We start from the raw sequence: 57,671 nt of genomic DNA, 5'->3' as shown, positions 1-57,671 counted from the left end.
CCGACGGTGGCGATCCTCTGGAATTGATGAACAGTGCCTTTATTCCGGGCATCAACACAGTGGGAGATCTCTTTGGAAGGGGCCAGATGTTTCTGCCGGAACTGATGCAGGCAGCCGATGCCATGAAATCCGCCACAGATGTTGTCAACGACGCCCTGGCCCTGACCGGCGGCTCCCAGGAAGAAAAGGGAAAGGTGCTCATTGCCACGGTAAAGGGCGATGTCCATGACATTGGAAAATGTATTGTTGTCTCCTTGATGAAAGCCAACGGCCTTACTGTATTTGATCTGGGTCGTGATGTTGAAATCGACACCATCATTGAACAAGCTGTGGAAAATGATGTGGATGTCATTGGTACCAGTGCCCTTCTCACCACCACCATGAATCAGCAGAAATCCCTGGAAGAAGCTTTGAAATCAAGCGGTTACAAAGGTCGATTTGGAACGGTTGTGGGTGGTGCTCCCTGCACACCAAGATGGGCGGCCCGCATCGGTGCAGATGCCTATGCAGAGGATGCCCAGGACGGTGTGGTCAAAGTAAAAGAGATGATCGCACAAAAGAGATAATCACTGTACCTGGAATCTGTTTTACATTATAAAGGGCATGCCCTGGCGGACACAACGAATATAAAAAATGGTATTATGCCGCCCCCCCGAGGGGCAATGGGCCCGGCCCGGAACTGTAGACAGCTCAATTGGCCGGTTCCTATTGCCCCCTCGGGGGGGCTCTGCCGGGATAAACTTGAAGGTGGCATTGTATATAAACCGCCACGGGCGGGCCGTATTCTGTTAGAAATACGCCCCGGGGTTGCGGAGTCGTGGTGGGGTCAGGCTTTCGTTATTGACATTATCGAGGCTTTTTTCGCTGGCAAAGGCCTTGGTCGATAACATCAATAACAAAAGCCTGACCCCGTCGGCACACTGAGCCCGTCGGTACATTTAAAAATGCCGACTTTGAAATGAAGCCCGAAAGTTGAGTCATATAAAAAAACAGGTTCCTTTATATTATAATTTTCAGCATCATAACCGCCCGACAGGTCTTCCAATTTGCGGGGGATCTGTGGAAATCAGTAAGGAGACGAGGCCATGCACGGCTATTACGGTAAAATTTTAACCATTGACTTAAACAGCCGGTCATTTGAGATCGAAACCATCCCGGAAAATATTTACAAAACCTACCTGGGGGGCAAAGGTCTTGCCTCCTGGCTGCTGTACCGCTTAAACCCCAGAGGGGTTGATCCGCTGGCCCCGGAAAACCATATTATCTTTGCCACAGGCCCTGTCACCCAGAGTTCTGTGTGGGGATCTTCCCGGTACGGCGTATTTACCAAATCCCCCCAGACCGGTTTTTACTCAGAATCCTATTCCGGCGGCAAAACCCCGGAAGCTGTGGATGCCGCCGGATTTGACGCTGTTGTCATCCGGGGAGCCTGTGACACACCCACCGTCCTTGGCATTGGCCCCATGGGGGCAAAATTCCACGATGCCGGAGATATCTGGGGCATGGAAACCTATGCCGCAGAAGATGCTGTAATTGAACGATTTGCCACCCCTTCCGGTTACAAACGAAAAGGAGCTGTGGTCATTGGGCCCGCTGCGGAAAACCTGGTGGTATTTGGCGTCATTGAAAACGATTACTGGCGCTCTGCCGGGCGCACCGGTGTGGGGACCATACTGGGTTCCAAAAAAATCAAGGGTATTGCCTTTTACGGGGATGAAAAACGGGAACCTTTTTCCAAGGAAAAAGTTAAAGCCCTGACCAAAAGAATATCTGCCGAAGGCAAGGAAAACCCCGGTGTAAAAGCATATAAAAGCTTTGGTACCCCCATGATGGTGGACATGCTCAACAATGCCAAAGCCTTTCCCACCAAATACTGGTCCCAGGGGACCTGTGACCACCGGGAACAGATCAATGCCGCAGCTCTTCATTCCCAGTGCGATGTCAAAGCAAATGCCTGTGCCAAATGCCTCATGGCCTGCGGACGGCTCACCACGGTGAAATCAGGTCGCCATGCCGGTCTTAAAATAGAAGGTCCTGAATACGAAACCCTCTACGCCTTTGGGGGACTTTGCATGATCGACAGTGTTGAGGAGATTTGCCACCTCAATGACGTATGTGACCGCCTGGGCATGGATACCATCACCGCCGGAAACCTTTGTGCCTTTACCATGGAGGCTGTGGAACGGGGTGTGGTGGATTATGATATCAGCTATGGGGATGTGGACGGCACCGTGCGGCTGCTCAATGATATTTCCCAGCGAAACGGCATCGGCGATGTTCTGTCCCAGGGTATTAAAAAAGCATCCATTGCCTGGGGCCTTGAAGACATAGCCGTCCATACCAAAGGGATGGAGCCTGCGGGATATGATCCCCGGGTGTTAAAAGGGATGGGTCTTGCCTATGCCACTTCGGACCGGGGTGCCTGCCACCTTCGGGCCACCTTTTACAAGCCTGAACTTGCCGGTATGATTTCCCCGGATCAAATCAATGAAAAGGCAGACCTGTTTCTGGATTTTGAAGATCGTCTGACCTTGTTTGACACCCTTACCTTATGTCGTTTCTACCGGGATATGTACACCTGGGAAGGACTGGGGGAAATGATCCACGCCTTGACAGGATTTGACGGAGACAAGGCCACACTGCAAAACAATGCCAAATCCGTTACCAATATTGTACGTCAGTTTAATCTGCGGGAAGGGTTGCAACCGGAAGATGACCGCCTGCCCAAGGGTCTTTACCGGGAACTGAAAAACACCCCAAACCCCCTGACTGAAGAAGAACTGGAACAGATGCTCCAGGATTATTATCGCCTGCGGGGCTGGAACAGCAAGGGTGAGCTGGCTCCGGATGAGTATGTGGCATAATACCATACAATCCCACATGGTAGTTTGACCCACCACAACAAATAGGTATTGTTACTCAATGCCTGCTGTTGCATATAACGGGCATGCCCTGTGGGACACAACAGATATAGGGTCGTAGACGCGGAGCCAAATGGTATTATACCGCCGCCCCCCCGATGGGCAATGGGCCCGGACCGGAACTGTAGACAGCTCAATTGTCCGGTTCCTATTACCCATCGGGGGGGCGGCTCTGCTGAGGTTGCCTTGTATATAAACCGCCACGGATGGACCATATTCTGATCCGGTCCTGCCCACAACAAAGCTTGAAATACGCCTCTGATTTGTGGAGTATTTCATATAAACGGGCATATTTTGTCGGACACCCCGAATATTGGAAATAGTATGATGCGGCCCCTGACGGGCAATGAAATCAGAGATAAAAATCTAACTTTGAATTCGATTGCGGTAAGCAGTGTACCGCGCCAGCAGACTCATGGCCTGGCGTGAGGTATTAAAAATCGGTATACCCTGTTGCCTTAACCAGTTATTAATGGGTTCATGGGCACTGCCTGCATCATTGAAAACCACCAGGGGTTTCTCAAATTTTGCCATCAATTCCGGCAACAAGGACGTCAAACTGTTTTTATCTGTGGTAAATCCCTTGGGGGAATCAGGGTCAAGTATATCTGAAGTGGCCGGAGCCAACGAGCCAAGGGAAGTAACAATAATATCAATCCCCTCATCCTGCATCATGGCCTTGATGGATTCAACATAGATCATATCCGGCGCTGCCGGGGTGATGTCCAGGGGATTTTTAACATCCATGATATTTGCAAGACCGGATTGTTCAAAAAGAGCGGCAATGCGTTGTTGGGTTTCAGTGGAAAACAACGGTAATTCCAGGCTTGAATCCCGGGACTCAAGGGCATCTGCCACCCCCACACATTCAAACCCCGCTGAACTCAATGCACCCACTTTATATCCTGACATCTTTTTTGAATGCAGGGACAAGGCCATGTTGGCAAGACCGTCAAACTCCTGAAGACTGTCCGCCACAAGGGCTCCTGCCTGCCTGAGGCAGGAGGTGCAAACCACATAATCCCCGGCAACGGAGGCGGTATGCCCGGAGGTGGCCTTTTTTCCTTCCGGGGTGCGACCTGCTTTATAAACCAGAACCTCTTTTCCGTTTTGTACTGCTTTTCTGATGCCCCGGCAGGCATGAAGACCGTCAAGATCCTGGAACCCTTCCACATAGACACAGATCACGCCGATATCTTTGGCATCCGCCAGCCAAGTAATACAATCCCCAATGGTAAGATCCAGTTGATTGCCAACGGTGATGTTGTATGCAGGATCACCAGATACCAGGGATGTCATGCGCACAAGCCCAAAGGCACCGCTCTGGCTCACCAATGCCACGGGGACAGCATCCCGGTCCCGTCGTTTGGGGGAACACATTTCAGGGGTAAAAAAAGAATCAAGCTTACCCGGCCTTGAAATAACGCCCAGGCAGTTTCCCCCCAGAAAAACAGGTCCCCCCTGTTCTCTGGCATGGGCCTTGGAAATTTTTTCCACCACCTGCCGGGCTTTTTCCCGGCTGTCTGCTGTTTCTCCCAGGCCGCCGGAAATGAGAATTACACTTTTGGCCCGGTGATTATCAATGATTTCATCAATTAACTGTGGCACCTGCCGGGCACCCACGGCAAGGATGATAAGATCTGAATCATGGATAAAGGTAATATCTTTAACACATTTTACCCCGTCAATCTCCTGTGCGCCCGGGGATACAATGGTGATATCATCTTTGGGAAATCCTGACTTGATCATATTTTGTAAAATATTTCTGCCAAAGTTTTCCTTGGTTGAACTGACCCCGATGACGGCAACCGTTTCAGGATGAAGAAGGTAGCTTATGCGCTGAACACTGCGGGAAGCCCTGGGGGAAAAAGGTTCTGAAAACCGGCATAAACCGTCCAGGGGAACCATCTCATAATCCACCAGGGCATAGGGGTTCACCTCAAGCTCTTCAATAATATAAGGTGCCTTGTCATTTAACGGAGAAAAATAGTTACCCACGGCAATGAGCGCACTGAAACATTCCACGAGCTGCTCGTCGGAAATCAGACGTGTTGCCCCCCGGGTCTGGCCGGAAAGTTTTTCATAGGCAATGGTTTTTTTAAATATCTCAAAAAAGGCCTCCCCTGATACGTCGGCTGTGGATGCTGACACCACTGCCTGACCGGAGCGAAACCTTTCTGCATAAAGTTCAGTATCGGTTCCGCCAAGTCCTGCGGTGATGACCATGCCAAACTCCCTTGTCCATCGAAGACTTACCAGTAATTCATTTCCCAGGGAATTTGATTCCGGGGGCAAAAACTGGGAAATCAGAACCCCTTTAATTTTTTTGTTAATGGCGCTGCACAATTCATCCCTGGAAAGTGTGGCATATTCCTTTAATGACGGATCTTGATTACCATTTTTTTCCAGAAATGATGCAAAATTGCCACACACGGCATCCACCATGCGCCGGCTTTCACTTCTGACCTTTCCCAAAATCCGGGGCACCACCTTTACCCCACCCACATCGGACTTATGGACAACATCCTGGCAGACAATTTTAAGCACCACTTTTTCTTCAAGGAACTGGGCAAGTAATTCAGATGTCAAACGATGGTTGCGGGCAAGCAGATGATGCCGGGGAACCGATTCCGACCCCAGCGCACTTAACACCTCATATGTTTCATATTCAAACAGCTGGAACCGGCCCTCACTTGCTGCTTGGGCAAACACATGGGTAATTTTGTCAAAATTGATAAATAATTGCATATTTCATCTCTCTTGTTCTGTTTTTTTGATATCCCCTTTCGTTGTCCAAATACAGCTACCCTTAAAAATTTAAGACAGCTGTAAATCAAGGGGGCTTTTTAATTCTTTAACAGTTTTTGACTTGATGGTGTGGGTGTAGATCATTGTGGTTCTGACATCACTGTGGCCCAACATTTCCTGTATGGTCCGAATATCATAATTGGCCGCCAGAAGATGACTGGCAAAGCTGTGGCGTAAGGTGTGGGCCGTTGCCCGTTTAAGAATTTTGGATTTACCCACTGCCCGCTTAATCGCTTTTTGCACATGGGTTTCATGCAGATGATACCGTCGGTATTCATTTGCTTCTGGAACAAAGGTTAAGGTCTTGGCCGGAAAAAACCATTGCCATATCAGCTCTTTGGGAGCATTTCTATATTTTCCTTCAAGCCTATCCGGCATAAACACACCGGCATAACCGTTTTTCAGATCTGTTTCGTGGAGTTCAATTACTTTGTTTACTTGATAATGCAGGGCATCATTGATGGATTCCGGCAGGGGAACTGTTCTGTCCTTTTTGCCTTTTCCATCATGTATTGTCAGGACCTTATGATCAAAATTAAAATTGTGAATTCTCAATTTCATGCATTCTGACAGCCTGAGGCCGCAACCATAGAGCAATTTAACAATAATATCATAGGGATATTGCAAGTTTTGAAGAATACGATGAATTTCATCCTGGGAAAGAACAACGGGAATATAGGGTTTTCTTTTTGCCCGGACAACACCTTCTATCTTACCGAATTCTTTTTCAAGCACATGCCTGAAAAAAAACAATAATGCGTTAAATGCCTGATTCTGGGAAGAGGCAGAGACCTTTTTTTTCACCGCAAGAAAGGTTAAAAACGCCTTTACATCATCCGGGGTCAAGTTTTCCGGTAATTTATCTTTGATAAAATAACGAAGCTTCTCTGCCCATAAAGAATATGCTTTTAATGTTTTTTTTGAATAATGACGCACCATGATTTCATTTTTAAGTTTCTCAATGGCTATATCCCATGGGTGAACTGTTTTTTCTTCAGTGGTTGCATATCCTTTTGAACCCTCCCGGACATGGGCCTCTTGAGGCAAAACAGAAAATGTATCAGTTGGTGAAGTTAAAATGAATCCGGAATAATATAATTTTACCGCCAATCGGGCCTGTAGGCGCTGTGCATCACTTTGGCGTTTTTCTTTTAGTTTATCACAAAACAATGAAAGACTTTTGGCCCCGGCATAGGGATGATTATATTTTTTGCAAAAATCCAGATAAAACAGCAGCCATTTCTTATAGGCAACATATTCCTTTGGAGGAACACTGCTTTTTACCAAAAGGTGATCATATTTTTTTCTAAGTGGTTCTGGAATTTTTATCATGATATCTGAATCTCGATAATGTTAAAATTGTGGTGTTATCCAGTTAGAAAAAACCATACTTGACTTTTATTATTTTGTCAAATATAACAAATAAATCATAATGCTGTGGGTTATACAGAACCACACAACACCTTGTTACGTTGCCTTTTTGAAATAAATGTCCCCGAACTTTTTTTACATGGCAAAAGGTAATATTAAATCAAATTCACCTCTGTTAATTAGTTTGTTCGAAATTATGTAGATAGTAGTAGCTATAATTAGGAGAAAACATGTATCTCAAAAATTTACAATTGTCGAATTTTCGTAAGTATAAAAGCCTTTTAGTTGAGTTTAAAAATGGACTTAATGTATTAATCGGTGAGAATGATTCAGGAAAAACAGGCATCATTGATGCAATTCGGTATTTGTTAAATACTAAAAGTTTTGAACCTGTAAGATTTGATCCGAAGGACTTTTATCAGAATAATAGTTCATTGGTAAGAGCAGAAAGCTTTGAGATTGCAGGTGTCTTTGATGGATTTAATGATTCAGAAGCAGCAAATTTCCTTGAGTGGGGATATTTTAACCAAGATAAAAATTTTGAATTGCGACTGCTTTTAAAAGTCAATCTTCAAAATAACAATCGAATAACTTGGGATTTAAAAGCCGGACCAGAAAATGCTGAGACTCAGATGGATGGTAATGCTCGTGAGTTATTACAAGTTACCTATCTAAAACCGTTACGTGACGCTGAAACGGAACTAACACCGGGGTATCGGTCACGTCTCGCACAAATACTTCAAAGCCATAGAAGTTTTCAAAAAACAAAAGATAAGAAAGGACAGACTACACAACATCCTTTAGAAACGATTATTAAAGAAGCAAATAAAAACATTTCTAACTTCCTTGGTGATGTTAAGGCGAATGATCAAAAAGAATCAGAAAACATTATTACCCAAATCAATCAATATATTGAAGGGTTTAAACATAAAGACGATCCGCGTCTTGCAGAACTAAAAATCGCGAATCCAGAATTAAATAAAATACTTCGTTCACTTGGACTATCGATAGAAGAAAACAGTTCAGGCCTTGGCACTCTTAATAAACTATTTATGGCAGCGGAACTCCTACACCTTGAGACTGATCCATATAACTCGATACGTCTTTGCCTTATTGAAGAGTTAGAAGCTCACCTTCATCCGCAGGCTCAATTAAGGGTGATCAATACATTAAAAAATGTAAGTTCAAAGAAGAACACACAATTCATTCTAACTACTCATAGCACTACTCTTGGGGCATCAATCGATTTACAAAATTTAATTCTTTGTAATGATGGTGGCGTTTATCCAATGGGGGAAGGTGAAACTCAATTGGATAAAGGGGATTACAAATTTCTACAGCGTTTTCTCAATTCAACCAAGGCAAATCTCTTTTTTGCAAAGGGAGTAATTATGGTTGAAGGTGATGCTGAGAATATACTTATTCCGACTATTGCAGAACTTATTGGTATGCCACTTCATCAGTATGGAGTCTCAATAGTGAATGTAAGTAGTACTGCATTTTTACGATATGCCAATATATTCATGAGAAAAGATGATAAACAATTAAATATCCCAGTAGCTGTTGTTACAGATTTAGACGTTAGGGCTATGGAGTATTACACTGATAGAACAAATGATAGCAAAATCCCTTTATATCATAAAGTGCAAGAAAAAAAAATAAAGACAAAAGATAAAGACTTTGACGTAAGTAGTATTTACGGAAACTACTATTCAAATGAAAAAGAATTCAAAGATGCTATAAAAGGTATCATCACAAAAGGGCAAACGAAGACCAGCAGAATGCCAAATGGTGTAAATGACACTGTCGACAAATGGGTTCAAGAAGAATTGAGCGTAGGTACCATTGATTCAATCAGGAAAGCAAGGTATAAAACCATAACATCCAAATTTGATATGCCTGTTAAAGCCTTTTTATAAATCTGAATGAACCAATTGGAGACTCTTCTCATCACAGAGACTGGGTCAGACTACACGGGGGATGACTGAGAGTTTGCTGTATCTTTAAGTGTCAGGAATTAACCTTTTAAAGTCCTTGACAAGGACAATTATGGCAGTTGGAACTCTGCCATGGTTTCATTGACGATGGCTTCGTCAATGCAGTTAATATTGATCAGGCATGCCGTGGCAATATTGTCCAAAGCGGAAGTCGACCACTGGACCGGCACCCTCAACCACTGGTGCAGATTGAAGGAGCTGCCCACCGGTTGCCGCAATGGGAGAGTGAGGTGCCCATGCTGCGGCTCGACCGCAGCATATTTTTGTTGGACATCGCCTCTTTTTTTTGGTTATATTTTTCATCATATTGTTGTATATTTTCAACAAATAATTTATCCTTTATTACCAAGCCTTGAATCAGAACCAAACAGTCACGATAAATTTATTATTTTCTTCGATTTCGCTATGGTTCAATCAACACCCCATAATCTTGATGTCTATCAGCCGCGCAATCCTAAAGCAAGCGCATATTACAAGTGTGTTGAAAACCATTTTGAAGAACTGGAACGGGCTTGGGATGACAGGTACGCTCCCAGATATGGATTCTGGCGGACGTACGTCATGACAGTGATCTATAAATATCTCGACTGCGGTGATCTTCACATGGGGTTTGCCCGGGTCCGTTGTGAAGAATGCGGCCATGAGTATCTCCTTGCTTTTTCTTGTAAGCGCAGGCATTTTTGTCCATCTTGCCATCAGAAACGGGTGATTGAATATGGCGAATGGCTTCTGACGAATGTTTTAAAAGATGTTCACCATCGGCATTGGGTTTTTAGTATTCCAAAACGACTGCGGATTTATTTCCTTTATGACCGCAAGTTGTTGGCAAAATTGTCAGTCTGCGCCTGGAATGTGATAAAAGGGTATTTACAATCCGTAGCTCCAGGCAGTAATGCTGTTCCTGGTGCAAGTATTGCGGTCCAGACCTACGGGGACTTTTTAAACTTCAATCCACATCTGCATGCTATTGTTTCAGATGGCTGTTTCCTTGACGACGGCAGTTTTAAAGCGGCTCCAGGCTTTATTCTGGAAGATTTGGAAGAGATCTTTCAATATGAGGTTCTCAAAATGCTCAAAAAGGAGGGGAAAATAAATGATGCTGTTATCGAAAATATGCTTTCCTGGCACCATTCCGGCTTCCATGTTTATATTGGTGACAATATCACACCTTCAGACAAAAATGGCCTTGGCAATCTGGCTCGTTACATTATCAGAGCCTGCTTTTCTCAAGAACGTATGGTTTATATTCCGGCTGAAGAATCAGCAGATGGTATTGCCAAAGTGGTTTATACATCAAAAGACGGGAAAAACCGTGAAGTTTTCAATGCATTGGATTGGCTTGCCAGACTGGTGACGCATATTCCTGACAGATGTGAACAGACGGTCAGGTATTACGGTTGGTATTCGAATAAATCCAGGGGGATGAGAAAAAAGGCCGGAACTGATGAAGCCATTCCGGCTGTCATGCCAAACGACATGTCTTCCAAAGAAGTAAGGCAGAACTGGGCGCGTTTAATCCAGAAAATTTATGAAGTTGATCCTCTTGTGTGTCCAAAATGCCAGGGTCCTATGAAAATTATCAGCTTTATCGAAGACCTTGACCTTATCGAAAAGATCTTGCGTCATCTTGGGCTTTGGGATACCCGTAATCATGATCCGCCTGAACCCGCCTATTCCAACACTATCCCTGAATTGATTTACGATGATTCAGATTCTCAAATTCCGTCATTTGACTATTGGAATTAATTTTTTGCGGTTAGCGGGGTTTCCGGTGAAGTATGCTCAAAATTAGCCTAAATTTGTTCTTTTTTCATGATTTTCAAAAAAAACTTATCTTTTTTCCCATACACTTATCTTACACTTGTTACCTTATATTCCCACATAACCTTAACCTGCATCCCAGTCTTCTCGCCCCTGCCCAGACACAACATGTTGTGTCTGGGCAGGGGCGAGAAGACTGTCTTAGCTTTTGACATTTTGATTGATAGTCTGGTATAGTTTGCACTAAGAAAAGCAAGTTCCTATCAAGTATGGGATTTGCCAGGGTCCGTTGTGAAGAATGCGGCCACGAGTATTTGTTGGCATTTTCTTGCAAGCGACGGCAGTTCTGTCCGTCTTGCCATCAGAAACGGGTGATCGAATATGGAGAATGGCTGTTGACGGAGGTGCTGAAAGATGTCCCTCATCGGCAGTGGGTTTTCAGTATTCCCAAACGGCTGCGGATTTATTTTCTGTATGACCGAAAACTGCTGGCAAAATTGTCGATTTGTGCCTGGAAGGTGATGAATGCATATCTTAAATCCGTTGTTTCCGATGATACTGCCGTTCCTGGTGCTAGTATCGCAGTCCAGACTTACGGAGATTTTTTAAATTTCAATCCTCACCTGCATGCTATAACCACTGACGGCTGTTTTCTTGATGATGGCAGTTTTAAAACTGCCCCAGGTTTTATACTGGAAGATCTGGAAGAAATTTTCCAGTATGAGGTGCTGAAAATGCTCAAGAAAGAGGGAAAAATTAATGATGCCGTCATTGAGAATATGCTTTCATGGCGCCATAGCGGTTTCCATGTTTATATCGGTGATAGGATAACGCCTTCAGACAAAACCGGTCTTGGCAACCTGGCACGCTATATTATCCGCGCCTGTTTCTCCCAGGAACGAATGGTCTATGTCCCGGCTGAAGACTCAGCAGATGGTGTTGCCAAAGTGGTCTACACATCAAAAGACAGAAAGTCCCGGAAAGTTTTTAATGCACTGGATTGGCTGGCTCGCCTGGTGACCCATATTCCCGGAAGATATGAGCAGACGGTTAGGTACTACGGTTTTTATTCGAACAAATCCCGAGGGATGAGAAAAAAGACTGGTATGGATGATACCATTCCTGCCGTTATGCCAAATGATCTGTCCTCCAAAGAATCACGGCAGAACTGGGCACGCCTGATCCAGAAAATTTATGAAGTTGATCCGCTTGTGTGTCCAAAATGCCAGGGATCAATGAAAATAATTAGCTTTATCGAAGAACTTGACGTCATCGAAAAGATATTGCGTCATCTTGATCTCTGGGATATCCGCAACCATGATCCGCCGCAAAAGGTTTCAGATTATATTCTTGATTTGGTCTGTGATGAGACAGACTCTAAAATTCCGGAATTGGAGAGTTGGTATTGATTTTTTTTTAAAATTGGGCTGAGGAATTACGGTGGCCTACGCCCAAAATCATCCCTGTCTTAGTATTTTTTAAAAATTTTTCAGAAATCTCAAGTTAAATTGTTCAGGCCTTGATTTTTGTCTTGACTTAAGTTTCTCTCCCCTGATACAGGTACAACATGTTGTACCTGTATCAGGGGAGCAGTAATATTTTAAACTTTGTTTAAACTTTGGGGATTTTCGATACTTTCTTTAGCAAAAAGCAAGTTCCTATCCCTTAATAAAAACGATCCACGAGGAGACCAAGGTTCCGATCAAGATCACCGATAACCTGATTCAGAATTTGAGGAATATCGAAAGCTTGGAAAGTTTGGATAACTTCATTCGCTCCCTGAGATTTGAAGTGAGAGCATGAGTGACAACATCGCTCAGATTAGGATCTAAATCTCTGAGGAAAGATCATCCTTTAATGTTAATTAGGGTAATCGTTTGCTGGTAGAATAGGGGGGGCACAATGTTTATTGAAATACATATAGACTGTTTTATGGTTAATACTGCCGCCAAGTTTTTATCTTCGCCCCCCCCTAACACTCCAGATCGGAGATGAAATAGCTGTTTTTTCTCTTTTGAAATATGTGTTTGATCAAAAATTGTGTTGTAGAGTTAAAATTTATTTAATGTTGGGCTTACTTTAAAAAGGAAGGAGGGAATGACATGAGAATTAACCTTTTTACCAGAGTTGAGAATATTTTGAAGGGGGAATGGATAATAATATTAACGGTCATGATTTCAATTTTTTTGATATCTGGTATGGCACTCGCTGAAACAGATCCAAAAGATTTAGTACCCATTCCTGCTGGGACAGATGTCTTCCTCGTTTATCACAGAAGTATTTCCGGTAGTGATATGTATCAAAATGGAGATGAGGTGAGCAATAATGCTGATTTTAGCTGCCAATTGACCATGGCCAGATATGTTCATGCTTTTGGTGTGTGGGGAGGGACTCTTCAGTTGAATATTATTCAACCTTTTGGCTCTATTGATCTTGAATTGGGAGAGTTAGATGACAGTAATAGTGATCTTGGTGATACCGTTTTAAATGCAAGTTATTATTATCCGTTTATTAACGAAGACAAAAATAGGTTATTCTTGGGCGCGGCCATTTATGTAATCCCCCCTACCGGTGGATATGACTCTGAAAAATCAGTAAATCTTGGTAGTAATCGCTGGGCGTATCGTCCTGGGGTTTTTTTTGCATGGGAAATTGATCGTCTACTCATCGAAGGAACTGGCACTATCGATTTTTATTCAGATAATACAGACTATTCTGTAGATTCTCTCACGGAAGAAAAGGATCCGCTTTATGTAGCTGAGTGTCATTTTAGTTATAATTTTACCCAATCCTTTTACACTTCACTGAGCTATCGATGGTCCAAGGGAGGGGAGGCAGAATTAGAAGGAGTAGGATCAATGGACGATGAAACAGATACGAAAGAAATGATGTTTACGGCAGCGGTAACGATTACACCGCAAACCCAATTGATGCTTCAATACAGTACTGATTTGGATGTGGAAAATGGAATTAAGCAAGATTATGTTGGAGTTAGATGGGCCTATTTTTGGTAAAATAGATTTCTATTTGGAAAACATTGGCGTACTTGTTAATTACTTAATATTCGGAGGGGAAATATGAGCAGTAAAGATAATTGTACCAAATCGTCACATGTAATAGGTAAAGAGGATGATTTTGCTCAAGGGGAAGATAAAAAATGCGTTTGATAGCCTGGTGGTAACAGGGAAAGCAGATAAACCGATCTATATCCATATGAAAGAAGGGCAGGCCAGTGTAAAGGATGCCACTCATTTGTGGGGGAAGGATATCTACGAGACCCAGGAGATTCTAAAAAAAGAATTGGGCAAGGAAATCAGCGTGGCCTGCATTGGGAAAGCAGGCGAAAATCAGGTGGCCTATGCCTGTGTAATGAACGATGAGGGGAGAGCCGCCGGCAGATGCGGATTTGGGGCACTTATGGGCTCGAAAAATCTTAAAGCCGTTGTATGTGAAGGGAAACAAAAAGTCACTGTAGCTTCTAAAGAGACTATCTCCGCTTTGAATAAAGACGCAATCCCTGCATTAAAGGGGAATGTGATTGGTATGGCCCTCAACGAGTTTGGTACTGCTATGTATACCATGGCTGGAATGGCGCTAGGGGATGTACCTAGTCACTATTTTACCAAATCTGTTTTCCCGGCTGAAAAAATAGACGGCCTGGCAATGCGCACCAAATACGATGTGTCCAATTATTTTTGTCAGGGGTGTGTGGTGGGCTGCGGCCGTGTCCTCAAGGATGTGGCACCGGACCTGCCAAAGGTGGATGGGCCGGAATATGAAACCATTGCAGCATTGGGGCCTTTGTGCGGTAATGTTGATCTGGAGTCAATCATCCGTGCCAATCATCTGTGCAATTTGCACGGCATTGATACCATCTCCGCTGGTGTGAGTATTGCTTATGCCATGTATTTATACGATAAAGGTGTGATTAATGAAGAAACCACCGGGTTGTCGCTCAAGTGGGGGGATGAAAATGCTATCCTGAAACTTTTAAAGATGATCATTGACAACGATGGCTTTGGTAAGCTGGTGGGCAGGGGCACCCTGGCCATGGCTCGGGAGCTTGGCCGGGACGAAGGAGAAGCTGCCCAGGTCAAGGGACTTGAAATACCCATGCATGACCCCCGGGCGTTTGCAGGCCAGGCGATCTGCTATGCCACAGGGCCCAGGGGGGCTTGTCACTTGAAAGGTGATTATGTCATGGTTGATAGCGGTATGCCGGTGGAGGAATATGGGGTCATCCCTGGAGACCGATTTGCCACTGACCGGAAAAAAGTGGAAAGTGCGGTTAAATTTCAGGCCTATAAGGAACTTTTTAATTCCCTGGCAATGTGCATAATGGCCCCGGTTCCGCCGGCTTTGGCCTGCGGATACCTGAATGCAGTAACCGGTTGGGATATCACCCCGGATGCATTACTCCAGACAGGAATGAGATCGCTTGCCATCAAACGAGTCATCAGTAATATTATGGGGATGGATGCTAACCAGGATACCCTGCCTACCATTGCCAATACAGCCCTTACAGAAGGCTCCACTGCAGGGGTGACTTATCCTATTGAGGAGATGGTACAGACATATTATGAAATTATGGGTTGGGATACTGCTACGGGAAGACCAGGAAAAGAAAAGCTGATTGAGCTGGGCCTGGAAAACCTGTCCGATACGTTATGTAATTCAACCAAAAGTTGATTTTTTTACAGTTTGTTAGGGTTTGAATTGCTTAAATAGTATAAAATTTGATGGAGTTCTCTAAATGCAAAAAAGAAAAACCATACTTCAATTGATTGGCGTGCTTATACTGATCATGTGGTTCCCGATAAACGGATTTGCGGCAAAAAAGCCAAATATCCTGGTGATCATGGGAGATGATGTGGGCTGGTTTAACATCAGCCATATCAACAGGGGAATGATGGGGTATGACACCCCTAATATCGATAAAATTGCCAAGGAAGGTATTTTTTTCACAGATGCCTATGCAGAGAAAAGTTGCACTGCGGGTAGGGCCGCCTTTATCACAGGTCAGCATCCTTTCCGAACCGGGCTTTTGAGGGTGGGCCTGCCCGGTGCGGATATCGGTTTAAGGCCCGAAGATCCAACCATTGCTGAATTGCTCAAGCCCCTGGGATATATGACCGCCCAGTTTGGGAAAAATCACCTGGGGGACAAGGATGAATTTTTACCCACTAATCGGGGATGAAAAGGTCGGGCCCAGAAAGGAATTTTTCTATTTTTCAGATGGCGGCGTTCCCACGGGCATCCGCAACGGTGATTGGAAAATGGTTTTCCAGGAGCAGCGGGCCCATGGGTTCTCTGTCTGGCAGGATCCCTATTTTGCCCTGAGGTTACCCAAAATATTTAATCTGCGGAGAGACCTCTTTGAACGGGCCGATCAAGAAGCAGCCGGATATAATAATTGGCTCGCGGAAAGATTGTTTTTATGTGTCCCGACCCAACAGGTTTTTACCAAATTTCTAATTTCTTTTAAGGATTTTCTGCCCAGGCAAAAGCTTTCTGCCTTTAACCTGGACAATGTCATAGAAAAATTCATGCCGGATTAAGCAGCATCCAGTTTACACCAGATCTTCTTGCCTCTGATATCATCTGGCTGGGGATAGGGGAGAATAAAAAAGAAAATGCCAATGTCTGTTTGAGTAATTGTTGTAACAGGTATCGGCATTTTTTTATTCAGCCGACAATTTAAAAATCCAGCCTAAAAGCTAGGTGAAACCCCGAGTGCCTGCAAATGATTTCGTCCAATTTATTGTGTCATGGATCTTTATTTAAAAAGAGCAAGGGCGTTTTCCCCAAGTACTTGTGCTTTTTGGAGGTCTGTCATGGCTGATTTATCCATGTCTGCGTAATACCGGTCCGGTGTTAGCAGGGGAAAATCCGTGCCGAAAAGAACCTTGTCAATGACCCCGGCCCGGACTGCCATGTCATAAATTTCAGGATCATAGAGATAAACCGAAGCAGCCGTATCATACCAGATATTTTTCAGGTTTTCCTTTACCTGTTTTTTCATGACATGGTAGAAGAAAATGCCTCCACCCCAATGGGCCAGGATGATTTTGTTGTCGGGAAATCTTTTTGCCAGGGTATCAATCTGTTCCAGCGTCACCGGGGTTTTGCCGGGATAGGGATGGCCCACGGGTTCATTGGTGTGGATCATGCAGGGGCGGTTTCCATGGGACCGCAGGGCTGCCATGACAGGTTCCAGAAGCGTGAGGGCTGTTTCATCAATGCCGGAAAGATAAAAGGCCAGTTCTCCTACGCCTGACAATCCTGCATCCATGCACCGGACAGCCTCATCTGCCGCACCTTCCCAACTCAGGTCAAAACAGGCAAGTCCCCTGATCCTGTTTGGATGGGCCTGGACAGCTTCAAGTATATAATCATTGTTTTTTCTGGCATGGTCCGGGTTTCTCCAGGGGAATCCGCTGACTACAGAAATATCCACCCCATGGATATCCATGGTGTCAACTAATTCTGAAATTGTGGATATTTTTGCCCTGGGGGAGTTGTAGAGCAGTTTGAATTCAGGTTCTTTGTCAAAGAACAGGGATCGATCATTTCTTACGGGTTCCGGAAAAAGATGGGTGTGGGAATCAATTATCATGAAGGCTATCCTCAAGTATCAGGTGAATAGATATTGAAAAATTATAGACGGCAATATATACTAAAATTTTTGTTTAAACAAGATGAGTGAATCAAAGGGTCAGGGTAAGGATGAAGTATTATCCCATTTTTCTGGATTTAAAGGACCGCGACTGCCTGGTGGTGGGTGGCGGTGGCGTGGCCACCCGGAAAACCATGGGGTTGTGTCGGGCAGGGGCCAGGGTTCGGGTGGTTAGCAAGGGTTTTTCCCAAAAGCTTGAAGCCCAAAAAAACGATAACATCCGCCTGGAGTGCAAGCCCTATGAAACATCGGACCTGGGTGAGGTTTTTCTGGTGTTTGCCGCTACCAGCAGCAGGGAGGTGAACCTGCGGATCCAGGAAGATGCAAGGGATCGGGGGATCTTGTGTAATATTGCCGATGCCCCGGAAAGGTCTGACTTTATTCTTCCTTCTGTTGTGGAGAGGGGGGATCTTGTGTGTGCTGTGTCTACATCCGGGTCCAGCCCGGCCCTGGCCAAAAAAATCAGGAAAGATCTTGAACAGATGTTTGGTCCGGAATATACCGGTTTTCTTCTGCTCATGGGCAATATTCGGAAAAAAATGCTGGAGGAGGACCATGATCCCGTCTCCCATAAAAAAATATTTACCGCCCTTGTTGAAAAAAATTTACCTGCCATGATCGCAGCCAATGATGAAACCCGGATAAACTTGGTTCTCGTTGAACTGCTCGGGCCTGGGTTTGATTATCAAAGCCTTGTACCACAGGAGCAATAAATGGAATTAGCCAGTATCAGTACTCTTACTCTGCAATTATCTACCCTGTTGAAATGAGCGCGGTCTCAAAAAATGATGGAAAAGAGGACAACATTACCGATGGTAAGCTTTATAAGAAAATCATGCAAAGCAGTAGAAAATAAAAAATATTTTTCAACTATAGATTCATCAGCATTCAGGCAAGGTTTTTAAGAAGTTTTGACCAACATTTTGGCCTTGGAAATTGTCCTGTTTAAATAGGCATCCTTCTGTTTTGGGTTTGAATGGTTTTTCCAAATGGTTCTTTGTTCCAGTATTTGACGCCTGACTTCATTTTGATTCAACCCTCTTCTGAATAAGGCCATGGAAAAAGCAAAATCAGTAGCCGATTCATCACCCCGATCGTAATGCGAACGGGGAAAAACAGGAAGGTGACACACGCCCCCCTCCAGGGGGAGATGGGAAAAGTGCTCGGGTTTGTATGGGGTTTTGATAAAAGCCGGTGGTGGGATGTGAGCGGTGTGTTTCCAGTCTGCCCATATAAGTCTTGCCAGGGGATAAAACCCTTTACTGTTGCGATATTTGTTTTTCCGATTTCTAAAGCCTGGGCATCGCCCCCATCGGTTGCAGGGGTCAGCACCGGGATCTGACTTCATTTTTTTCAACCAATAGCGTTTTTCTTCAAGTGGAATGGGACGATGAGCATGTATCCAGACCTGAAAATTTTCAGGTGATGTTTCCACCACCATTCTGCCGGGTTTCCAGGTGCTATTTGGTAGCTTGTGGTGTTTTTGCAAAAGTTCAGGAGTGATGTCATCTGCCACCAGGTACAAAGCTTGTTCCAACGGCTGAATGAGAATATGATTATTTCTTGTGTTTTCACCTTTTAGATATGGCAGATTTGAAGAGAGAGGTTTTACACGCCATCGTTTACCGGCGGCCATGTCCAGCACTGCCATTTCATATGCGCCGTTGAAGAACTGACGCAGCTTCCATAATATTTTTTCCATGGGCAGAAAAGCCCCGGAGTTATTTTGTGGTCTCCGGGGCGTAAGCAATGGGGTTAGAATATTTTTTTAAGACGATACTAACATGTCTTACCGCTTTCCAATTTTACTGCATGTTAACTTTCCTGTTTCTATCTGGTTGAGATCGTGAAGGGGAAAACAATTGAAAAAACAAAGATTCGTCTATCCTGGGCAGTTCCTTTATGGATGCAGCATTAAGTAATTCAGCCGCCATATGGTTGAGGACCCTGAGATTGTTGGCCACATGACTGGCCAAAGTACGAATCAATTCATCGGACATCAACTGACTGTTTCCCGCCTGATCCAGTGCAAAATGCAGATAATTCTGCAGCTGTTCGGGGCTGAGGGGCTCAAGCACCAGCCTTGGGCCGATCCGGCTTCCAAGTGGGAGAAGATCCGGTGACCGGAACCTTTCCGGGAGTCTGTTGTCGCCGCACAAAACGGTAAACAGGAGATTTTGTGAATCAAATTGATGACTTTGGAGAATCCGCAGCTCTGTCAGACATTCATCAGAGACGTGTTGAGCCTCATCAATAAGCAAAACCGGTTTGAATAAGGTGGATTGACAATGGTTTATCCAGCGCTCACGTAGAATCTTGAACCCGCCATACCGATTGGCAGGAGAAAGCGCCACGTTAAACAATTCCCCTAACTCCCGGTAAAAGTCTCCCAGCCTGCTCTGGGGGCGCTGCATAACACCTACGGCCAGATCGGGAATTCTTGCCAGGTTACAGGCAATTTTATGAAGGGTTTTACTCTTGCCGAGTCCCGGATCTCCGGTAATCAGAGCAAAACCTCCCTGGGCTGCCATGGAACTTATCCGAAGTTCAAAGCTCTCCGAACCTGGTAGGGAATAAATGGCTTCTTTGGGTATGTCGGGCAAAAAAGGATTGTATTTAAGGCCATACAGACTTTGGATATCGATGTTATTCAATGGAATTTTCCTCCTTTGGAAGATAGGCAGGGGGCAAACCGGAGGCTGCATAATCAGCCATCCACTTTTTTAACAGAGCAGGCTGTTCTTGCGCTTCAACAGAATCAGAAGAGGGTGATGTGAATGAAATGACTCGGCGTTTGCCGGATGAATTAGCTGTTTTATCCTGGGGTAAAATTCGGGTAAGGGGGGCATCTGTTTTTGCATCAACCAGTATCATTTGGCTTTTATCCCAGCTTGATGCCCTCAGAATCACCGATTCCATATGGGCAAAACGAACCGGCAGTTCATACCGGATACCTTCGACCGTCACTGTGGCGTCGCTGCGCCTTGGCTTTCGAGTAATCCTGCGTGTAAAGGCAAGCTGAAGCGTTTCGCTGTCAGGAACCTTTCTGGCAACGCTTTTATGGTTCATGAGGCGGTCCAAAGGCGTTGTTTTAATCTCTCGATTGCATCTGCGGTGATAATCCTGCTCCACCCAGGCCTGGCCAGCCTGGTTGAGATAGGAAAGGGTCAAGTCCTTTTCCTTACGCAAAAGTTCCAGAAGGCGTCCTTCAAGTTGCCCCCAGAAGACCTCCTGCTTCCCATTTTGATATGGTGAATACGGAAGGGTCGTTTTATGGATAACACCCAGACGTTCTAACCCCCGGGTGGTCTCCTCCGCCAGCATGGCCGACCCATTGTCGGTCATCAAAGCCCTGGGAAGTCCTCGTTTCATGATTGCCTGAGTTAATCCATGGACCAGACATTCCGCCGTTTCAGCCAGATAAAACTGCAGATGACAGCAGATGCGGGAATGATCATCAAGAATAGCAAGGGCCATAGGTTGGAACCAATTGCCCGAGGCGTCCACAATGCGAATTTTTGCATGATGAAAATCCAGATGCCAAAGCCCATGGAGATAGGCGACTTCAAAACCCCTTATTTCTTTCTTCTCCCGACGCTCTTCAGCTCGTTTTTGTCCCAGTGTGGGTTGGGCCGGTTCGTGGGATCGCAACCAGCCATTATCTCGTACGCAGCGTAAAACTGTCTTATAACTTGGAACCTTACCCCATTCCGGGTGTTCTTTTGCCGTAACCTTGAGGTTGTCGTAGTGCAGTTGGACGGTCCAGCGGGAATATTTTTTGTATTGGCTTTCCAGCGCATTGAAAAGCGCATTGGACATGGACCAGCGAATTCCGGCATCGGATCGGATTTTGCGGCCCAGGACAGCCACTGGATCATCGGCTTTTCCGGCCTTATAATACCAACGTTCAATGGTCGACGATCCAAAAGTAATCTTCTGGTTTTCATCGATGGGATGCTGGTAATTTTTTTTTGAAAGCCGGGCGAGGGTCTGCTGTAAGTCTCCCTTGTCAGGGGGGCTGGACAACAGTTCTCCTATCACAGCAAGCCGGAACTGTCCCCAGTGCAGCCAATTGCATGTTTTAGTATTACCCATGAAGTCTCTCCTTTCGGTTTGCTTCCTCAAACCCTCCCCCATGGAGGCAAACGGGCGCCGTCCCCAGAATCGCACCGACGGAGGCATGGTTCTACTGCGACAGCCTTCACGGCCGCAACACAAGCTGAAACGGACTGCAAAAGCCTCTTGTAATTCAGGAGGGCCGCCCCGAGGCTTGCGCTCATAGTTGGCAAAATGTAGCGGCCCCCCGCAATAGGGCAGCCGACATCTTTTGTTTCTTCTGCCAGTTTTTGGTCTATTGTGTAAAGAAGAGAAAATAACGATTGGCGAGTGAGGGTATCAAGTGATATCATGGTTCCTGCCATTTAGGGTTATAGTGGCAGGAGCCCCCGTCGACGAACTGGCCAAAGAACGTGAGGGGGCTCCTTTCTTTTTCACTCACTGTTCTGGACCATTTTATACTTTTTTTCCATCATTTTTTTCGTCCGCACTCAGGATAAGAATTTATCAGTTATCTTTTTTAATGGTGGTAGACGCATTGAAGTACCTTCTTAGTTTTTAGATTCCAATGTTGAGCTCACTATCTCGCCTACGTGCAGCGGCTTGTTAACAGGCCCGAGGAAAGTGGGATAAGGACTATCATCCTTCCTGCCGCTTAAGTTTTTGAATCGCTGTCTACATTAACGAAGTTATGCTGCTGCGCTTCAAAAGCTTAAGCGGTAGCATATAATCGGGCGATTATCCATCCCGCCCCCGTGTGTCCGGTCATGAACAAGTTGTTGTGTTGGTCTGGATATGATTCACAATTTATTATCTAACTGGATAATAAACATAATATCCAGATCCACACATCAGTTTTATATAAAAAAAGACATATCAGGATTTGCAAATTATGTAAAACGATACCGAAAACAAACTTTATAATATACAAAGTTGAATCCTGGTAAACCGACTCCCTTTGCGTAAATGGGGCTTGGTCACAACATGGGCCACTTGGGGGTGGGGTCAGGCTTGCGTTATTGGCATTAGCGGCATGCCCCCCGGCGCTGCCAGTCTTGAATTACCATCTTTGGTTTTCCACTCGACCAGACAATTGTCACTTTCTCCCATGACAATACCTGCGGCAGTGAAATTGAAACCTATACCACCCGGTGTTATGACATGCAGATATGAAACGCTTAATGACAAATCATTTTTTAAAATGGGTATCAAAACAAAAGAGTTCTGATGATGAGCTTGAAACTTCGCTTTCAGAGTTGCAACATGTTGGACGATGTTTTATATAAAACACCCACAGCCCAGACGAAAAACTGACAGGGAGGGTTTCAGAGCAATCCTCCAAAGGACTTATCCCGGTTGATGCCAGGTAGAATTTGAGAATTGCCAGAAACACAAGACCTTATGGAGAAAACAGTGAAAATACGTAAAACAACCCCGGAAACCCAGGGAAAGGTATCCGCCCTGCTGAAGTCGGCCTTTCCCAAAAGCAGATACGAGGCCAGACTCGTAGAAAATTTCCACCGCAACAACACCCAGATCCATGAATGGGTCTGCATCCATGTGAACAAGGTCATTGCATACATCGCATTTTCCAATGCGTACAATGATACACAGGTGTGCGGCCTGCACCTGGCACCTGTGGCTGTGGCACCGCAGTTCCAGCGCCAGGGCATCGGCTCTGAATTGATACGATTTGCCCTGCGCCAGGAAGCCATCAAAAAAAACACCCTATTTGTTCTGGGTAATCCTGAATTTTACAGAAAGTTCGGATTTAAACCCTGTTCAATGCCCATCTGCCCCTTTGACAAGGATAACAGACATTTTTCAGCCATGGGCAACACCGCCACAACGCCCTTTACTGTGGGATATGAGCCTGAATTTGATCAATAGATCACCATCGCACACAGAAAAGAAAGGAGAAAGTCGTTGAGCGACAATTACACAAAAATAGTTCAGCAAAATTTACACAAATTGTACACCAAACTTCCCCCGGATCTTGAAAGAAATTTACCGGGCCACCGGAATGGCCAGGAATTTATGTTTAATGCCTTTGGTGAGAAATGCACCATTACCCCCCGGGCTATCACCCTGGGAGATGCAAACTACCCTGCCATCCACGGTATTTTAATCTCCCTTTATGCCTTGAATGCCACCCCGGAAATCTGTCTGTTATCTCCCTTCAAGTCCTTTCGGGAATTTCCCGACAGCATGCCCTATGTGGGGGCTTTTACCACGCACACGGAACAATTACTGGAACCCCATGTCCCAGACATAAGAAAATCAGCCGCTTTGATCACCCGCTATTTCAACGGTGAAGATGTGCCGGTTCAGGGCGGGGGCGATTTTGCCTTTACCCTGTTTCCCCTGCCTAAAATCGCCCTTTGTTATATTTTTTATGAAGCGGATGAGGATTTTCCGGCATCGGTGAAATGCCTGTTCTCCAACAATGCCAACCGGTTTTTACCCATTGATGGCCTTGCTGATGTGGGAGAGTATACCTCAAAGAAAATTGTGGATCTTATTTGTGACGTCAACTCCCCCTCCTGAATCAAAGATTCAGAAAGGGCCTATAAGAGCCCAAGTTGACCAGCCTGAGTCTTAACTGACTACGTTCGGCGGGATGTAGATATCTTTGGATGTAATCGCCAGACCAAAGCGCTATCGTGGCTCTGTAAAAGCGCTGTGAGGTAGGAGCGGTCAACCACATTGCGAAACCTGCTGGACATTGGCGAGGCGAACCTTACCCCTCTTTGGAGGGTGATAATAACCGCAAGGTTTTGTGCCCACACTATAATCCGCGAAGAGCCGGAATCACTTTCTGGGATGCTTCTTTCGCCACAGACGCGGACTTTCATACGCCTTGCCAAGAGACCAGATGCCCCGGCGATGTTGCCGGGCCTCTTTCTGGGCTTTTACATAGGCCTTTTTATCAACCCCTGCCTGCATCTTTCCCTGGTATACCTCGGCAAGTCCCTCACGCAGCAGGGCCAGATTAACGTTTTCACTCCCCACAAACAGCTCTGCCAGAACACGGTTATAACTTCCGGTGCCATAGCTTTTAAGGGTAAAAGGCCCCCCGGCGATCATGCGGGAAAAGGCCTCTTTGGATTTTCGGCTGAAGGGTTGGGGTTCATGCTTTCCCCCGCCGGTTTCCGGAGCATCAATGCCCACCAGGCGCACCATAAGGGTCAAGCCACCCCCGGAGACTTTCAGGGAATCCCCATCATAGATTTTTACGGCTTTAAATAAAATACCCTCCCGAGAATTGCGGGAAAGCCCCTTATACCGGGAATGATCCTCCTCAAATGTTTCCAGATTTTTCCCGGAAATGGAGGGGGTGACATTGCTGTAATGCCTGATGCCCCCTTCATCCGTCCAGGAAAAAATCCCCCCGGCAGCCAGGGCCCCCCCAACACCCGCGCCCCAGATAATAACTAGCAGCAGATATTTTATTATTTTATTCCCAAGGCCGGTCATGTATCCTCCCAGAGTCCCGGGCAGCGAGCAGCAGCAGCCCCCAACGGACGGGTGATATCAACACTTCCAGAGAAGATCCCCGGTCTTTTCCGTGCCATAACCACCAAGGGCCTCCACCCGCTGTTTAAATTGACGGGTGGAGATGGTATTTAACAGCACCTGCACCTTTTCCGTGGCAATAAACCGATCCGGAATCACCAGATCATAGGATTCGGTGATCACCGGGATAAAATCCAGATCCAGGGCCTTGGCCGCCGCATAGATGCCAAGACCGGCATCGGCCCGGCCGGACAGAACCGCCACAGCCACGGACATGTGGGTGTACTCCTCGTTGGTGTACCCCTTTATCTGATCCCGGGTCAGGCCCAACTTTTCAAGCTGGTAATCAAACAAGATCCGGGTGCCGGAGCCGGGCTGACGATTGATGAAAAAAAGCGATTGTTCCGCCACATCAGACAACCCCTTAATTCCCCTGGGATTACCCTTGGGGACAATCAGGCCCTGCTCTCTCATCACCAGATTAATCAGATGCACCTTCATATCAGGAAGATATTTTTTAAGATACGACACATTATAGGACCCATCCTCCGGCGAAAGCAGGTGGGCACCGCCCATGTGACAGGCCCCCTTTCTAATGGCCATAAGTCCCCCCATGCTGCCCACATGGCTTGAAGAAATGCTCACTCCGGGGTTGGTGCGCCGGATCTGATCTGCCAGAACATCCAGGGTATTGTCATGGGAACCGGTGATCACCACCGTGTTTTTAATGGCTGACAGGGGCCGCAAAAGTTCAGCCGTCACGGTTTCACCTTCGGAAATACCCTCCACATGGGTGGGAATGCGGATGATGCCGTCGGCTTCGGTGATGGTGGTGATACTGCCGGCCCCCCGGGGAAGCTGGGAGGCAATCAGTCGATCATCCACGGCACCGATTTTCACCCGCAAAAATTCCTCCATGCCAAGCTTGGACGCCATTTTCCGGGCGGGCTGCACCTGTACAAGATCCCGGTCCATGGGCCCCCGTCCCTGCATTTTTAACAGCAGAGGCCCAGCCAGCTGTTCAAAGGCCACAATGGCGGATACGGGATACCCGGGGATGCCGAACACCGGCTTGTTGTTCACCCGGCCAAAGAGCACGGGTTTACCCGGCATCATGGTGACCCCATGGACAAACACCTCACCCAGGGTGGATATCACCGGCCGGGCAAAATCCATGGAACCGGCGGAAGATCCGCCGATGATCATGATCATGTCATAATCGGATTTTGTGGCCTCATCCACGGCCGTGGTAATCCACTCCAGCTTATCCTCCACCATGGGATGACGTTCGGGCTTGCATCCATACTCCCGGCACAGGGAAAGCAGCACCGCAGAATTGGATTCAATGACGTCTCCGGGGGTAAGGCCCTTGTCCCGGGCCGTTTGCCAGGTGACCAGCTCATTGCCCGTGGGAATGACCATTACCTTGGGTTGTTTGCGAACCTTTACGGAAAACACCCCACCGGCAATAAGCGCTCCCACAGAATAGGCACAGATTTGATGCCCCCGGGGAAACAAAAGCTCCGTGGCCACAATGTCTTCCCCCATTTTTCTGACATTCTGCCAGGGAAATGCCGGGGCTTCAATCTCCACCAGATTGTCATCCATGATCTGTACGTGCTCGATCATGATCACCGCATTGGTGTTTTCCGGCATGACATGGCCGGTATTGATCCAGAACATGTCTTTGCCCGGTACCAGGGAACGGGGAGATTCTTCACTGGCCCCAAAGGTGTTTTTGGCATCAACGGCAATGCCATCCATGGCGGCGGCATGGAAATTGGGGGAAGAGAGTCCGGCCACGGCTGGTTCCGCCAGCACCCGGCCCAGGGCGTCACAGCTGTTGATCTCTTCCCACTGTACCTCCCCGGTTATGGGAAAGGCATCAAAAAGGATGGTTTTTGCCGTTTCAACGGGCTTCATGTCCAGGTATACATTTCTTTTTACAGTCATTTTTTTCTCTGTGTATTTTTATGTGAAAAATCAGGTACTGGGTTTTGGGTACTGGGTTTTGGGTGCTGGGTGCTGGGTGCTGGGTGCTGGGTGTATACTGGGTACTGACAGCGACTGCTTTTCCATTATTTATTGTGGCAGGTCTTACATGCATCGAACATTTACCACAGCCCCTTTGTCCAGGCCTTCCACATTCTCACCGATTTCAACAAGTCCCTGGGCCATGACCATGGTGCGGATCAGACCGGACTTTCCCAGTACCGGTGCGGCATACAAGTGTCCCTCTTTTTCCTGGATTGCCACCCGGATAAAATCCGTACGGCCCTGGGCCGAGGCCACGTTGCGGGTAAGGATGGCCGGAAGCAGCGCACCCGGACTGGCCCAGGCGTTTTCCCCCATGCGTTTTCGCAAAAAAGGCAGCACCACCACCTTGAACACCACCATGGCCGACACCACATGTCCAGGCAGGCCCCACACGGGCTTATTGCCGGAACGGGCCAGAATGGTGGGTTTCCCGGGACTGATGGATATGCCGTGGACCAGAAGCTCCGTATCGACAAGGTCGGACAGCACCTCCACGGTGAAATCCCTCATCCCCACGGAACTGCCCCCGGAAATAAGCACCATGTCCGCCATTGCCACGGCCCGGCTGCAGGCATCAAAAAGATCATCTCGATTGTCCTTTACAATGCCAAGCTGCAGGGGAATGGCTCCGGCTTCTGAAATAAGGCCTGCCAGGGTGTGGGAATTCATGTCCCGGATTCTGCCGGGGGCCGGTGTCTCTTCCACGGGGACAATCTCATCTCCTGTGGAGATAATGGCCACGGTGGTTTGTTTGAACACCGTCACATGGGTCTTTCCCAGGGCCGCCAGCACCCCGCTCTCCTGGGGACGAATCCGGGTACCCGCCTTTAAAATCTCCTGGCCCTGGCGATAATCTTCGGCACTGTCCACCACATGCTGCAGGGGGGCCACACTTTTATAGATCTCCACGGTGGCGGCATCAACGGCTTCGGTGTGCTCCACCATGACCACACTGTCGGCGCCATCGGGCAGCATGCCGCCGGTGGAAATGGGGGCGGCTTCATCCGATGTCAGGGAAAAACAAGGGGTTTCGCCCATGGCAATGGTGCCGGCCACTTTCAACCATGCCGGGTTGGCCTCGGAGGCCCCAAAGGTGGCAGCGGACTGAACGGCATAGCCATCCATGGTGGATCGCCGAAACCCCGGCAGATCCTGGTGGGCGACGATGTCCTGGCCCAGTATTCTTCCCGATGCCTGGGGCAGCGTCACTGTTTCTGTGGGCATGGCGGAAAAACGGCCCACCATACCCATTACGTCCTCCAGGGTCTTTACCTTGAAAAAATGGTTCATTTAAGGGCCTCGGCAATGCGCATCATGGCCTTTTCCACATTTTCACGGCTGTTGAATGCACTGATGCGGATGTAGCCCTGACCACATTTTCCAAACCCGGCACCGGGGGTACACACCACACCGGCCTTGGACAGCAGCATATCAAAGAACTCCCAGGAATCCCGGCCCTGGCCGTCAACCCAGATATAAGGAGAATTGTCCCCCCCCACAAAGGTAAATCCAAGCTCGCCCATGGACAGACGGATGAGATCGGCATTTTTAAGGTAATAGGAGACCAGGGCCTTTACCTGGATCTGACCTTCCTGGGAATAGACCGCCTCCACAGCCTTCTGAACCGGATAGGAGACCCCATTGAATTTGGTGCAATGCCGTCGGTTCCACAGGGCATGAAGCGAAACCTTCTCTCCGGCCTCATCATAGACCATGCACTCCTTGGGTACCACGGTGTAGGCACATCGGGTACCTGTAAAACCGGCGGTCTTGGAAAAACTTCTGAACTCCACGGCCACCTCTTTGGCCCCTTCAATCTCATAGATGGAGTGGGGAAGATCTTCGTCTCGGATAAAGGCCTCATAGGCCGCATCAAAGAGAATCAACGCCTTGTTTGCTCTGGCATAATCCACCCATTCTTTAAGACCTGCCTTTGTGATGGTGGTGCCGGTGGGGTTGTTGGGAAAGCACAGATAAATCAGATCCACAGGCTCCTTTGGTAATTCCGGCAAAAAATTATTTTCCCGGGTGCAGTCCAGATACACAATGCCCTGGTATCTGCCGTCCTCAAAAATGCCGGTGCGGCCCGCCATGACATTGGTGTCCAGATACACGGGATAAACGGGATCAGGAATGGCAATTTTAATATCCTGGGCAAACAGCTCCTGGAAATTACCGCAGTCACACTTGGCACCGTCACTGACAAAAATCTCATCACCGGCAATGTCGGCCCCCCGGCTGTTGAAATCAAATTTTGCAATTTTTTCCCGGAGGAAATCATATCCCTGCTCCGGGCCATATCCCCGGAAGGTGGCATCATCTGCCATCTCATCCACCCCTTTATGAAAGCCCTCAATGCAGGCATGGGGAAGGGCCCGGGTCACATCCCCGATGCCCAGACGGATCACTTCCTTATCCGGATTTTCACTCTGGTAGGCTGCCACTCTTTTGGCAATGTCAGAAAACAGGTAAGAGGCCTTTAATTTTGCGTAATGTCTGTTTGCTCGTATCATTATTATCTTCCTGGATTTTAATTTTTATATGAAAAGGTAGCCTTCAAGTCTACCTCAGCAGAGCCGCCCTCCCGATGGGCAATAGAATTCAAAGATGCTATAAAAGGTATCATCACAAAAGGGCAAACGAAGACCAGCAGAATGCCAAATGGTGTAAATGACACTGTCGACAAATGGGTTCAAGAAGAATTGAGCGTAGGTACCATTGATTCAATCAGGAAAGCAAGGTATAAAACCATAACATCCAAATTTGATATGCCTGTTAAAGCCTTTTTATAAATCTGAATGAACCAATTGGAGACTCTTCTCATCACAGAGACTGGGTCAGACTACACGGGGGATGACTGAGAGTTTGCTGTATCTTTAAGTGTCAGGAATTAACCTTTTAAAGTCCTTGACAAGGACAATTATGGCAGTTGGAACTCTGCCATGGTTTCATTGACGATGGCTTCGTCAATGCAGTTAATATTGATCAGGCATGCCGTGGCAATATTGTCCAAAGCGGAAGTCGACCACTGGACCGGCACCCTCAACCACTGGTGCAGATTGAAGGAGCTGCCCACCGGTTGCCGCAATGGGAGAGTGAGGTGCCCATGCTGCGGCTCGACCGCAGCATATTTTTGTTGGACATCGCCTCTTTTTTTTGGTTATATTTTTCATCATATTGTTGTATATTTTCAACAAATAATTTATCCTTTATTACCAAGCCTTGAATCAGAACCAAACAGTCACGATAAATTTATTATTTTCTTCGATTTCGCTATGGTTCAATCAACACCCCATAATCTTGATGTCTATCAGCCGCGCAATCCTAAAGCAAGCGCATATTACAAGTGTGTTGAAAACCATTTTGAAGAACTGGAACGGGCTTGGGATGACAGGTACGCTCCCAGATATGGATTCTGGCGGACGTACGTCATGACAGTGATCTATAAATATCTCGACTGCGGTGATCTTCACATGGGGTTTGCCCGGGTCCGTTGTGAAGAATGCGGCCATGAGTATCTCCTTGCTTTTTCTTGTAAGCGCAGGCATTTTTGTCCATCTTGCCATCAGAAACGGGTGATTGAATATGGCGAATGGCTTCTGACGAATGTTTTAAAAGATGTTCACCATCGGCATTGGGTTTTTAGTATTCCAAAACGACTGCGGATTTATTTCCTTTATGACCGCAAGTTGTTGGCAAAATTGTCAGTCTGCGCCTGGAATGTGATAAAAGGGTATTTACAATCCGTAGCTCCAGGCAGTAATGCTGTTCCTGGTGCAAGTATTGCGGTCCAGACCTACGGGGACTTTTTAAACTTCAATCCACATCTGCATGCTATTGTTTCAGATGGCTGTTTCCTTGACGACGGCAGTTTTAAAGCGGCTCCAGGCTTTATTCTGGAAGATTTGGAAGAGATCTTTCAATATGAGGTTCTCAAAATGCTCAAAAAGGAGGGGAAAATAAATGATGCTGTTATCGAAAATATGCTTTCCTGGCACCATTCCGGCTTCCATGTTTATATTGGTGACAATATCACACCTTCAGACAAAAATGGCCTTGGCAATCTGGCTCGTTACATTATCAGAGCCTGCTTTTCTCAAGAACGTATGGTTTATATTCCGGCTGAAGAATCAGCAGATGGTATTGCCAAAGTGGTTTATACATCAAAAGACGGGAAAAACCGTGAAGTTTTCAATGCATTGGATTGGCTTGCCAGACTGGTGACGCATATTCCTGACAGATGTGAACAGACGGTCAGGTATTACGGTTGGTATTCGAATAAATCCAGGGGGATGAGAAAAAAGGCCGGAACTGATGAAGCCATTCCGGCTGTCATGCCAAACGACATGTCTTCCAAAGAAGTAAGGCAGAACTGGGCGCGTTTAATCCAGAAAATTTATGAAGTTGATCCTCTTGTGTGTCCAAAATGCCAGGGTCCTATGAAAATTATCAGCTTTATCGAAGACCTTGACCTTATCGAAAAGATCTTGCGTCATCTTGGGCTTTGGGATACCCGTAATCATGATCCGCCTGAACCCGCCTATTCCAACACTATCCCTGAATTGATTTACGATGATTCAGATTCTCAAATTCCGTCATTTGACTATTGGAATTAATTTTTTGCGGTTAGCGGGGTTTCCGGTGAAGTATGCTCAAAATTAGCCTAAATTTGTTCTTTTTTCATGATTTTCAAAAAAAACTTATCTTTTTTCCCATACACTTATCTTACACTTGTTACCTTATATTCCCACATAACCTTAACCTGCATCCCAGTCTTCTCGCCCCTGCCCAGACACAACATGTTGTGTCTGGGCAGGGGCGAGAAGACTGTCTTAGCTTTTGACATTTTGATTGATAGTCTGGTATAGTTTGCACTAAGAAAAGCAAGTTCCTATCAAGAACCAACCAGTCATGTTATATTCGCGCTCAATGGCTTCAGTTATCCATTCGACTTTTGTTTTACTGAATCATAAAATATTTACCTACTATACCCTCCTTAAACATTTTTTAAAAAAGCGTGTTGATTCGATTAATTTTCACAAGGTACTAGTTTCATACCCAATTCATCGGCCTTTTATAATCTGCAAGTGATTCGGTATATTTCTTTCTCAATCGACTTAGTTCACGCCTCTCCCGAACTTTTTCCGGGGGGATAAAACTACCTTTTAGCAACCCATGACGAAGAAGTCCTGCAAGCCATTTACTATCTGCTATATCCGTTTTCCGTAATGTATGTTTTAAATCAACCAGGGTCTGACCGTTTTTTGTTTTTCGGGCATCTTTTAACCTCATCATTATATTCCCCCAGATCGGGTGTCCTGCCAGGTTTTTTTAACGGTTCTCCCATCGATTTAATGGGACAGTTCAGAACAATATCTCCATGATCATCAGTTTTAATGAAATTTCTTTCCCGGCAAAGGTCGGACTGCATCACTTCTTTGATGCTAAGAACCGGTTCGCAGCAGGCATCAATTGTATTAAACAGATCAGCCCACTCCGACCGGGTCCGGGTTTTGAAGATCTTTGAAACTTGGGAAATAACCTCCTGGCCCCCAAATTGGAGCGGAATCAAGTCATTTCGGCTGACTGCCTCGCAAAAGGCAATCCAGAATTTGGGTTCAACTGCTCCAAGACTCATGTGGCGGTTATCCCGGGTTTCATAAATATAGTAAAAAGGCTGGTTGCCGGACAAAAAATGACCCTCGTTCTTTTCCTGGATACGGCTCTTTTTCATCTGGCAGAACGAAAGTACATTAAAGGCAAAGGCACCGTCCACCATGGAGACATCCAGATGCTGCCCCAACCCTGTGGTTGTACGTTCAATAATAGCGGCCAAAAGCCCAGTAAGGGCAAAAAGGCTGCCGCCACCGATATCGGCCATGGCCACCGGTGGTACAAAGGCTGTGGCATCTTCCATGCATCCCGAGTCAAAACAGCCGGCCAGGGCCTGATAGTTCAGGTCGTGACCACCCTTTTTTGCATAGCTTCCCTCCTGGCCGTATCCAGAGATGGAGACATAGATAACATCCGGATATATTTTGCTTACCGTCGCATAATCGATGCCCAATTTTCTGAGAACCCCGGGACGAAACCCTTCAACAACGATGTTGTATCCTTTCATGAGTTCGAGCAGCGATTCTCGGTCTGCATTCTGCTTCAGGTCAAGGGTGATGCTTTTCTTTCCCCGGTTGACTGTGTCAAAAATAGGAAAATAGGTTTCCCGGCCGGGATCGTTGAAATTTCTAGCAAAATCTCCGGTTCCCGGTTGCTCTACTTTCAAGATCTGGGCTCCCATTTCTGCCATCAGCCAGGTCATGAAAGGGCCCGGCAGGTTCATGGTCAAGTCCAGCACTTTGATCTTTAGAAGTGCGTTTTGCATGGTTCTCCCGTTACTGTTTTGTGATTACACTGATTACTTTGCTGCCATCCTGATACAGCCATCCAACCTTATAGTTTCCCCGTTAAACATGGGGTTTCCCACAATCTGCTCGACCAGCATGGCAAACTCGTCCGGATAGCCGAGCCGTTTTGGAAACGGTACGGAATCCGCCAGGGCCTGTTTGAACTCCGGTGGTATGGCATCCAGGATCGGCGTATCAAAGAGTCCCGGAGCAATGGTCATCACCCGGATGCCGTAATCGGCAAACTCTCTTGCCACCGGAAGGGTCAAGCCGATAATGGCGGCCTTGGAGGATGCATAAGCTGCCTGACCGATCTGTCCGTCATATGCTGCGGTGGAGGACGTATTGATGATTACGCCTTTTTCATTGTCTGCTGCCGGGGTATTCTCTGTCATTTTTTCAGCTGCCAGCCGCATGACATTCATGGTCCCAATGAGATTCACCCGGATAACCAGTTCGAATTTTTCAATGGGAAGCGGTCCTTTTTTACTCAGAACCTTCATGGGGATACCCAGGCCCGCACAATTCACGGCAATGTGAAGCCCACCATACTTGGCTGCGGTTCCATTCACAGCTGCCGTTACAGAAGGGGTGTCTGTAACGTTGGTTTTAAAAAAAGTGACTTTGTCCCCCAATTCATCAACCAAGGCCTGGCCGCGGGTTTCATCCAGGTCCAGTATTCCGGCATTTCCGCCGGCCCCGATGATTCTTCTCACCGTGGCCTCACCCAGTCCGGAAGCCCCGCCGGTAACGATTGCCGTACAATTTTTCATTTTCATTTTCATTTTCCTTTCAGTTACTGCTGGCTTTTCCACATGAACAAGCCAGACTCCATCCCTTTTTCTTCAAGCCGGTTCAATTTGATTCGACTGTCTGATAGGTCACGAAGAATTATCTAATTGGCGCTTCTGCTTATTTTGTCAGGATCTGAATTCCGGCAACCACAGGGGAATCAACCCCGGATAATACGCCTCCCAACATCTGGGCCATACCCACCTTTGCACCTTCGACCTGATTAGTTCCGGCCTCACCCCACAACTGGCGGGCAATATCAGCTACTACACGAACACCGGAAGCCCCCAACGGATGACCCATTGACAGCAGACCGCCGCTGGGGTTGACTGGACAGCGGCCACCCATTGCCGCAGCACCTGCGCGTGCAAAAGCGACACCTTCACCCTTTGGGCAGAGTCCAAGCATCTCATAGGCCGACAGTTCCTCACCGGAAAATGCGTCGTGCATTTCAACCACATCGATATCCTTGCCCGCCTCAACCCCTGCTATTTCACAGGCTTTGATCGCACTTCTTATATTTGTTTCCTGGGCCAGCGGGTCACAAGAGGAATCTTCGGCGCTACCGACCGAAATGACCGATGCCGCAACCTTGACTGCCGGTCGCTGTGTTTTTTGATTGAACTTTTTATAATATTCCTTGCTGCAAAGAATCACAGCGGCGGCCCCATCGCTCTGGGGGCAGCATTGGAGGAGGGTAATCGGATCCGCGATCATGGGGGAATCCATAATTTGCTGAAAGGTGACCTCCTTTTTATACTGGGAAAAAGGATTGGTTACGCCGTTCTTGTGATTTTTAATTGACGGATAACAGATATCTTCCAGGGTTGCCCCACGTTCTTCCATCAGGCGATTGCACAGCATGGCAAAGAATGACGGCATGGTCAGGGACAGCTTGGCTTGCATGTCACCTTCTATTCCGATCAGCCCCTTACCGAATTTTTTGTTATAGGCAGAGAGGGACTCGACGCCAAGCGCAATACCGATATCACACACCCCGTAGGCAATATCCCGGTGCAACAGATGCACGGCACTTGATCCGCTGGCGCAGGCATTCTCCACCGTATACATAGGGATCTTACCGATACCCAGACGGATGAGTGTGGACTGGACGACGTTAGCCGGGCCGTAAATGTTGCCGCAATAAGCGGTCTGCAATTCCTTGGGAAGGATTTCCGCGTCTCTGACGGCGGCCATAGCGGCAGCAGCCCCCAGTTCGTTTACGGTTTTGTTGTCGTGCTTGCCGAAAATTGTCTGGCCAGTACCCAGAGTATATACATCACGCATTATTCCGCACCTCCTTTTTCTTTCCCGCAAGGGGTGTAATAGTAACCGATCACTTCCGTTCCGTCCTTTTCGGTCCAAATCGTCCCGGTTTCCACCTTCAGGCTCATCCCTGTTTTGACCGCCTTGACATCTGCGCGAATCTGTCCGAATACACGGGTCCCTTCGGGCAGGTCTATATAGCCGGCGATAATCGGCGGCTTAAAGGGGCCTACAGGAACCCGGGTGACAGAATAGGAAAACAGGGTGCCTGTATTGCTCAAGGGAGTTTTGCTGCCTTCTCCAGAGGAACAAAAAGGGCAAAGCTCATATACTGGGTAGGATGTTTTTCCGCAGGCATCGCACCTGAACCCCATCTGAACCAGGGTGTTGCCTTCTTTTTCCAAGGCTTCGGAATGAAAAATTACTTCATTTCTCATTGGTTTTTATACCTTTCTTTTTTTCTGGGACCGTGCTCTATCCACCCGGCCCCTATTTTATTTTATTTTCTCGTCAGTGTTCTTCCGATAATCAGGCGCTGAATTTCCGAAGTACCTTCAACGATCTGAAGGATTTTTGCTCCTCTATAGTACCGAGAAACCGGATATTCTTCCATCAGACCGTATCCGCCATGGATGGAAACGGCATCACTGGCAGCCTTCTCGGCCATTTCTGTGGCGAAAAGCTTTGCAGCCGAAGCTTCGAAGGCATGAGGTTTTCCCTGGTCTTTCAACCATGCGGCTTTCAGATACTGGTTCCTTGCCAGTTCGATGCCCACGGCCATGTCGGCCAGTTTGAACTGGATCCCCTGAAATTCGAATATGGGTCGGCCGAACTGCTTCCGTCCCTTTGCATATTTCAGGGCTTCGTCCATGCATGCCTGGGCGACTCCCACAGCCATTGACGCGACACTGATGCGGCCAGTCTCGAGCACTGTAAGATGCTGGGCAAACCCTCGTTTGGGATCACCCAGAAGGTTTTCCTCAGGAATCCGGCAATCGGACAGGAACACTTCATGGGTGGCAGAGTGGTGCCATGCTATTTTCCGGTAACGATCGCCCAGTTTCAATCCTGGCGCGTTCTTGGGAACAATGAAGGTCGATATGGTACCGGTATTGTCGCCGTCAATAACCCTCGCAGCCACAAGCATCACAGAGGCATTATCAAGTCCGATATTGGTAATGAACTGCTTGGTGCCGTTCAATACCCATTCGCCGTCCTTTAATTCCGCTGTGGTCTGCAGAGCCCCGGCATCGGAGCCGGAGTCCGGTTCGGTCAGGCCGAAGGCGCCGATCTCTTTTCCCTGGGCCAGGGGAACCAGCCATTTTTTCTTTTGCGCTTCCGTGCCGAATGCATCGATCTCCTGAGCAACGACACTGGTGGTGACGTCAAGAAGGCCGCCCAAGGCAGCGTCGGCCCTGGAAATTTCTTCAAGGCACAGATGCATGCTGACCCAGTCTGAGCCCATTCCCCCATATTCCTCGGAGAAAGGAATGCCCATGAGGCCGATATCTGCCATCTGCTCAATGATATCATAAGGATATTCGCCAGATCGATTAATTTCTTCAGCCCGGGGAGCGATCTCTTTCTGGGCAAAATTACGGACCTCCTGACGGATCATCTGCTGTTCTTTAGTAAGGTTGAAATCCATGTATTATCTCCTAAAAAAGTGGGTTACTATTCTGAATAGAAATCTTTGTATTGTGACCGGGCTAATTTCTTGTCAAATTTTCCCACGCCGGTTTTCGGAAGTTTATCCAGAAAAATAACATCATCCGGAAGCTGCCATTTGGCGAAATGATCGCCGATGATACCAAGGATATCCTCCTTGGAGACGGTTTCCTTGGCCGTGTCCCGAAGAACGACGAGTGCCAGGGGCCGTTCCTGCCATTGAGGATGGGCAATGCCGATGACGCAGGCTTCTATAACGTCGTCATGTGACATGATGGCGTTTTCAAGGTCAATGGATGATATCCATTCCCCACCGCTTTTGATCACATCCTTGAACCGGTCCGTGATCTTGACATATCCATGCTCGTCAATGGTGGCGGCATCACCGCTCTTCCAGTATCCATTCTCATCAAAGCAATCCGGGGTGCGCGAATCATTATAATAACTGGTGGTGATCCATGGGCCGCGGATGAGAATCTCACCGACGGTTTCTCCATCGGTGGGCACCTGCTTACCATCAGGTGCTATGACTTTAAGATCAAGCCCGATCACAGGCAGTCCCTGTTTGCTCTGGTTCGCCCATTCCTGTTCCTGGGTCCAGCCCTTTATAGTCGGTTTGAATCGGTTCATTAAAACAATCGGCGTCGTTTCAGTGGCCCCATAAGCGTGAATCACTTCAGCCTTGCCCAAATTCCAGTATCCACGCATCATTGACAACGGCGGTTCGGTGGCACCGGAGATCATGCGAAGACCTGTGAAGTCCGGTTTTTCCGGCAAAGTGCGGATATATTCGAGCATCGGCATGAAGATTGCCGGAGCGCCGTTGTTGAAGGTCACCTTTTCAGATATCATCAGGTCCACCAGAATGTCTGTGGTTTCCATGGTGTAGCGGCCTGTAAAAACAAGTTTGGCCCCGACCAGAGGCGCGCAGAACCAGACACCCCATCCCTGGCCATGAAACATCGGGACCGTCTGCATGATCACATCGGTCAATCCCAGCCTGAGGCTGCTGGTCATCATCATTGTATGGACATAGATACAGCGGTGGGAATAGTACACACCTTTAGGCTTTCCAGTGGTTCCCGTGGTATAACAGGCGCTATAAGCAGAATTTTCATTGATCATGGGCCATTCGAATTCGGCAGCCTCTTCTTCCAGGAGAACTTCGTAGCTTTTAAGGGACGGCAGGTTGGTTTTGATATCTCCCAAATTTTGATCGGTGATGACAACGAATCCTTCCACTGTTTCGAGCTTGTCGGCAATCCCCTCAATATTGGGCAAAAGGCTGTCGCCCACAAAAATAAAACGGGCTTCACTGTGGTTGGTCACATAAGACAGGTCAACAGGGGATAAGCGAAGGTTCATTTGGAGCACCACGGCGCCGATGCCTGAAATGGCAAAATAGAGTTCAAAATGTCTGTAGGTGTTCCATTCCATTACACCGATCCGGTCCCCGGGTTTGACGCCGAGCCTCTTCAAGGCGTTGGCCAGTTTCTGAATTCTCTTGTACGCCTGTCCGTAGTTATACCTGAAAAGTGTCCCGTCTATTTGCCGGGATACTATCTCCACTTCCGGGTAGGTCTGGGCAGCACCTCGGATGATGGAGGAGGTATTCAGGGGATAATTGTCCCCGGATGTGGAGGGAAAACCGTCAATAATCGTGTAACTCATTTTCATTCTCCTTTGCTTTAAAGTGTTTTTTATTTGTTACTGGTTCATCGAGTGGATGAACCAAGGTATCGCGCCAATGCTTTAACGGGGTACTAAAAAACTGTTCAGCCGCCGTTATCTGCCTTTGAACACAGGTTTGCGTTTTTCCATGAATGCCTGCACGCCTTCTTTAAGATCCTCGGTCGAAAATAAGAGTTCAAAACACCGGGCCTCATAGGCCAGCGCTGACTGAAGGTCCATGTCCATGCCTGTGGAGACAGCAGTCTTGTTCGCCTTGAGTGCCAGGCGTGGCCGACCAGCAAACTTTTCAGCCAGTTTTACAGCTTCATCCATCAGGGACCCTGCCGGGAAGATCCGGTTAACCAGGCCGATCCGGTAGGCTTCCTGAGCATTGATGGGATCTCCTGAAAACAGCATTTCCTTGGCCCTTCCCATTCCTATCAAGCGCGGCAAACGCTGGGTGCCGCCAGCACCGGGAATAACGCCGATTTTGATCTCGGGAAGGGCAAACAAAGCGTCTTCCGATGCGAGGCGGATATCGCACGCAAGGGCCAGTTCGCATCCCCCTCCGAAAGCGACCCCGTTGACTGCAGCGATCACCGGCTTTTCGATCCTTTCGATTTTCTCCATGACCATCTGGGCGCGGGAAACAAACGCGTGGGCATCAACAGGGGAGTCAAGCCGACTCACCTGAGAAATATCCGCGCCTGCGGCAAAACACTTATCACCGCCCGTGATAATGACAGCGGCGATATCCGAATCGTTTGCCATACAATCTGTCAAGAGATTCAGCTCATCCAGCATCTCAATACTTATGGCGTTCATATGTTCGGGCCGGTTAAGGGTAATCGTTATTACCGCCAAATTTTTATCTTTTTCGTATCGGACTGTTTCATATTTCATTTTTTTTCCTTTTCGGCATATTTGGATGAATCAGCTAAAAAGCACTATCGAACCGTATCGATTTTTTAAATGCTAAAACAACTGCTTGTCAAAAGGCCAGGCCCTATGCATCCATGGATCGTTATGCTCTTTTTAATATGGTCCTTTCACTAAGTGTGCCAACCGTGCTGCAATAAAAAATTATGTAATAATTTCATTTGGTTATTAACTTGCAAGCATCTTGTGTGTCTCTGTGTCAAATATAGCCTTGCCAAATAAGATAAATTTTATTATCATATTCGGTAAATTTATCGTATACAACCTAATTTTTTATTTTGCTTCCAAAAATCAGAGGAGACGGGCGATGGAAAATTTTTTCAGGGATGCAACACTTGCCATATGCGGAAGCCTCGATATCGAAGACGCGCTCCGGAGTTGTCTGTTAAGCATACGTAAGTACATACCGGCTGATTTGCTTTCTCTTCATCTTTACAAGAAGGATACCGGCTTTCTCGAAACGGTAGCATATGCAAAAACAAGCGTCGGAAAGAAGTGCTCGTTCAAAAACAAAATTCCTGATAATGTCATGAAAGGAATAGAAAGAGGCCCTTCCCGGGGGGCTTGGCTTGTTGAACGGTTAGGGGACTACGAGGGAACACGGGAAGCTGCTGCTTATATGAAATGCACGGATATGGCAGGCATCATCATGAATCTCACTCTTGGAAAGAAATTATTAGGCGTGTTGGTGGTTGCCGGCAAACACCCTGATCAATTTTCTTCCCGGCATCTTGAGCTCTTGAAAGTGCTGAACAAGCCTGTTGCTGTTGCTTTGACCAACAGTATGCGCCATCGGGAAGCCGAGCGTCTCAAGGACCTTCTTGCAGATGACAGTCGCTATTTTCAGAGTGAGTTGAAACGACGGGTTGGTCAGAAAATGATCGGAAGTGAACTTGGACTTAAAGCTAGCATGCAGCTGGTGCAGCACGTTGCTCCCTTGAACAGCCCTGTTTTATTGCTTGGAGAGACCGGTGTGGGAAAAGAAATCTTCGCAGGAGCCGTTCACAATTTGTCGCCCCGAAAAGACGGTCCAATGATAAGTTTCAACTGTGGTGCCATTCCACCCAATCTAATAGACAGTGAGTTGTTTGGATATGAAAAAGGTGCGTTTACCGGAGCTGTCGCCCGAAAACGGGGAATCTTTGAACGGGCTCAAGGCGGCACTATATTCCTGGATGAAATTGGAGAACTGGCACCCGATGCGCAGACAAGGCTGCTGAGAGTTTTGCAGCAAAAGGAGATCCAGAGAGTCGGCGGAACGGATAACGTGAATCTGGACATCCGGTTAATTGCGGCTACACACCGCAACCTGAAAAAAATGATGATGATGGGGACGTTTCGTGAAGATCTCTTTTTTCGACTGAATGTATTTCCAATTACCATTCCACCACTGCGGAATCGACCGGAAGATATTCCGGCACTAGTAGAGCATTTTATCCTTGAAAAGGCCAACGAAATGAAGCTCAGGAAGCCCCCCCAGGTGATGCCGGACGAAGTAGCTCTCTTGATGGCCTATGAATGGCCAGGCAATATCCGTGAGTTGGAAAACACAATTGAAAGAGCACTGATTCTCAATAAAAAAAAATTTTTGTCTTTTGGTGACCTTCAATTGAACTCGATGAAAGAACTTCCTCAAGCCGACAATAGAACCAGCCCGGCTTTGCCGCTGCCCCTTGATGTAATTATTGCAAATCATATTCGATCCGTCCTTGCGGTCACGAAGGGAAAAATCAATGGGAAAGGAGGGGCTGCTGAGCTTTTGTCAATCAATCCCAGCACGTTGAGGAACCGGATGAAGAAACTCGGCATAGCAGTCAACAAAACCGTTCGTCAGGATTAGGAGATTTGCTTTTGCAACCCCAATAGTATGAACATTTTCGTAGATTGTCTAACTTAGCTGCAAACAATCTGTCATCAAGACAAAATTGATCAGAAATATCGACAACAATATAGAAAACAGGGCTTTCACCACGGCGGCCTTGCCTCCAAAGGCGGGACTTATATGGTTGCATGAATGGATGCCAATAAGAAAGAAAATCCTCTGTACGAACAATTTGACCGGGTATACGATCTGATGAAAAAATATGATGCTGTACTTTCCCTTGGTAACGGTATTCGGGCTGGAGCCATACATGACAGCCATGACCGTGCCCAGATGGCAGAAATGATCATAAATTGTGAACTGGCTGAACTCGGCCGGGAAAAAGGATGCCAGATGATGGTGGAGGGTCTTGGCCATGTACCTTTGGATGAGATTGAAGGCAATATTATGCTGGAAAAAAGAATGTCCGGCAATGCCCCGTACTATGTTTCTATTTTTCTAATGAAGTTCTGAGAGCATGAGAAAATGATATTGACGGGTTAATCTTTTGCATAACTCCCGGCAAACGCTTTTCAAAAATTGATATGCCTGCGCTGAAGTCACGCTCGAGTAAAAAGATAACGAGTTCCTCCGGAAAAATATAAAAAGGATATTTTTGGGGAACATAGAGACGGATTCGTTTTCTGTTGGCTTCAGGAATGATTCGGCAATGCGTATGCAAAAGAGCAAAATGGTCAGTCCAGCAAGATATAATATCACCGATAGTTGGAGCTACTTCCATCATATTCCCCAAAAGGTCATGGTCCCTTGCATAGTAACATTTCCCAAGGTCCAGGGCCGTTTCAGGAGCAGAAAACTGTTCGATCAGGTTGAGCGCCATTGTTAATTCCTGATTAAGAGAAATTTCATTTTTCGAATATAGAAAGTCATTCTCATCCAGGTTCGCCCTTCAAGAATTAGTTTCTTGTCTACGCCTCTGTCGTTGGCAAACCGTAAAAAAGGATACACCCCATTGATTGGCCGCTTTATGTCCATTTTCTTCATCAAAACCCAAGTTTCTGTAATAATCCAAAATTATGTATTGAAGAGTTGGCCATTAAAGAAAAAATTCTTCGACACCTGGATCATTGGGATATCCGTAACCATGACCCGCCAGCACAACAACCGACTTATATACTTGAATTGGGTTATGACGAGAGCGTTTTGAACTGCTTGTAATAATTTCATGGTGTTAGAACTTTTTTTATAAAAAGTTTCTGCCAAAACAAAAATGGGGAGTGAGCTGACAAAACCTACCTTAAGGTGAATAAGGAATATAGTCTCATTGATCATTTACAACAAGCCCAGCTGGCAGTGCTGTGTTGTTTGGTGACGGGCTAGCATTCTGCTTCTTAGTAGGACGCGTAATAGCTGGGAGAGGAGCTGTCTCGTCCTTGTCCGCTGAATCGGGTATGTGTTCCCGAATCTTGTCGTACAGGTACCACTGACGTTCTGGAGATAGTCCTGCTGGGATGATTTCCTTGGGGAGGATAGAACCGTCTAATAGGGCAGAGTAATCGACGCTCTTCTTCAGCAGTTCAAAGGTCTCTTGTTCAGAGTCAACGTAGCGTCTCGCGGTGACTACTCCAGGATTCCTGGAGTCCATTGAAAAATGGTGGTAGTTGGTTATCCCCGGCAGCTTCCGGAAGTATTTCTCCAGCCATTTGCTCCACGCATGGTATCTGAAGCTGGCACTCCCATCATCGTCTCTGTAAGGGTGGCAGACATTGCATTTTTTGACTGTAGAGGTGTTTATGATGTTGATGAGTTGCCTGTAGGTATAGGTCCTGGAACGTCTGTACTTTTTTTTCAGTAGTCCGAAATAAGCGTCCGGCGAGAATTTGGTATGTCCAACCAACATGAAAGACCAGTCTATTTTGGCGTGTAGGCCAGCTATTGTTCTATACAACAGATAGTGCAGAACAGCATTGTTCTTGTTCTGCCCCGTACAGTTGTCAGCAGTTAACAGCAGGTGCTGCTCTCCGAGGCCGTAGCACGCAAAAAAATGGTGCAGCATAGCAATCACTGTATCAGCTCCTTTGCCAGGAAAGTCAGCTTCGTCGATCAGGTAGTTGACTTGGCGTGGTAAAGCTTCACAGCAGACCCCGAACAACTGCGCATTTCTGGACGTCTTGAAGTAGATGGGGCCAACTTGATGATCCTCGTATGGGTAATGCACTTGCTGTGCGAAATCCCAAGAGTAGTGCATTATATCTGGTTTGCTCTGTTGTTCTTCGCCCTCCATCAATGCAGAATAGGATTGCCTGGAGACCTCAATGCATTGGCGATAATGAGTACGCTTTTTCATGGCAGAAATTAAGTGTTCCCTTGCCTTATCGAGAGCTTCAAGTTTTTCTTCTTCAGTACCTGCTGCCGCGGTGATGTTGATCTGCTTTTTGTGCTCTTCGCACGTCATGCACAAATCGCTCTTGGTCTTCGAGAATACTATGTGGGGAAAGTTATCAACCCATAGCCTCCTGAAAGCGTGATACTCAACTACCCGACCATCGCTACCTTGCATGCTTTTCCGATAGATCCGGTGAATTGCCATGAAGTTCATTATTGTGGGTAGGTAGATGGTCAACTTGCCCTTGCCAGCCCTCAAATCTCGACCCGGATCGGGAAGACCATGGATAGCGGCGAAGTTTGAAATGAAACTCAGGACCGCCTCAATGGCATCTCTTGAACAAGCGTGTTTGGGTTTCTTGCCTGTGTTACCGTGAGCAGGGGGCACCGTTCCTGTCTCGATCAGGTACTTCTGCCGTCTCTTCAATCTATCTATCGATTCCCCATAGTACAGGAGGAAAAATTTTCTGCACACCGGGCGATCCGCAGTAATGCAGTAGTTGAATCTCTGCCGCTGTCGTGTTTGGGATGTGCGGGCGGATTTAGACTGCGCAGTTCCGTGAATGAACGATTGGAGTTTGCCGATAATGAAGCTATGTTGCTCCCTCCAGGACATCTGTCTGAAATCTTCACGTGCGTCCAGAATCTCGCTAACCGTGAACTTCTTCTGGCAGTCATTCCCGCAGCCACAAGGTTTGCTCAAGAATTTTGTTATCTTTTTTCGCTCAGATAACCGTTCTCGCTCAGTGAGACCCTCGATAACACACTCCTGTTTCCGTCTATCAGTGCTATGGACGCTCGCCTGTCCCGAAATGAAGGAACCAAGGTACTCTTCCTCAACGTCCCGAAACGGTTTGAGCAGCTCCTTAGGCAGCAGTATATCCGAAAACTGTGAAAATTGCTCTATCATGGGGGGAATCCTATGTCTAAACTGGAAAAATAGTCAAGAGAAACGTTTCATGGGCTTATTCACCTTAAGGTAGGTTTTGTCAGCTCACTCCCCATTTCATGGTCCGGAACAGCGACTCAGAATAAGGGTTGTCGTTACTGATCCTGGGTCTGCTGAACGATGACGCTACCCCCAGAGACTCCAGTTTTGCAAGCATGGTAAAGGCTTTCATTGGGCCACCGTTGTCAGAGTGGAGAACTAGCTGATTTTCTTGTATTTCTTCTTGATGACAGGTGTCTGTGATCAGAGCGGCAGCCAGCTCTCCAGATTCGCAATCATAGACCTGGTATCCCACTGCTTTACGGCTGTAGACGTCCATGATCATATAAAGGTAGAAAAAACGCCCTTTTACCCGGGCTGGCAAATATGTGATATCCCAATTATTCCGACAACGGAATAATTGGGATATTACATATATTAAAATAGGTAATGGTTTTGGGTACTTAACTGCGGTGATAGACTGGTATAGCAGATACGTATTGTCATGGAGACTTAGCAATACGCTTGAAAATACCTTTTGCATTGAGGCCCTGGAGGAGGCTTTGGATATTGCTATCCCCGAAATTTTCAATACAGACCAGGGCAGTCAGTATACTGCAACAAACTTCCTGGCACCATTGATTGCAAAGGATATCAAAATCAGTATGGATTCAAAAGGACGGGCTCTGGATAACATTTTTGTGGAAAGGTTGTGGCGATCTGTCAAATATGAAGAGGTGTACTTGAAAGATTACCAAACAATGCCTCAAGCTTATAGATCATTACGGGATTACCTGAATTTTTACAACAAGGAGAGACCCCATCAGTCCCTGGCGTATGATGTCCCTGCAATATGGTATCAGCGCTGATCCGCTTTTTAAAAAAAAGGAATTCTATCTGATTTGAATGGGGGCCAGCCCCCATGCCCCCGGGATTTAACGCATTAGGGACCAAAGCATGAGTCTCTGAAGGAAATGAAAAGGCAGTGCCAAGTCTGAAAAATGGCACTGCCCCATGCTTCGGTCACCAGCTACGGCGCTCGGGTTGCTTCCCAGCATTACCCTATCCTCCGAACTGGTGGGCCTATGCTATCACGGGGGCAAATAATTTCAAGCAAAAGGAGAGTCTTTTGATTTTTTACCTGAAAATGAGCTCTTTTTTTTGTAAAGCGTGCCACACTTTTCTATGATGCCCGATTAACAAGGGTCTTAGGGCTTGTGAAAACAGTATGAGGTAATAAAATGCAGACTAAACGTGGAGGATACAGAGGAAAACCAAAACAAAAGTTACCCCCGCATCTCAAGCGGGTTCACGTGAATGCTCGTATTCAAAAATGGATGCTTGACCAATTAAAAGCAAAAGGAGAGCCTGGTATCGTCTTGGAAGATATTTTGGAAAAGGCTGGTTTTAAATATTGTGAGCCTCAGAAATGATTGATTTATGATTTCAGCAATTCAAATTTTGGCCAGACAGAATAGTTGAGGATTACCATGACAGGCTGGAAATATTTCATTAAAATGTAGCTTAAAAAAAGTTAAAATCGGTCTTGACATGGGGTCCACTTTACTCATCCTTTTCAGATGTCACGCAAATTTTCAAAAAAACTTAGGACTCACGAGTTGCTAAAATAGACCAGGGAAATTAAAATATGGCTGAATTTGAGTATAGGACACCTGTAATCCCTCAATTTAATTTCAAAAATATCAGCTCCAAAAGGTGTCAAATACTGGAATCTGGGAGCCTGAACTACCATAGTCTGAATCTTCGATATATGTTAATTCAGGAATATAAACAGGTTCTATCTCTGGCGGATCATGGTTGCGGATATCCCAAAGTGCCAAATGTTTTAAAATTTGTTTTATAATATCAAAATCATCAATAATGCTGATAATTTTCATTGACCCCTGGCATTTAGGGCATATTAAAGGATCGACTTCATAAATTTATTGAATTAACCGAGCCCAATTCTGTCTTGCTTCATTAGAAGACATCTCATTTGGTATAATTGTTGGGATTGTATCATCAGCATCTGCCTTTTTTCTCATACCCCTGGATTTGTTTGAAAAAAAGCCGTAATACCTTACCGTATGTTCATATCGACTGGGAATATGTGTCAACAATCTGGCAAGCCAGTCCAAAGCATTAAAAATTTTTCTGGTTTTTTTGTCCTTGGAGGTGTAAATAACCTTGGCAACACCATCCTCAGATTTCTTGGCCGGGATATAAACCATTCTTTCCTGAGAAAAACAGGCTCTGATGATATATCTTGCCAAATTACCAGCCGTTCCCGGGCAAACCATTTTCATCTCATCAAAGGGTTTGCTTAACCAAGTTCAATCGATTGTACAACAATAAAACGTCAAAAAATATATTTCCAAAGGGTTTTTCAATTGATAAAATGCGTTTTTTCACTGTTTAAAAGCCCACAGGGCGCAGTTATCCTGTCTTGTCGTTTTTCTCCAAATATAAAAAAATTTACAATCTAATCTATTAATTCTACAGGCTTCCTTTTTATACCAATAAGCAAAGCTCGATACAAATCTTCCATTGAATCAAAGAGAAATGCATGGAAAACAAATCGTATTTTTTCCCAAAGAGATCGCTTGGATTTGTATTTTTTCCAAATAGCAAAAAATAGAGCACAACATAATTGTTGCACTTGGTCGACCAGGAATCAAGCATCGTGAGTCTACCAAAATTTTCGCTTAAATGTTTTTCCCCAAGACCATAATTATGCTCTAAATGATAGCCTTGATTTTTTAAAGTGTTGAAAGTTTCGTTTTCAATTTTCCAACGGGCTCGTCCACCACGCATAATTTTGAATACATTTTCTGAAGTAATAGTGAAGTTTGTAACCCAAGTAAATGTAGATGTCTTTTTGGGAGTAACTTCTTGATACTCAAGAAAATTTATTAATGTATCCTGATTCGAGGCATTGAGAGGAACATTATTGATAAATCTAAAAAAATGAGTTGTTTTAGGATCTTTAGGATCTACACATCTTATTTCAGTCACTTTACCATTTTCATGGGCAGATGCCACATAAGAAAAAAGGAATTTGTGATCTCCCGGCTTGGCACCGAGAATGAAATTCAAATTATGACGATTCAAGTCCTTGATGTGGGGAGCATTCGAACTTAGTCCATCTTCTATTATAATAAGAGGGAGACGAGGATGATCTTGACGTAATTTTTCAAAAAACGTTTGGCAGCATTACGTTCGCAATCGTTTTTAGTTTCCCCATCCTGCTTAATAATCATTCCCGGATTTAAGGGAATCACCTCTTTAAAATCAGGATGAACAATTGATCCTCCAAGCATCTGTTGATAATAGGTAACCGTACCCGTTTTTTTGTTTGTCTTCATCATACAGGCACCTGATTTTATTTTTCATGAAGAAAAATAGCCTGTCCCATCCAAGCTCAAAAGGTAACATCCGTCTATATATTCAAATGGCTCCAGAGCCTTTCCCTTTTGGAGTTGGTTAAAAATATTTTTAAAAGTACCTCCCAAATCGTTTGGATCAACTTTATCCACAATCTCCCTCATACGGCTATCACAAGGGACTGAACCAATTTTATAAATACTGTGCAAATTGGGGTCGCCTGATTGTCTTCTTTCATCGAAAGCATGTAAAGACGGGTCTTTCAATGAAAAGACCGCAAAAGCTGACATCAAAGAATCTGCAAGAGAAATAGTGGGATTTGTTCGGTGATCAACAATTTTTCCGAAACTTCCATGTACAGTAGAGAAAAGAGCATCTGCACTCAAATGTTTTCTGACTTTGGGCGGTACTTTTTTTATAAGATTCATGCTATATGTCATAGCATTACAGACAATGAAAGTACAGAATCATCACGAAAGCTTATTGAAAACACCCCGGCCTGTGGGGCTTTAAGCCATGCCCGGGAATTGCTGCTGGGAAAGACATTCTACTAAACTACTGTGGGTAAGTTTCACTCCTGTTTTCATAGGACACCCCCAATTTTAAGGAACATGATCAGAGTACTTTTCCTTATAATTGCGCGAAAACATTTTTTTGACAAGTCCTATTTACAGGGAATTGAGCATTCAGCGGGAATAGCTGGAATACAGGGCGTCTTCGTTCCACTCGCGACAACACCGCTTCTTTGAAGTCAGAAGTGAAAAACGCCTTGTTCAGTCCCTCGTTTTCAATGTCAAAATCAGAGCATTGCAAAGGGGGTCCAAAAAGCATCAACAAAGCGGTTTTAATGACGACAACAACTCCTTTGCGATGATCTGCTTCATGATCTCATTGGTACCGGCATAGATAGATAGAACCCGCACATCATTAAAGGCATCCACCAGAGGGCAAACCTCTTCAACGCCACCCATCTCTTCCAGTAGGTCCATACAGCGACTGGAAATACGTTTGGCAGAATCCGTGGATGAAAATTTGGCCATGGAGGTTTCAAGTATCACGTTTTCTCCGGCCATGTGGCTGACCACAAGACCATTTACAAAAGCTTTTTCCATCTTGAGTTCTGTGACCATTTCCGCCAATGCAAACTGGGATGCCTGGGACCGTGCCAGGGGGCTCTTATCAGCAAGGGCCTGTCTGAAATGATTAACGGTCCACTCCAGACAAAATTCAGAACAGGCAACGGCACTGACGGCACAGACAAGCCGCTCCTGCTGCAGTTTGTTCATTAAAAGTTTAAAGCCTTCGCCCTTGGGTCCCAGTCGACTGGATAAGGGAATTTTGCAGTTATTGAAGAAAAGTTCAGTGGTATCCTGGCTGTGCATTCCCATTTTTTCAAACTGAACTCCTTTTATAAGCCCTGGAATGTCGGACTCCACAAGAAAAAGGGAAATGGCTTTGTGGGGATTTTTCTCTTGGGGGTCCCGGGCTGCAAGTACAATGAGATCGCAGTTAACTCCGTTGGATATAAAAGTTTTGCTGCCGTTGATTATAAGGTGATCATCTTGTTCAACCGCAGTGGTGACCATGGAGGCAAGGTCACTGCCGGCATCGGGCTCTGTCATGGCAACTGCGGTGATGATGTCGCCAACCACACACCCGGGAAGATATGCTGCTTTCTGCTCCTCTGTGGCGTAAGCAGAGATATAAGGAACCACCACTTCGCTGTGCAGATAGGCAAACAGTCCCAGATAATTTGCACGTGCAATCTCCTCTATGACGATCACCGAGTGCAGAAAGTCCTTACCAGCCCCGCCATAAACTTTTTCAACGGCGGGGCAGAGAAACCCGTTCTTCCCCATTTTTTTCCACGTTTCTTTGGGGATCAACTGTGCATTATCCCACTCTTTTTTATGGGGGAGAATTTCATCCTCCAGAAATGATCTGAAACGCTGTCGATATTCATGGTGTTCATCAGTATAATTTATTATTTCCATGATTTTGTCTCTCTTCTCTTAATTTGCCCGGATTTTACCAATGGTTTCACTGGCGATGATCTCTTTCTGGTAACTTTCGGGGATTTCAAAAAGTGCCGTGGCCTTGGCATCCCTGTAGAATCGTTCCACTTCAGACTCGCCCATATACCCGTATCCACCAAACAGCTGAATGGCTTCATCACTGACAGCTATGGCCGTTTCGCAGGCATTCAGCTTTGCCATGGCAGCAATGTGCCCAAGCTTTTTATCCCCTTTGTCAAACTTGGCAGCGGCCGTATAGGTCATGAGCCGTGACATCGTAATTCGTGTGGCCATGTCCGCCAGTTTGTTCCGGGTCGCCTGGAACTGAGCCAGTTTTTTTCCAAACTGTTCCCGTTGTTTTACATGGTCAAGTGCTCGATCAAAGGCCCCCTGGGCAATTCCCACTGCCTGGGCAGCACTTGCAATGTGGCTTTCAATGAAAAACAAACGCAGCTGTTCAAGCCCTTTTCCCGGCTTTCCCAGCAGACAATCCTCGGAAACGGCAACGTCATTAAAGGATACCTGGGCCGTTGAGATCATATTGTTGCCTATTTTTCGTCCTGAATCCGTTAGGGAAACACCATCGCTTTCGGCATCCACCAGAATCATGTTAAAGGCATCTCTGGATGTCTTTTCGGACCCATCCCTGCAAAGGACAATGTAAAAACAGGCGTTCATGCCGTTCATCACATTGTTTTTTATGCCATTGATAACCCACCGGCCCTCTTTCCGGATTGAAATGGTATTTTGTGATAAAAAATTCAACCCGATCCCCGGCTCTGAAAAACACCCTGCTGAAAAAATATCACCATCCAGCAAACGGGGAAGATAGGATTCCTTTAACGTGTCATTGCCAAAGCGCAACAGGCATTCCGATGCATACCCCGCCAGCGTCAATGCCTTGCCCATGGTAGCGTCTTTGCGGCAGAAGGTTTCCGAGATAAGGCAGTTTTCCACCTGGCCCATGCCACCGCCCAGATATGTCTCATCAAAATGGACCCCGAGGAATCCAAGTTCGGCTGCCTTGCGTAATATTTTTTCTGGAAATTTTCCCTCTTTTTCCATTTCAAAAGAGAGATCCTTGTCCAACTCGCCCTTTACAAATTCCAGGGCCGCTTTTTGAATCCCTTTCTGATATTTGGTCAGTTCAAACATTTCTCATCTCCATTTTTTCCCGCAATGCCGGCACCAATAAAGAAATCCTGTAAAACCGGCAGCAGATCTATAACAACAAAATAATGATATAAAGTAAGGAGTAGGTATAGCAAAAACAGTGCCACCAAAAAAACGACGTGCACTTACCTCATTATGATATGTCATTTGAGACCTGGGGAGGAAACGGTATAGATTTACAGATAGGAAGATGCTTTTAGTCAAGAAAAGTATGAAAAATTATTTAAGAGTTGAAATATGCACTCAACCAGGCACTGGCACAACATGTTGTGCCAGTGCCTGGTTGAGTCTTAACATTCCTGAAATAAAACATAGGCATTAAGTGGAGGGATGGAAATAGTCTGGATTTTATTGAAAAAGATCGAAAATTATCAAATCTCTGATGATTTTGCGCATAATTCACCAATAATTCCACAATTCAATTTCAAAAAGAATCAACTCCAATAGTCAAAGGCTGGAACCTGGGAGTCTGAATCATCGTAAATCAATTCAGAGATATAAACCGGATCAGGCTGTGGTGGGTCATGATTGTGTATATCCCAGAGCCCAAGGTGTCGTAAAATTATTTCTATAATTTCGATTTCTTCAATAAAACTGATAATTCTCATAGGCCCCTGACATTTTGGGCAAATCAAAGGGTCAAATTCATACACTTTCTGAATTAACCGAGCCCAATTTTGCCGGAATTCTTTGGAAGATAGCTCATTGGGTATAATAGCCGGGATATTATCATCAGCATTAGCCTTTTTTCTTAAACCTCTTGATTTGTTTGAATAGAAACCGTAATAGCGAACCGTTTGTTCGTATCTATTGGGAATGTGAGTCACCAGTTGAGCCAGCCAGTCCAGAGCATTGAAAACTTTTCGGGACTTTCTGTCCTTGGAGGTATAAACCACTTTGGCAATACCGTCAGTTGATTCTTCTGCTGGAATATAGATCATTCTTTCCTGGGAGAAACAGGCTCGGATAATATAATTGGCCAGATTACCAAGACCGGCTTTGTCATCAGGATAAATCCGGTCACCAATATATACATGGAAACCAGTATGATGCCAGGAAAGCATGTTTTCGATAACAGCATCATTTATTTTCCCCTCTTTTTTGAGCATTTTCAATACTTCATACTGAAAGGCCTCTTCCAGGTCTTCAAGCATGAATGCTGGTGCCATTCGGAAACTGTCGTCATCTATAAAACAGCCGTCAGAAACTATGGCGTGGAGATGTGGATTGAAATTTTGAAAATCACCGTAAGTCTGCACAGCAATGCTGGCTCCGGGAACAGCACCGTCATATGGAACAGCTGATTTTAGATAGGCACTGAGCACCTTCCATCCACAAATGCTCAGCTTTGCCAGTAATTTGCGGTCATAGAGAAAATAGATCCGCAATCGTTTGGGAATACTGAAAACCCATTGACGGTGGGGAACATCTTTCAAGACATTGGTAAGCAGCCATTCGCTATATTCTACAACCCTTTTCTGATGGCAAGATGGACAAAATTGCCTGCGCTTACAAGAGAAAGCCAATAAATACTCATGACCGCATTCTTCACAACGCACCCTGGCAAATCCAAAATGAAGATCACCACAATCCAGATATTTAAAAATCACAGTCATGACATATGTCCGCCAATAGCCATAGCGGGATTTATACATATCATCCCATGCTTGCTCTAGTTCTTCAAAGTGATTTTCAACGCATTTATAGTAAGCGCTTGCTTTGGGATTACGAGGCTGATAAATATCAAAATCATATGGTGATGATTGTGCCATACTATAACCCATAATAATGGTAAGATTTTCAATATATCTCACTTGAAAATCAATTATGGTTGTATAGCATAGACGGTTTGTTTAAGAAATACAACAAATGATGAAAAACATAAACAAAAACTCAAAATTTAGAAACAATCCAACAAAAAAATCCTGCGGATAAAACCGCAGATTTTGGTGGTTGGGTTGGCGCTCCGCGCCAACCCAACGCCCGCAGTAAAAGCCAGGATCATGTGGCGCGCAGCGCAACCCAACAACGCAGTTCAAACTGACACAGGCACCTTAACTGCGGGCGTTCATGACCGGACACACGGGGGCGGGCTGGACAATTGTCCGATTTTATGCTACCGCTGAAGCGTTGCTTCGCAGCCGCATAACTGCGTTATGACGGACAAAGCGAAACAACGCTTCAGCGGCAGTTAAGGTGAATTCTCCACCCCACTTCCCCGGGCCGTTGAACAAACCACTGCACGTGGACAAGCCAGTGAGTTAAACATTCACGGCGGCTCCGCCGCCGTGAATCGCGGTCCTGACTACGTCCAGCACCTTGTTCCGGCGCTCCGCGCCTGAACAAGGTACTGGACCGGACACCGCACACAGATCAACCAGACTCCGTCTGCTTGATCTGCGCACGGTGCCGGTCAGCACCGCGATTAAAAGGAGGTGCTGTGTCAATTGGTAAGTCCATTAGAGTCTATTTGGCAGATGCGACTGTCACAGGAATTAGATATGCTGAGCTTGTGAACTGGACAGGGCATGCAATAGCCTGCCCCCGCAATCGATTGAATGAATTGTCCAAGTGGCCGGAGGCCGCAAAACCGGGAATTTATTTTCTATTTGAAAATCGTTTTGGTGATTCAAAACCAATGGCTTATATTGGAGAATCTGAAAACGTAGCCCATCGTCTTACTTCACACGATAGAAACAAAGAATTCTGGAATGAGGTCATCATTTTTACAAGTAAGGATGAAAATCTTACCAAAGCACATATAAAATATTTAGAATCCATTTTTGTCGATTTATCTAAACAAGCTGACAGATATGTGCTGGAAAATGGGAATATCCCTTCTGAATCAAGTCTTCCACTCGCAGATCGTGACGCCATGGAAGAATTTGTTGAAAATGCCCGAATGGTTTTAGGGGTTCTGGGTTACTCAATTCTAGAACCGATCCTAAAATCCAGGAACAATACCCATTTAAACTCTCAATCCAGCAATAAACAGCAGGCCTGGACCTGCTCGGTGAACTAACGTTCACGGTAAATCAATTGATTGCCCAAGGTGCTGTTTCAGATGAAGGTTTTGTGCTTAAAAAAGGATCGGAGCTTTCAAAAACAAATACCGACAGCATTCCTGGAAAACTTGCCAACATCAAAGCACGCTTACTGAAAGATGGAGCGATTAAGGAAAATGGTGAAAAACTCATTGCGGCTGTTGATATTTTACTCAGTTCATCCAGTTATGCTGCCGCCATCGTCGCAGGTACATCCAGAAGCGGGCCTCAAAGTTGGAAGGCCGCAAATGGAAAAACAATGAAACAAATTGAAGATGAATCACTTTCAGGCAAATGACAATATAGCGTTTATGTTTCTAAAGTTAACTGGCCCAGGGTTAAGAGATATGGTACAAGCACAGGTGATTTAGATTTTGAACTCAAACCAATGTATTAAAAGTTGACAGGAAGCAAATGAATCACGCTGTACATAATAAGATGGTATCCTTTATCTGGTCCATTGCCGATGATTGTTTAAGAGATATTTTTGTCCGGGGAAAATACAGGGATGTTATTTTACCCATGGTGGTTTTACGCCGCCTGGACAGTCTTTTAGAACCTTCCAAGGAATCGGTCCTAAAGGAAGTGGATTTTCAGAAAAATGAAATGGGTCTGGTAGAACTGGATGACAAGGGACTTGAAGATGCCGCAGGCTTTGTGTTTTACAATACCAGCAAATGGACCCTGAAAAAGCTTTACCAGACTGCCACCAACAACCAGCAGATCCTGAAAGCCAATGTCGAGGAGTATCTTTTAGGATTTTCCGACAATGTTAAGGATATCATAGAAAAATTCAACCTGAATGCACAGATCACCCACATGGCAGCCAAGGATGTGCTCCTGGATGTCCTTGAAAAATTTACCTCTCCCTACTTGAACCTGACCCCCCACGACAAGGAAGACCCGGACGGCAATATCATGCCCTCCCTGACCAACCTTGGCATGGGCTATGTGTTTGAAGAACTGATCCGCAAATTCAACGAAGAAAACAATGAAGAGGCAGGAGAACATTTTACGCCCAGGGAAGTGATTGAGCTGATGACCCACCTGGTCTTTGAGCCGGTAAAGGATATCATGCCCCCGGTGATCACCATTTATGATCCAGCCTGTGGTTCAGGCGGAATGCTGACAGAGTCACAGGGGTTTATCCAAAAACAGGCCGGGCAAAAAAACGACAATGATTATATCTGGCTCTACGGCAAGGAAATCAATGACGAAACCTATGCCATCTGCAAGTCAGACATGATGATCAAAGGCAATGACCCCAGCCGCATCCTTCCCAACTCAACCCTGTCCACAGACGAATTTGCAGGACAACGGTTTGATTTTATGCTCTCCAACCCCCCGTATGGGAAAAGCTGGGCCAGTGAGCAAAAATTTATAAAAGATGGCGCCACAGTCATTGATCCCAGGTTCAAGGTAAGCCTCAACGATTATTGGGGCCAGCCCCATGATGTAGATGCCGTGCCCCGTTCCAGTGATGGGCAGCTTTTGTTTTTAATGGAAATGGTCAGCAAGATAAAACCTGTGGAGGGCAGTCTTTTCGGCTCCCGCATTGCCTCGGTTCATAACGGGTCTTCCCTTTTCACCGGGGATGCCGGCAGCGGCGAGAGCAATATCCGCCGCCATATCATTGAAAATGATTTGCTGGAGGCCATTATCCAGCTGCCCAACAATCTGTTTTACAACACCGGCATCACCACCTATATCTGGCTGTTGTCCAACAATAAACCCGACCCTAAAAAAGGAAAGGTACTGCTTTTAGATGCATCCCGGTGTTTCAGGAAATTACGGAAAAACCTGGGCAACAAGAATTGCGAGTTTTCTCCTAAGCATATCCGGGAAATTGTTACGGCCTGCATGGACATGAAACCCATTGAGCCTGAAACAGATGAAAACGGGGAAGATCTTGGCATGGGTGCCAAGGTATTTGAAAACCATGATTTCGGATATTATAAAGTGGCCATTGAACGGCCGGACAGGCGGTCAGCCGGGTTTAGCAAAGACCGTATTGCACCGTTGCGGTTTGACAAAACATTGGCTAAGCCCATGCAATGGATATATGACCATTGGGGTAACCGCATATACACTCCCGGAATTCTTAAAGATCATGAAAAAGAGATCCTGGCCCTTTGTGAAGACAATGGCACCACCCTGAATGCCAAACAAAAGAAAAAGCTGTTCAGCCCCGATACCTGGAAAAAGCAGCTAAAACTCTTTGATGCCGCCCAAAAGCTGATGGAGGTAATCGGTACGGATGAACACAGGGATTTTAATCTGTTCAAGTTACAGGTGGACAAAACCCTCAATGAACTGAGCCTCAAATTATCAGCCCCCCAGAAAAAACAGATCCTCAATGCCGTGTCCTGGTATGATGAAAACGCCCGCCGGGTGATCAAAAAGAAAGTCAAACTGCCCCACAGCAAGTTGAACCCGCTTTTAGATCATTTGGGATGCGAAAAAAAGGATCTGCCTGATTTCGGGTATTATCCCTCATACGGCAAAGAACCCGCCGGCAAAAAAGATGAATACCTCATTTTTGAACCCTGCACTGATCTTCGCGACCATGAGTCTGTGCCGCTAAAAAAAGATATCCACGGTTTTTTTAAAAAGGAAGTTGCCCCCCATGTTCCCGAAGCCTGGATTAATCTGGATTCGGTGAAAATCGGGTATGAGATCAGCTTTAACAAATATTTCTACCGCCATAAGCCCTTGCGGTCCATGGAAGCTGTGGCTAATGATATTCTGGAACTGGAACATCAGGCCGAAGGCTTGATTGCCGATATTTTAGGGGTTGATGTGGCTCAGGTGTCCGGGGTGGACCATGACTGATCTAAAATTCATGATGCCAAGGTATGAGGTGTATAAGGATTCCGGGGTGGAGTGGATTGGGGAGATACCGGGGCATTGGGAGATATTAGCGAATAAATATATATTCAAACTAAAACTCGTGAGTCCTAAGTTTTTTTGAATATTTAAGAAATTGCGTGACATCTGAAAGGGATGAGCGCATTCTGAACCTTTCAATATTATAAGCGAC

The 57,671-nt window shown here is 46.1% G+C and carries 48 protein-coding genes and 2 pseudogenes (1 of these 50 running past the window's edge); 20 read left to right on the top strand and 30 right to left on the bottom strand.

Going from position 1 to position 57,671, the window contains the following annotated elements:
• Both B9A32_RS13220 and B9A32_RS13210 read left to right on the top strand, forming a co-directional pair.
• Positions 1-566 carry the 3' portion of a cobalamin B12-binding domain-containing protein gene (locus B9A32_RS13220; protein ID WP_084069923.1) on the top strand. 91 nt of this gene lie to the left of the window's left edge, so only the last 566 of its 657 coding nucleotides appear in the window; its start codon lies beyond the left edge, outside the window; the stop codon is at positions 564-566.
• A 519-nt stretch (positions 567-1,085) separates the two neighbouring features.
• Positions 1,086-2,864 (top strand): aldehyde ferredoxin oxidoreductase family protein, encoded by a 1,779-nt coding sequence (locus tag B9A32_RS13210; RefSeq protein ID WP_084069921.1) that lies wholly within the window; start codon positions 1,086-1,088, stop codon positions 2,862-2,864.
• Positions 2,865-2,915: 51 nt separating this feature from the next.
• Here the strand turns inward: B9A32_RS13210 and B9A32_RS21790 are convergent, their stop codons facing one another.
• The 3 genes from B9A32_RS21790 to B9A32_RS13200 form a co-directional block, all read right to left on the bottom strand.
• Positions 2,916-3,200, bottom strand: a complete 285-nt coding sequence (locus B9A32_RS21790; RefSeq protein WP_212637932.1) for a hypothetical protein — start codon at positions 3,198-3,200, stop codon at positions 2,916-2,918.
• 87 nt (positions 3,201-3,287) lie between these two features.
• A complete protein-coding gene (locus B9A32_RS13205) occupies positions 3,288-5,669 on the bottom strand; it encodes an acetate--CoA ligase family protein (protein ID WP_084069920.1) in 2,382 nt (793 codons plus the stop codon).
• A gap of 69 nt (positions 5,670-5,738) precedes the next feature.
• Positions 5,739-7,061, bottom strand: coding sequence for an integron integrase (locus B9A32_RS13200; protein ID WP_084069919.1), 1,323 nt, complete (start codon positions 7,059-7,061; stop codon positions 5,739-5,741).
• Positions 7,062-7,330: 269 nt separating this feature from the next.
• On the opposite strand from B9A32_RS13200, the gene B9A32_RS13195 reads away from it, so the two are divergent.
• The 7 genes from B9A32_RS13195 to B9A32_RS21365 all read left to right on the top strand — a co-directional run bounded on the left by B9A32_RS13195 (position 7,331) and on the right by B9A32_RS21365 (position 16,416).
• Complete coding sequence (locus tag B9A32_RS13195; RefSeq protein ID WP_084069918.1) at positions 7,331-9,019, top strand: ATP-dependent nuclease; 1,689 nt, start codon at positions 7,331-7,333, stop codon at positions 9,017-9,019.
• A 150-nt stretch (positions 9,020-9,169) separates the two neighbouring features.
• On the top strand, positions 9,170-10,843 hold the full coding sequence (locus B9A32_RS13190; protein WP_232367156.1) for an IS91 family transposase: 1,674 nt from the start codon (positions 9,170-9,172) through the stop codon (positions 10,841-10,843).
• A gap of 284 nt (positions 10,844-11,127) precedes the next feature.
• Positions 11,128-12,267 carry an IS91 family transposase gene (locus tag B9A32_RS13185; RefSeq protein WP_084069917.1) on the top strand — a complete coding sequence of 380 codons (1,140 nt, stop codon included), beginning with the start codon at positions 11,128-11,130 and terminating at the stop codon, positions 12,265-12,267.
• Positions 12,268-12,960: 693 nt separating this feature from the next.
• On the top strand, positions 12,961-13,872 hold the full coding sequence (locus B9A32_RS13180; protein WP_084069916.1) for a transporter: 912 nt from the start codon (positions 12,961-12,963) through the stop codon (positions 13,870-13,872).
• Between the two features lie 115 nt (positions 13,873-13,987).
• Complete coding sequence (locus B9A32_RS13175) at positions 13,988-15,547, top strand: aldehyde ferredoxin oxidoreductase family protein (RefSeq protein ID WP_084069915.1); 1,560 nt, start codon at positions 13,988-13,990, stop codon at positions 15,545-15,547.
• A 64-nt stretch (positions 15,548-15,611) separates the two neighbouring features.
• Positions 15,612-16,055 (top strand): sulfatase-like hydrolase/transferase, encoded by a 444-nt coding sequence (locus B9A32_RS21370; protein WP_170923821.1) that lies wholly within the window; start codon positions 15,612-15,614, stop codon positions 16,053-16,055.
• Positions 16,027-16,416, top strand: coding sequence for a hypothetical protein (locus B9A32_RS21365; RefSeq protein ID WP_170923820.1), 390 nt, complete (start codon positions 16,027-16,029; stop codon positions 16,414-16,416). Before B9A32_RS21370 ends, B9A32_RS21365 begins: the two co-directional genes overlap by 29 nt.
• A gap of 218 nt (positions 16,417-16,634) precedes the next feature.
• Here B9A32_RS21365 and B9A32_RS13165 read toward each other — a convergent pair whose 3' ends face one another.
• Positions 16,635-17,474, bottom strand: a complete 840-nt coding sequence (locus tag B9A32_RS13165) for an amidohydrolase family protein (RefSeq protein ID WP_084069914.1) — start codon at positions 17,472-17,474, stop codon at positions 16,635-16,637.
• Positions 17,475-17,584: 110 nt separating this feature from the next.
• Between B9A32_RS13165 and B9A32_RS13160 the strand changes: the two genes are divergently transcribed.
• On the top strand, positions 17,585-18,247 hold the full coding sequence (locus tag B9A32_RS13160; protein WP_084069913.1) for a precorrin-2 dehydrogenase/sirohydrochlorin ferrochelatase family protein: 663 nt from the start codon (positions 17,585-17,587) through the stop codon (positions 18,245-18,247).
• A gap of 188 nt (positions 18,248-18,435) precedes the next feature.
• Here B9A32_RS13160 and B9A32_RS13155 read toward each other — a convergent pair whose 3' ends face one another.
• The 3 genes from B9A32_RS13155 to B9A32_RS13145 form a co-directional block, all read right to left on the bottom strand.
• Positions 18,436-19,236, bottom strand: a complete 801-nt coding sequence (locus B9A32_RS13155) for a DNA-primase RepB domain-containing protein (protein WP_084069912.1) — start codon at positions 19,234-19,236, stop codon at positions 18,436-18,438.
• A gap of 103 nt (positions 19,237-19,339) precedes the next feature.
• Complete coding sequence (locus B9A32_RS13150) at positions 19,340-20,188, bottom strand: ExeA family protein (protein ID WP_084069911.1); 849 nt, start codon at positions 20,186-20,188, stop codon at positions 19,340-19,342.
• Positions 20,181-21,629, bottom strand: coding sequence for a DDE-type integrase/transposase/recombinase (locus B9A32_RS13145; RefSeq protein ID WP_084069973.1), 1,449 nt, complete (start codon positions 21,627-21,629; stop codon positions 20,181-20,183). The genes B9A32_RS13150 and B9A32_RS13145 overlap by 8 nt, the downstream gene beginning before the upstream one ends.
• A gap of 1,374 nt (positions 21,630-23,003) precedes the next feature.
• On the opposite strand from B9A32_RS13145, the gene B9A32_RS13140 reads away from it, so the two are divergent.
• Entirely contained in the window at positions 23,004-23,480 is a 477-nt protein-coding gene (locus B9A32_RS13140; RefSeq protein ID WP_084069910.1) for a GNAT family N-acetyltransferase, read from the top strand.
• Positions 23,481-23,516: 36 nt separating this feature from the next.
• The gene (locus B9A32_RS13135; RefSeq protein WP_084069909.1) at positions 23,517-24,137 is read left to right on the top strand and encodes a DUF3786 domain-containing protein; all 621 of its coding nucleotides are present in this window, start codon (positions 23,517-23,519) and stop codon (positions 24,135-24,137) included.
• A gap of 264 nt (positions 24,138-24,401) precedes the next feature.
• Here B9A32_RS13135 and B9A32_RS13130 read toward each other — a convergent pair whose 3' ends face one another.
• From B9A32_RS13130 to B9A32_RS13115, 4 genes are all read right to left on the bottom strand, one after another.
• Positions 24,402-25,067 carry a thermonuclease family protein gene (locus B9A32_RS13130; protein ID WP_084069908.1) on the bottom strand — a complete coding sequence of 222 codons (666 nt, stop codon included), beginning with the start codon at positions 25,065-25,067 and terminating at the stop codon, positions 24,402-24,404.
• 57 nt (positions 25,068-25,124) lie between these two features.
• A complete protein-coding gene (locus B9A32_RS13125; RefSeq protein ID WP_084069907.1) occupies positions 25,125-27,059 on the bottom strand; it encodes a molybdopterin biosynthesis protein in 1,935 nt (644 codons plus the stop codon).
• 144 nt (positions 27,060-27,203) lie between these two features.
• Positions 27,204-28,433, bottom strand: a complete 1,230-nt coding sequence (locus tag B9A32_RS13120; RefSeq protein WP_084069906.1) for a molybdopterin molybdotransferase MoeA — start codon at positions 28,431-28,433, stop codon at positions 27,204-27,206.
• Complete coding sequence (locus B9A32_RS13115) at positions 28,430-29,656, bottom strand: LL-diaminopimelate aminotransferase (RefSeq protein WP_084069905.1); 1,227 nt, start codon at positions 29,654-29,656, stop codon at positions 28,430-28,432. Before B9A32_RS13115 ends, B9A32_RS13120 begins: the two co-directional genes overlap by 4 nt.
• 429 nt (positions 29,657-30,085) lie before the next feature.
• On the opposite strand from B9A32_RS13115, the gene B9A32_RS13110 reads away from it, so the two are divergent.
• Positions 30,086-31,759, top strand: a complete 1,674-nt coding sequence (locus tag B9A32_RS13110) for an IS91 family transposase (protein WP_232367156.1) — start codon at positions 30,086-30,088, stop codon at positions 31,757-31,759.
• A gap of 436 nt (positions 31,760-32,195) precedes the next feature.
• Here B9A32_RS13110 and B9A32_RS22375 read toward each other — a convergent pair whose 3' ends face one another.
• The 8 genes from B9A32_RS22375 to B9A32_RS13075 form a co-directional block, all read right to left on the bottom strand.
• Complete coding sequence (locus B9A32_RS22375) at positions 32,196-32,435, bottom strand: IS110 family transposase (protein ID WP_408607038.1); 240 nt, start codon at positions 32,433-32,435, stop codon at positions 32,196-32,198.
• Positions 32,386-33,522, bottom strand: coding sequence for a CaiB/BaiF CoA transferase family protein (locus B9A32_RS13105; RefSeq protein WP_084069903.1), 1,137 nt, complete (start codon positions 33,520-33,522; stop codon positions 32,386-32,388). Before B9A32_RS13105 ends, B9A32_RS22375 begins: the two co-directional genes overlap by 50 nt.
• A gap of 33 nt (positions 33,523-33,555) precedes the next feature.
• Complete coding sequence (locus B9A32_RS13100; RefSeq protein WP_084069902.1) at positions 33,556-34,323, bottom strand: SDR family NAD(P)-dependent oxidoreductase; 768 nt, start codon at positions 34,321-34,323, stop codon at positions 33,556-33,558.
• A 133-nt stretch (positions 34,324-34,456) separates the two neighbouring features.
• A complete protein-coding gene (locus B9A32_RS13095; RefSeq protein WP_084069901.1) occupies positions 34,457-35,623 on the bottom strand; it encodes a thiolase family protein in 1,167 nt (388 codons plus the stop codon).
• The gene (locus B9A32_RS13090) at positions 35,623-36,039 is read right to left on the bottom strand and encodes a Zn-ribbon domain-containing OB-fold protein (RefSeq protein WP_084069900.1); all 417 of its coding nucleotides are present in this window, start codon (positions 36,037-36,039) and stop codon (positions 35,623-35,625) included. Before B9A32_RS13090 ends, B9A32_RS13095 begins: the two co-directional genes overlap by 1 nt.
• Before the next feature lie 62 nt (positions 36,040-36,101).
• Positions 36,102-37,250 carry an acyl-CoA dehydrogenase family protein gene (locus tag B9A32_RS13085; RefSeq protein ID WP_084069899.1) on the bottom strand — a complete coding sequence of 383 codons (1,149 nt, stop codon included), beginning with the start codon at positions 37,248-37,250 and terminating at the stop codon, positions 36,102-36,104.
• Positions 37,251-37,276: 26 nt separating this feature from the next.
• Positions 37,277-38,941, bottom strand: coding sequence for a long-chain-fatty-acid--CoA ligase (locus B9A32_RS13080; RefSeq protein ID WP_084069898.1), 1,665 nt, complete (start codon positions 38,939-38,941; stop codon positions 37,277-37,279).
• A 114-nt stretch (positions 38,942-39,055) separates the two neighbouring features.
• Positions 39,056-39,844: an enoyl-CoA hydratase/isomerase family protein gene (locus B9A32_RS13075; RefSeq protein ID WP_084069897.1), complete on the bottom strand. Its 789-nt coding sequence runs from the start codon at positions 39,842-39,844 to the stop codon at positions 39,056-39,058.
• A 343-nt stretch (positions 39,845-40,187) separates the two neighbouring features.
• Between B9A32_RS13075 and B9A32_RS13070 the strand changes: the two genes are divergently transcribed.
• Both B9A32_RS13070 and B9A32_RS13065 read left to right on the top strand, forming a co-directional pair.
• Positions 40,188-41,720, top strand: coding sequence for a sigma-54 interaction domain-containing protein (locus tag B9A32_RS13070; RefSeq protein WP_084069896.1), 1,533 nt, complete (start codon positions 40,188-40,190; stop codon positions 41,718-41,720).
• A 174-nt stretch (positions 41,721-41,894) separates the two neighbouring features.
• Complete coding sequence (locus B9A32_RS13065) at positions 41,895-42,215, top strand: phosphomethylpyrimidine synthase ThiC (protein ID WP_332308516.1); 321 nt, start codon at positions 41,895-41,897, stop codon at positions 42,213-42,215.
• Here the strand turns inward: B9A32_RS13065 and B9A32_RS13060 are convergent.
• The 3 genes and pseudogenes from B9A32_RS13060 to B9A32_RS13045 form a co-directional block, all read right to left on the bottom strand.
• Positions 42,193-42,642: an AraC family transcriptional regulator ligand-binding domain-containing protein gene (locus tag B9A32_RS13060; protein WP_139795823.1), complete on the bottom strand. Its 450-nt coding sequence runs from the start codon at positions 42,640-42,642 to the stop codon at positions 42,193-42,195. The genes B9A32_RS13065 and B9A32_RS13060 overlap by 23 nt on opposite strands.
• Before the next feature lie 381 nt (positions 42,643-43,023).
• Positions 43,024-44,997, bottom strand: coding sequence for a hypothetical protein (locus B9A32_RS13050; RefSeq protein ID WP_084069893.1), 1,974 nt, complete (start codon positions 44,995-44,997; stop codon positions 43,024-43,026).
• A gap of 91 nt (positions 44,998-45,088) precedes the next feature.
• Positions 45,089-45,418, bottom strand: a pseudogene (locus B9A32_RS13045) (transposase); the annotation flags it as partial.
• Between the two features lie 22 nt (positions 45,419-45,440).
• Here B9A32_RS13045 and B9A32_RS13040 point away from each other — a divergent pair.
• Both B9A32_RS13040 and B9A32_RS13035 read left to right on the top strand, forming a co-directional pair.
• Positions 45,441-45,884, top strand: a pseudogene (locus B9A32_RS13040) (transposase); the annotation flags it as partial.
• A gap of 372 nt (positions 45,885-46,256) precedes the next feature.
• Positions 46,257-46,448: a hypothetical protein gene (locus B9A32_RS13035; RefSeq protein WP_084069890.1), complete on the top strand. Its 192-nt coding sequence runs from the start codon at positions 46,257-46,259 to the stop codon at positions 46,446-46,448.
• Positions 46,449-46,718: 270 nt separating this feature from the next.
• Here the strand turns inward: B9A32_RS13035 and B9A32_RS22155 are convergent, their stop codons facing one another.
• From B9A32_RS22155 to B9A32_RS13005, 8 genes are all read right to left on the bottom strand, one after another.
• A complete protein-coding gene (locus tag B9A32_RS22155; protein WP_232367155.1) occupies positions 46,719-46,913 on the bottom strand; it encodes a hypothetical protein in 195 nt (64 codons plus the stop codon).
• A gap of 45 nt (positions 46,914-46,958) precedes the next feature.
• A complete protein-coding gene (locus B9A32_RS13030) occupies positions 46,959-47,321 on the bottom strand; it encodes a transposase (RefSeq protein ID WP_232367154.1) in 363 nt (120 codons plus the stop codon).
• 205 nt (positions 47,322-47,526) lie between these two features.
• Positions 47,527-48,126: a hypothetical protein gene (locus B9A32_RS21785; RefSeq protein WP_212637930.1), complete on the bottom strand. Its 600-nt coding sequence runs from the start codon at positions 48,124-48,126 to the stop codon at positions 47,527-47,529.
• A gap of 41 nt (positions 48,127-48,167) precedes the next feature.
• Complete coding sequence (locus B9A32_RS21780; protein WP_212637929.1) at positions 48,168-48,383, bottom strand: hypothetical protein; 216 nt, start codon at positions 48,381-48,383, stop codon at positions 48,168-48,170.
• A gap of 21 nt (positions 48,384-48,404) precedes the next feature.
• Positions 48,405-48,827 carry a hypothetical protein gene (locus tag B9A32_RS21775; protein WP_212637928.1) on the bottom strand — a complete coding sequence of 141 codons (423 nt, stop codon included), beginning with the start codon at positions 48,825-48,827 and terminating at the stop codon, positions 48,405-48,407.
• Positions 48,828-49,229: 402 nt separating this feature from the next.
• Complete coding sequence (locus B9A32_RS13015; protein ID WP_084069888.1) at positions 49,230-50,393, bottom strand: acyl-CoA dehydrogenase family protein; 1,164 nt, start codon at positions 50,391-50,393, stop codon at positions 49,230-49,232.
• An 18-nt stretch (positions 50,394-50,411) separates the two neighbouring features.
• Entirely contained in the window at positions 50,412-51,569 is a 1,158-nt protein-coding gene (locus B9A32_RS13010; RefSeq protein WP_084069887.1) for an acyl-CoA dehydrogenase family protein, read from the bottom strand.
• Positions 51,570-52,021: 452 nt separating this feature from the next.
• Complete coding sequence (locus B9A32_RS13005) at positions 52,022-53,359, bottom strand: IS91 family transposase (RefSeq protein WP_084069886.1); 1,338 nt, start codon at positions 53,357-53,359, stop codon at positions 52,022-52,024.
• A 668-nt stretch (positions 53,360-54,027) separates the two neighbouring features.
• Between B9A32_RS13005 and B9A32_RS21770 the strand changes: the two genes are divergently transcribed.
• The 3 genes from B9A32_RS21770 (at position 54,028) to B9A32_RS12995 (ending at position 57,463) form a co-directional block, all read left to right on the top strand.
• Positions 54,028-54,609: a GIY-YIG nuclease family protein gene (locus B9A32_RS21770; protein ID WP_212637927.1), complete on the top strand. Its 582-nt coding sequence runs from the start codon at positions 54,028-54,030 to the stop codon at positions 54,607-54,609.
• 17 nt (positions 54,610-54,626) lie between these two features.
• The gene (locus tag B9A32_RS21765) at positions 54,627-54,929 is read left to right on the top strand and encodes a DUF4357 domain-containing protein (RefSeq protein WP_212637926.1); all 303 of its coding nucleotides are present in this window, start codon (positions 54,627-54,629) and stop codon (positions 54,927-54,929) included.
• Positions 54,930-55,045: 116 nt separating this feature from the next.
• On the top strand, positions 55,046-57,463 hold the full coding sequence (locus tag B9A32_RS12995; RefSeq protein WP_084069885.1) for a type I restriction-modification system subunit M: 2,418 nt from the start codon (positions 55,046-55,048) through the stop codon (positions 57,461-57,463).
• Positions 57,464-57,671: the final 208 nt, after the last annotated feature.

This window comes from Desulfocicer vacuolatum DSM 3385 (assembly GCF_900176365.1).
Lineage (GTDB): Bacteria > Desulfobacterota > Desulfobacteria > Desulfobacterales > Desulfobacteraceae > Desulfocicer > Desulfocicer vacuolatum.
The sequence above is the reverse complement of the archived record's forward strand: the minus strand, read 5'-3'. Positions and strand labels throughout refer to the sequence as shown.

Bases quoted from the DNA above. Each gene is read 5' to 3' on its own strand.
- B9A32_RS13195 (WP_084069918.1), top strand. From the start codon at position 7,331: ATGTATCTCAAAAATTTACAATTGTCGAATTTTCGTAAGTATAAAAGC.
- B9A32_RS13180 (WP_084069916.1), top strand. From the start codon at position 12,961: ATGAGAATTAACCTTTTTACCAGAGTTGAGAATATTTTGAAGGGGGAA.
- B9A32_RS13050 (WP_084069893.1), bottom strand. From the start codon at position 44,997: ATGATAGAGCAATTTTCACAGTTTTCGGATATACTGCTGCCTAAGGAG.
- B9A32_RS13105 (WP_084069903.1), bottom strand. From the start codon at position 33,522: ATGCAAAACGCACTTCTAAAGATCAAAGTGCTGGACTTGACCATGAAC.
- B9A32_RS13200 (WP_084069919.1), bottom strand. From the start codon at position 7,061: ATGATAAAAATTCCAGAACCACTTAGAAAAAAATATGATCACCTTTTG.
- B9A32_RS13160 (WP_084069913.1), top strand. From the start codon at position 17,585: ATGAAGTATTATCCCATTTTTCTGGATTTAAAGGACCGCGACTGCCTG.
- B9A32_RS13185 (WP_084069917.1), top strand. From the start codon at position 11,128: ATGGGATTTGCCAGGGTCCGTTGTGAAGAATGCGGCCACGAGTATTTG.
- B9A32_RS13165 (WP_084069914.1), bottom strand. From the start codon at position 17,474: ATGATAATTGATTCCCACACCCATCTTTTTCCGGAACCCGTAAGAAAT.
- B9A32_RS13030 (WP_232367154.1), bottom strand. From the start codon at position 47,321: ATGAAAATGGTTTGCCCGGGAACGGCTGGTAATTTGGCAAGATATATC.
- B9A32_RS22375 (WP_408607038.1), bottom strand. From the start codon at position 32,435: ATGAGGTTAAAAGATGCCCGAAAAACAAAAAACGGTCAGACCCTGGTT.
- B9A32_RS13070 (WP_084069896.1), top strand. From the start codon at position 40,188: ATGGAAAATTTTTTCAGGGATGCAACACTTGCCATATGCGGAAGCCTC.
- B9A32_RS13075 (WP_084069897.1), bottom strand. From the start codon at position 39,844: ATGAAATATGAAACAGTCCGATACGAAAAAGATAAAAATTTGGCGGTA.
- B9A32_RS13005 (WP_084069886.1), bottom strand. From the start codon at position 53,359: ATGGCACAATCATCACCATATGATTTTGATATTTATCAGCCTCGTAAT.
- B9A32_RS13190 (WP_232367156.1), top strand. From the start codon at position 9,170: ATGGTTTCATTGACGATGGCTTCGTCAATGCAGTTAATATTGATCAGG.
- B9A32_RS13010 (WP_084069887.1), bottom strand. From the start codon at position 51,569: ATGTTTGAACTGACCAAATATCAGAAAGGGATTCAAAAAGCGGCCCTG.
- B9A32_RS21780 (WP_212637929.1), bottom strand. From the start codon at position 48,383: ATGATGAAGACAAACAAAAAAACGGGTACGGTTACCTATTATCAACAG.
- B9A32_RS13130 (WP_084069908.1), bottom strand. From the start codon at position 25,067: ATGACCGGCCTTGGGAATAAAATAATAAAATATCTGCTGCTAGTTATT.
- B9A32_RS21790 (WP_212637932.1), bottom strand. From the start codon at position 3,200: ATGAAATACTCCACAAATCAGAGGCGTATTTCAAGCTTTGTTGTGGGC.
- B9A32_RS13155 (WP_084069912.1), bottom strand. From the start codon at position 19,236: ATGGAAAAAATATTATGGAAGCTGCGTCAGTTCTTCAACGGCGCATAT.
- B9A32_RS13115 (WP_084069905.1), bottom strand. From the start codon at position 29,656: ATGATACGAGCAAACAGACATTACGCAAAATTAAAGGCCTCTTACCTG.
- B9A32_RS13205 (WP_084069920.1), bottom strand. From the start codon at position 5,669: ATGCAATTATTTATCAATTTTGACAAAATTACCCATGTGTTTGCCCAA.
- B9A32_RS13085 (WP_084069899.1), bottom strand. From the start codon at position 37,250: ATGGATTTCAACCTTACTAAAGAACAGCAGATGATCCGTCAGGAGGTC.
- B9A32_RS22155 (WP_232367155.1), bottom strand. From the start codon at position 46,913: ATGAAAATTATCAGCATTATTGATGATTTTGATATTATAAAACAAATT.
- B9A32_RS13080 (WP_084069898.1), bottom strand. From the start codon at position 38,941: ATGAGTTACACGATTATTGACGGTTTTCCCTCCACATCCGGGGACAAT.
- B9A32_RS13015 (WP_084069888.1), bottom strand. From the start codon at position 50,393: ATGGAAATAATAAATTATACTGATGAACACCATGAATATCGACAGCGT.
- B9A32_RS21365 (WP_170923820.1), top strand. From the start codon at position 16,027: ATGAATTTTTACCCACTAATCGGGGATGAAAAGGTCGGGCCCAGAAAG.
- B9A32_RS13065 (WP_332308516.1), top strand. From the start codon at position 41,895: ATGGATGCCAATAAGAAAGAAAATCCTCTGTACGAACAATTTGACCGG.
- B9A32_RS13175 (WP_084069915.1), top strand. From the start codon at position 13,988: ATGATTTTGCTCAAGGGGAAGATAAAAAATGCGTTTGATAGCCTGGTG.
- B9A32_RS13110 (WP_232367156.1), top strand. From the start codon at position 30,086: ATGGTTTCATTGACGATGGCTTCGTCAATGCAGTTAATATTGATCAGG.
- B9A32_RS13145 (WP_084069973.1), bottom strand. From the start codon at position 21,629: ATGGGTAATACTAAAACATGCAATTGGCTGCACTGGGGACAGTTCCGG.
- B9A32_RS13120 (WP_084069906.1), bottom strand. From the start codon at position 28,433: ATGAACCATTTTTTCAAGGTAAAGACCCTGGAGGACGTAATGGGTATG.
- B9A32_RS13095 (WP_084069901.1), bottom strand. From the start codon at position 35,623: ATGCGTGATGTATATACTCTGGGTACTGGCCAGACAATTTTCGGCAAG.
- B9A32_RS13125 (WP_084069907.1), bottom strand. From the start codon at position 27,059: ATGACTGTAAAAAGAAATGTATACCTGGACATGAAGCCCGTTGAAACG.
- B9A32_RS13100 (WP_084069902.1), bottom strand. From the start codon at position 34,323: ATGAAAATGAAAAATTGTACGGCAATCGTTACCGGCGGGGCTTCCGGA.
- B9A32_RS21370 (WP_170923821.1), top strand. From the start codon at position 15,612: ATGCAAAAAAGAAAAACCATACTTCAATTGATTGGCGTGCTTATACTG.
- B9A32_RS13090 (WP_084069900.1), bottom strand. From the start codon at position 36,039: ATGAGAAATGAAGTAATTTTTCATTCCGAAGCCTTGGAAAAAGAAGGC.
- B9A32_RS13210 (WP_084069921.1), top strand. From the start codon at position 1,086: ATGCACGGCTATTACGGTAAAATTTTAACCATTGACTTAAACAGCCGG.
- B9A32_RS21775 (WP_212637928.1), bottom strand. From the start codon at position 48,827: ATGAATCTTATAAAAAAAGTACCGCCCAAAGTCAGAAAACATTTGAGT.
- B9A32_RS12995 (WP_084069885.1), top strand. From the start codon at position 55,046: ATGAATCACGCTGTACATAATAAGATGGTATCCTTTATCTGGTCCATT.
- B9A32_RS13035 (WP_084069890.1), top strand. From the start codon at position 46,257: ATGCAGACTAAACGTGGAGGATACAGAGGAAAACCAAAACAAAAGTTA.